The organism is Streptoalloteichus tenebrarius, assembly GCF_024171885.1.
GTDB lineage: Bacteria > Actinomycetota > Actinomycetes > Mycobacteriales > Pseudonocardiaceae > Streptoalloteichus > Streptoalloteichus tenebrarius.
The window spans coordinates 1-57671 of the sequence record NZ_JAMTCP010000010.1 but is presented as its reverse complement, the minus strand read 5'-3'; the positions used below and the strand labels follow the sequence as shown (position 1 = coordinate 57671).

The following is a 57671-nucleotide window of genomic DNA, read 5'->3' as shown; positions in this document are numbered from 1 at the left end:
TGCAGCGAGCCGGAGATCCGCGCCCCCCGCAGCGGATAGACCTCCGCGTACTCCCGCCGCAACGCCATCAGGCCGGGCATCTCGTGCTCGGCCAGCCGGATCTCCTTGCGGCCGAACTCGGCCAGTTCCAGGTCGGCGACGGCGAACTCCACGCCGTTGCGCCGCTGCAACCTCTCGGCGGTCATCGCGAGTTTCCTCCACGTCCTAGGGGGCCACCCCGAACCCTATCCCCCGCCACGCCGTTTGCCAGGAAAACCAGTCGAGGCTCCGTTACTTGGCGCAAGATTGACGAGGATCGACCTCTGTCCCCGCAGCGACAGCCACGACCAGGCAGTTCGAGGAGGCGGCCGTGCTGGTGCCAGGGCCGGACACGCGCGTGGTGGAGCTGCGCGTCCACGGGGTGATGGGGACCACCGCGGAGTCGTTGGTCGACTCGGTGGCCGCGGTGGACGTCTCCGGCGACGCGGTGGGCCGCGTCGTCCGGCCGGCCGACCGGATGCGCCGGCCGGCCCCGGGGCCGGTGCTGCACGCCGGCGGGCGGCCGGTGCCGCGGACCGTCGAGGGCTACGTCTGGGGTCGGATGACCTCCGGTGGCTGGTCCAAGGCGACGTGGGCGTTGCTGTTCCCGTTCTCGATGGCCAACGTCGCGCACTGGATGCTGCCGCCGGCGCGGGAGAACAACAAGACCAACACAGCCAACGCGGGCGACGCGGACAACACAGCCGCCACGCCGGACACGGCCAGCAGGGCCTCCGCGGTGCTGTGCCTGCTGTTGCGCGGCGTGCTGCGGCTGGCGGCGCTGCTGCTCACCCTGCTGTTCGTCGCCCAGTGCGCGGTGGTGACCGTCGACCTGGTCGCGGCGCAGTGCCTGGCCCCCGGCGCGTCCTGCCTTCCAGTGGCGCCCGGGTGGCTGCGTGAGCTGTCGGTGCCACGCGCCGTCCTGGGCATGCTCCCGGTGGCCCTGGTGATCCTCGGGCTGCACCGGGTCTCGTCCGTGGAGTGGCGGCCGCACGACGCGCGTCCCGACGCGCCGGCGCGGCAACTCCAGCAGATGCCGGCGGCCACCGTCGTGGCCGACCCGGACACGCCCGCGCTGCGCTCGCTGCACACCGTCGGCGCGCTCGCCGTGACGGCGTTCCTGATGACCGGCGGCCCCGCCGGTCCAGCCGTGACGGGCGCCGTGGTGGTGTTGTGGTGGGCCTCGGTGGCCCTGCTGGTGGTCAGCGTGGCCGGTGTGCTGGCGCTCGACGACCCGACGGGCGCGCAGAAGGACGACCGCGTCCGGCGCGCGCTGGGGCCCGGGCCGCGCCTGGTCCTGCTGAGCTGCGCGGTCGTGCTGTTCGCACTGACCGCCCTGACCCCGCCGCCGATGACCGGCGCCCTGCCCGGCTCCGACGACACGGTGCTCGCCGTCGCGGTCGGGCTGGCGGTGTGCTGCGGGCTGCTGGCGGCGCTGCTGGCGCCCTCCGCCTGGCTGGCGCGGCCCGGGTGGGCGGGACAGCCCCGGGAGCTCCGCCCCTGGGCGGGCGGGTGGATGGCCGCGCCGGTGCTGGTGCTGGCCGGGCTGCTCGGCGGCGGGTTCGGCGCCGGCTTGGCGATCACCGCGCGGCAGCTCCTGCGTTCACCCGAACTGGTGCTGCCGTGGGGGTACAGCGGCATCACCCTGCTGTGGGGCGCGGGCGCCGTGCTGACGCTGGTCGCCGCGCTCGGGGTGGCCGCGGCGCTCGCGCTCCTGCGCCAGGTCGCGGAGCGCCGGGGGCGGTTCGTGCCGCCCGAGGTGGAGTTGTTGCACGCCGGTCGTCCCGAGGACGCCAGGGTGGCCGCGGGGGCGTGGTGGCTGGCCGAGCTGGAGCGGCGGCACGCGCACCGGGTGTTGTTGGCGTTCACCGGGCTGCTCACCCTCGGCGCGGTCGTCGCGGCCGGGATCGGGCTCGCGGGGCGGGGCATGCCGGGGTGGGCCGAGCCGCTGTCCGCCGTCGGGGTCGTCGCGCTCGCCGCCCTCGCGGTGGGGTTGCTCCGGATCGTCTACGTCGCGGCCTGCCGGCCGGACACCGCCCGGCGGGTGGGGTTGCTGGCCGACCTGGCCTCGTTCTGGCCCCGCGAGGCGCACCCGACGGTGCCGCCCTGCTACGCGTTGAAGGTGGTCCCCGAGCTGACCGCGCGGGCGCTGGAACACCTGGAGCGGCCGGGGACCAGGGTCGTGCTGGTCGGGCACAGCCAGGGCAGCCTGCTGGCCGCGGTGGCGGTGGCCAGGGTGCTCCAGGCGCTGCCGGAGTCCGAGCGGGGCCGGGTGGGCCTGGTGACGGCGGGTTCGCAGCTCCAGTGGGCCTACCCGAGGGCGTTCCCCGCGGTGGTGCCGCACTCCTCGTTGGTCGAGCTGAGCGGCGAGCTGCGCGGTCGCTGGCGCTCGCTGTGCCGGGGCACCGACCCGCTCGGCGGCGCGGTGTCCACGTGGAGCCGGCAGGTCTACGGCGGAAAGCTGCTCGGCGTGGGCTTCCGGCAGGACGGGGCCGAGGGCCCGCTGCCGTCGGCGGTGCGCAGCGACACGGGCGCGTTGGTGCTGGGCGGGGACCACTGGTTGCCCGACCCGCAGTCCACGCCGGTCGACGGGCGCCGGTGGACGCCGGGCGTGCTCGGCCACTCGGACTACTACGCCGACCCGGAGTGGGACAGGGCGATCGCGATGGCGGCGGGCCTCGAACGGCCGCCGACGCCCAGGGAGCGCCGGCGGACGACGCCGGAGGGGCCGACCACGTCCGGCGCGCTGCCCAGGACCAGGACGGTCCTCACCCGGCCCGCCGTGCTGCGCCCTCCGGTTCCGGACGTGCCGGAGCAGGCGAAGCCACACTGACCACAGTGGACCGACCACAGTGGACGAACAGCCTTCCGTCGAGGCACTGGGGTTCAGGCGCACGGCCAGCACGGCTGGGTGATCGACAGGAGGCCGTCACCGCGGGCGGCAGCCCGGCGCCCAGGGAGGCGCTCGTGCCAGAGCTACCGGCCGACGCCAACACGCTCGCCGACTGGCTTAGGGCGTGTCCGCGGATCGTGATCGGGTTTTGTCTGATGTAGGGCGGATCCAATCGATGACCTCGACCAGGTCGTTGGTGGCTTGCCAGTGGCTGCCCAGCTTGTCGTAGCGGGTGGCCACCGCGCGGAACTGCTTACGGCGGTTGAACCCTCGCTCGATCTGGTCGCCCTGCGTGTACCGGGCGCTGTCGAACGAGGGCGGCTGTCCGCCGTGGGATCCCTCGCGTAGCCGGTTGCTGACCTGATCCAGGCGTTCGAGGATCACCGCCTTGCTCTTCTTGCCCCGCAGCAGAGCGCGATGGGCCTTGCTGCCGTAGGCCTTGTCTCCGGTCAGCGAGCCCGGACGCTGACGCGGACGACCGGCCGGGCGGGGGGCACCGAGAGGTCCTCCAGCAACGACTCTAGCTGCGTCATATCAGCGGCCTGACCAGGAGTGACACGTGCCGCCAGCGATCTTCCCCGCCCCCTCGACGACAGTGTGGATCTGGGACGACAGACCACCCCGTGATCGCCCAAGACCGTGGGCCGCCCGTGATTCCTCGGTGCTCAGCCCCCCTTGACGGGCGCCGCGGCGTGCTGGTGGGCGCGCACGATCATGGGGTCGACTGGGCGTTCCAGTCGATGTCTCCCTCGGCCTCGGCCCGCTCGCGGGACGACGTCGGCGCCCTACGCACGGCGATGGAGCAGCAAACCGTGGTGCTCCGCAGCGGCGACGCCGACGCCAACACGCTCGCCGACTGGCTCAGCGCGCTGCGAGGCACCCGGGTCCAGCTCCGGCGGCGAACGAGTGACCACAGTGGACAGTGAGCCGAGCGGCGCGGCCGGAGCGCGTTCTCAGGTCGAGACCGGGGAAATCGCCGCGACGCGGGCCACGAGGTGGGCGCGGAGCAGCGCGTCCGCGCTGGCCGACCTGCCCGCCGCGGCGAGCAGCCCCGCCGGCGCGAGGACGTAGCGCCGGTCCACCACGACCGCGGCGTGCCGCAACACCGGTCGCAGCACCGGGTCGCCGCGGAGAGCGCCTTCGACGACCTCCAGCGCGGCCGGGCCCGCGTGCCGGAACACCCCGCCCGAGAGCACGAGCAGCCCGGCGCCCCTCGGACCGAGGCGGCCGTCGACCAGCCGGAGGTGGCGGCGCAACGCGATGATGGCGGCCAGGGCGGCCAGCCGCGTGTCGAGCGCGGCCTCGTCGTCAGCGTCGGTCGCGTCGTCGGCGACGGTCGCGTCGGTCGCGTCGTCGGCGTCGGTCGCGTCGTCGCCACCGCTGACGCCCTCGCCGGGCACCCAGTGAACCCGCTCCGACCTCCGCCGCGCCGCCGCGTGCAGACGCTCCGCCTCACCAGGGGCGAGCAGCCGCTCGGCCTCCGCCTCGGCCACCACGCCGGGCGCCGACCACCGCATCCCCAGGTCCCCCTCGACGGTGCGGCGGTCGGGAGGCAGCTCGACCGTGCTCCTCCCGGTTGATTCGTCCACAGTAGACACGGCGGAGTAGACATCGGTCGTGGCGCCGCCGACATCCGTCACCAGGACGGAACCCGGGGCGTCCTCGCCCTCCGCCAGCACCGTCGCGAGCCGGGACACGCCGTGCAGGACGGCGTCAGGTGTCACGGCGCGGACCATCTCCCGGAAGCGCCGCCCCCGCGACAGCCCCTTCCCCCCGATCACGTGCCGGAGGAAGACCGCGCGGATCGCGGCCCTGGCCGGGCCGGGCGCCAACTCGCCCACGTCCGGCAGCACGTTGTCGGTCGCCACGACCGTGCGCCCGGTGGCCAGCAGCAACGCCTCGGCCTCCGCCCGGGACTCGCGGTTGCCGGCCAGCACGACGGGGCAGCGGACCCGGTTCGCGGCCAGCCGCCGAGCGTTGTGCAGCAGCACCCTGGTGTCGCCGCCGTCCGTGCCGCCCACCAGCAGCACCACGTCCGGCGACGCCGCGCGCAGCTCCCTGATCCCGGCGCCGGTCAGCTCGCCCGAGGACACGTGCACCACCCGCGCGCCGGCCGACAACGCCACCCGTCGCCCCGCCTCCGCGCTGACCAGGCGCTCCTGGCCCACGACGGCCAACCGCAGGCCCCCGCCGGCCGAGGAGCAGGCCAGCGAGGCGCACTCCTCCGCGCCCAGCTCGGCGGCCACGGCGCGCACGCCGTCCAGCACCTCGGGCGGGGTCGTCCGGTGCTGGGCCGTCCCCAGCAGCTCCCCGTCCGGGGCGAGCAACGCGCCCTTGGTCCAGGTCGACCCCACGTCCAGGCACAGCAGGCGGGTCACGCGCGCGTCCCGTCCGCGCTGGCCACCACGCGCACCGCGCCCGCCGCGCCGGCCGGGCCCACCGCGCCCACCACGCCGACCGCGCCGTTCAGGCCCACCGCGCCCGTCATGCCCGCCTTCGCCGACAACGAGGTCATGACCGGCACGCTACCGCTGGCGGCCGACCGGCGGTTGGGAAAAGCTGGCGGGGGAAGGACCATCGGGAGCGACGCCAACCCGGCCGACCCGGAGCGGCGAGGAGGAGCGATGCAGCAGCGCAGCATCGGCGGCGTGCACGTGTCCGAGATCGGTCTGGGCGCGATGCCGCTGTCGGTGGCCGGCCGACCCGGTCGCCAGCAGGCGATCGACACCATCCACGCCGCGCTGGAGGTCGGGATCACGCTCGTCGACACCGCCGACGCCTACTCGCTCGGCGCGGACGACTTCGGGCACAACGAGGAGCTGGTCGCCGAGGCGCTGCACAACCACCCGCTGGGCGTGGACGTGCTGGTGGCCACGAAGGGCGGGCACACGCGGGCCGCCGACGGCTCGTGGGAGCTGGACGGGCGCCCCGAGCACCTGGTCGCCGCGTGCGAGGCGTCGCTGCGGCGGCTCGGCGTGGAGGCGATCGGGCTCTACCAGTTGCACCGCCCCGACCCGAAGGTGCCGTTCGCCGAGTCGGTGGGCGCGCTCGCCGAGCTGCTGGACGCCGGCAAGATCCGGCTCGCCGGGGTGTCCAACGTCGACCCCGACCAGATCCGCGAGGCCGACGCGGTGCTCGGCGGCCGGCTGGCCGCCGTGCAGAACGAGTTCTCGCCACGCTTCCGGCACAGCGAGCCCGAGCTGCGGCTCTGCGCGGAGCTGGGGATCGCGTTCCTGCCGTGGAGCCCGCTCGGCGGGATGAACGGGGCCGGCGAGCTGGGCCGGCGGCACCGGGCGTTCACCGAGGTGGCCCGGCGGCACCGGGTGAGCCCGCAGCGGGTGTGCCTGGCGTGGATGCTGGCCAAGGCCCCGGTCGTCGTCCCCATCCCCGGGTCCACCCGCCCGGAGACGATCCTGGACTCGGCGGCGGCGGCGGAACTGCGGCTGACCCCGGAGGAGATCGCGACGTTGGACGCGTCGACGTGAGACCGGTCCGGGGGAAGCCGTCCGCGTGAACCGGTCGGTTCGCGCCGACCCTCGGTGACCGCTGCCCTCGGATGATCGGGGACGCCCGACCAGCGCCCCGTGATCCACGGCGGGGCCGCCGCCGAGCGCCGCCCGTGCCACCGTCTCCGGCCGCGCACGCAGCGCGGGGCCAGGCAGGGAACACCACCAGGAAAGGGACCGCGGCACCGCGGCGAATGTTGCGTGGTTCAACCAGATTCGGCCGCTTCTCGCCCCTGTGTGAGCTGGGTCGCGAGCGCCTCCCCTCACCCGGGATCACCCCCGCTCGGATGAGTAGGCTGCCGAGAGGTTGCCGACCGGTGGCCGCGACGACGCGGCGGCGAACGCCGCGCATCCTGGAGGAGGAACGTGCGAGCACTGCGCTGCGTGGCGTCGGCCCTGCTCGCCGGACTGCTGTTGGCGTCCTGCGGCGACCCGGGATCTTCCGCTCCGGCCGGCACCAGCACCACGACGAGCGCCGCCGCGCTGAAGGCGGCGGCGTTCCCCACCCCGCTGGAGGCCCCGAAGCCGAACCTCACCGACCTCCAGGGCCGGCCGTTCGACTTCGCCCAGCGACTGCGGGACAAGGTCACCCTGCTCTACTTCGGCTACGCCAACTGCCCCGACGTCTGCCCCACCACGATGGGCGACATCGGCCAGGCGGTGCGCAAGCTGGACCAGTCCCAGCGCCAGCGGGTGCAGGTCGTGATGGTCACCTCCGACCCGGCCAGGGACACCCCCGAGGCGTTCGGCACCTGGCTGCGCCAGTTCGGCCCCGACTTCGTCGGCCTCACCGGGAAGATCGACGACATCGTGGCGGCGGCCCACTCGGTGAACATCGGGATCGAGCCGCCGAAGACCGACGCCGCCGGCGACTACGAGGTCACGCACGGCGCCCAGGTCCTGCTCTACACCCCGGACGGGAAGGGCGCCGGCTACTACCGGAGCGGCACCAGCTCGGACGACATGCTGACCGACCTGCGCACCCTGCTCAATCGTTGATCGGAAGGAGAACTCACCCGATGGCGCGAGCCAGAACCCGACTGGTCCCGCTGATGGCCACGGCGGCCGTGGCGGCCGGCGCGTTGCTCACCGCGTGCAGCAACAGCGAGGAGGCCAGCACCCTCACCACCACGGTCACCCCGCCGAAGGTCACCCGGTCGACCAGCCACGCCGGGACGCCGGCCCCCGCGCTGGCCACCGCCACCGAGGGTCCGCTCCAGATCAGCGGCGGCTGGGTGAAACAGCCCCCAAAGAAGGACATGACCGCCGGCTATCTCACGCTGCGCAACAGCGGTCCGGCCGCGGATGCCCTGACCGGGGTCTCGACACCGGTCGCGGACAAGGCCGAGCTGCACACGATGCAGGCAACCGGTAACGGCGCCGAGAAGATGGTGCAGATCAACGAGATCCCGCTGCCGGTCGGCCAGGACGTCGAACTGCGCTCCGGCGGCCAGCACCTGATGCTGGTGGGGCTGAAGAAGGAGCTCGCCGCCGGCGAGCGGGTTCCGGTGGAACTGTCCTTCGCGAGCGGGAAGAGGATCAGCATGAGTCTTCCGGTCCTGAGCCAGGAGCAGGCTCCGCGCGCCTCGCAGTCCCCGTCGGGTGGGTCGGTGACCCCCACCTCGGGCTCCGGCCATGGCGGCCACTGAGGAGCCCCCGGCTCCGGCCGAGCGGCCGGCCGGGCGGCCCGTGGTGGGCCGCCGCCGGCTGCTCGGCCTGCTCGGCGCCGCGGGGGTGACCGGCGCCGCGCTCGGCGCGACCGCGGGCGCCGGGATCACCGTCGCCCGCCGGCCGTCGGGCACGCCGGACACGCCGGCCGCCGCGCCCGGCGACGCGCCCTCCTCGTCGGGCCCCTCCTCGTCGGGCCCGGTCCCGGCTGGCGACCCGCGCCGACAGCCGGGCGTCGCCACCCCGCCCCCCGCGCAGGTGCGCCTGCTCGCCTTCGACCTCGACCCCGGCGTGGCGGACCGCCGCGACCGCCGCGCCCTCTCCACCGCGCTCACCGACCTGCGGCGGCTCTCCGACCGGCTCCCCGGCGGCGAGCTGGCCCGGCAGGAGGAGGCGTTGCCGCTGGCCGGGCTGGCGACCGGCGGGGCAACGCTGACCATCGGCTTCGGCGCGAGCCTGCTGTCCCGGCTCGGCCTCGACGCGCAGCGCCCCGAGGCGCTGGCCGACCTGCCGGCCTTCCCCGGCGACCAGCTCGATCCGGCCCGCGGCGGCGGGGACGTGCTGGTGCAGGTCTGCGCCGAGGACGAGATGGTGGCCAGCGGCCTCGCCGACCTCGTGCGCCGCCAGGTCGGGGGGACGCTGCGCCTCCGCTGGGCCCAGCGCGGCTTCCGCGCGCTCGACCCCGCCCCCCAGCCCAGCCCGCCGCCCCGCAACCTGATGGGCCAGGTGGACGGGGTGAACAACCCGCGGCCGGGCAGCGGCCTGTTCGACTCCACGGTGTGGGTGCCGGAGTGGGAGCGTCCACAGTGGATGGTCCACGGGACCTACCTCGTGGTGCGGCGGATCAGGATGCTGCTCGACGAGTGGTACGCGCTGCCGATGGACCGGCGCGACGAGGTGATCGGCCGACACACCACCTCAGGAGCCCCCCTGGGCCGCGAGGCGTTGACCGACCAGGTCGACCTCGCGGTCAAGCGCCCGGACGGTCAGCCCTACGTCGCCAGGGACGCGCACGTCCGCCTGTCCAGCCCCAGCACCAACGGCGGGGCGCGGATGTTCCGGCGGCCGTTCAACTACGACGACGGCACCCGGCCCGACGGGACCAGGGACGCCGGCCTGCTGTTCCTCGCCTTCCAGGCCGACCCCCGCCGCGGCTTCGTGCCGGTGATGCACAACCTGGCCACCGCCGGCGACGCGCTCAACCGCTTCATCGTGCACGAGGCGAGCGCGCTGTTCGCGATCCCACCGGCCGGCGACCGTTACGTCGGCCAGTCCCTCCTGGAGGGCTGACCGTCCTTCCGGGACGGTGCGCCCACCGGGCACGCCGGCGGCGGCACGACACGCGCCGGAACGGGGAACGGACCCCGCCACCGTGGACGAGGTCCGTTCCCGTCAGGACCACGCGGTCGTCGGGCGGGCGTCAGCCGCCGGCGACGATCTCCGTGCCCTCGCGTTGCCGCCGCGCGAGGACCGAGTGGGTGCGGCCGTACAGGAAGTAGATGACCACGCCGGCCACCATCCACACGAGGAAGCGCACCCAGGTCAGCACGGTCAGGTTCAGCATCAGCCACACGCAGGTGAGGATCGCCAGGATCGGCACCAGCGGCACCCACGGGGTGCGGAACCCGCGCGGCAGCTCCGGCCGGGTCCGCCGCAGCACCAGCACCCCGGCGGAGACCAGCACGAAGGCGAACAACGTGCCGACGTTGACCATCTCCTCCAGCTTGCCGGCGGGGAAGAAGCCGGCCGCGACCGCCACCACGACGCCCACCAGGACCGTCGCCCGCACCGGGGTGCCGTGCTGGCTGGTGTGCGCCAGCCCCCTCGGCACCAGGCCGTCGCGGGACATCGCGAACAGCACCCGGGTCTGGCCCAGCAGCAGCACCATGACGACCGTGGTCAGACCGGCGAGCGCGCCCACCGCGATGATCTGCGCCGCCCAGTCCACGCCGTGCGCGGCGAACGCGGTCGCCAGGTTGGACTTCTGCTTGGTGCCGTCGGGCAGCGTCTTCGTGGCCAGGTCCTGGTAGGACTGCATGCCGGTCAGCACGAAGGACACCGCGACGTACAGCACGGTCACGATCGCCAGCGAGCCGATGATGCCCCTCGGCATGGCGCGCTGCGGGTTGCGGGTCTCCTCGGCGGTGGTCGCCACGATGTCGAAGCCGATGAAGGCGAAGAACACGATGGACGCGCCGGCCAGCAGGCCGTAGATGCCGAAGTGGCTGGTCTGCCCGCCGAGGACGAGCGAGACGAGCGACTGGTCGAGCCCGGTGTGGCCCGCGCTGGCCGGGGCGGCCGGCGGCACGAACGGCGTGTAGTTGTCCGTGTTGATGTAGCCGATGCCGAGCACGATGACGAACAGGACGACCGCGACCTTGATGGCCGTGATCACCTGGCTGACCCGCGAGGACAGCTTGGTGCCCAGCGCGAGCAGGACGCACAGCACGCCGACGAGCAGCACGGCGCCCCAGTCGAACTCGATCCCGCCGAGGTGCACCACCGTCGGCACCCGCAGGCCGAACAGCGTCGTCGTCTGGTCCAGGTAGCCCGACCAGCCCTTCGCGACGACCGCGGCGGCCAACGCGAACTCCAGGATCAGGTCCCAGCCGAGGATCCAGGCGACGAACTCGCCGAAGGTCGCGTAGGAGAAGGTGTAGGCGCTGCCGGCGACCGGGACCGTCGAGGCGAACTCCGCGTAACACAACGCGGCGAGTCCACAGGCGATCGCGGCGAAGACGAACGACAGCGAGACGGCGGGTCCGGCGACGTCGCCCGCCGTGCTCGCGGCGACCGTGAAGATGCCCGCCCCGACCACGACCGCGACCCCGAAGACCGTCAGGTCCCACGCCGAGAGGTCCCTGCGCAGTCGCGTGTCGGGTTCGTCGGTGTCCGCGATGGACTGCTCGACGGACTTGGTACGCCAAAGTCCTGTGCCCGGCACGAGTGCCCTCCTGTCGTGGTCCGGATCACGTACGAACGAGGGAACCACCCTAGCTGGCCAGGAGTGATGTTTCGCACCCAGTCCCCGGGAACCGTTCGGAAACCGGACGGATCGGACCGAGAACGCGGGTGAGGTGTCCGCCATGCGGACACCTCACCCGGTCGGCTCAGTCGGTCGTCGTGGGCCGTTCGCGGTACATGTCGGGTTCCAGGTAGATGAGCCGCGCCTCGGGCACCCTCGCGCGCACCCGGGTCTCGGCGTCGTCGATCGCCGTCGCCACGTCCGCCATGTCCAGCCCCGGCACCAGCGCCACCTTGGCCGCGACGAGCAGCTCCTCCGGCCCGAGGTACTGGGTGCGGATGTGGATGACGCGGTCGATCCGGCCCGCCTCCAGGGCCCCGACGATCCCGGACAGCACCTCCGGGGTGGCGCCCTCGCCGATGAGCAGGCTCTTGGTCTCCACGATGAGGGTGATCGCGATGACGCCGAGCAGCACGCCGATGCACAGCGTGCCGATCCCGTCCCAGACCGGGTCGCCGGTGAGCAGCGTCAGGCCGACGCCGCCCAGCGCGAGCACCAGACCGAACAGGGCCCCCGCGTCCTCCAGCAGCACGACCGGCAGCTCGGGGGTCTTGGCCTGCCGGATGAACTGGGTCCAGGTGGCCGAGCCCTTCAGCTCCCGCGACTCGGCGATGGCCGTGCGGAAGCTCCACCCCTCGAGCGCGATGGCGACCAGCAGGATCACCACGCCGACCACGGGGTTGTGCAGCGGCTCGGGATTCTCGATCTTGTGGATGCCCTCGTAGACCGCGAACACCGAGCCCAGCGTGAACAACAGCAGCGCCACCACGAAGGAGTAGAAGTAGCGCTCCCTGCCGTACCCGAAGGGATGGTCCGCTGTCGCCGCGCGCCGCGACTTCTTCCGCCCCAGCAGCAACAGCCCCTGGTTGGACGTGTCCGCCACCGAGTGCACGGCCTCCGCCAGCATCGACGACGAGCCGGTGATGGCGAAGCCGACGAACTTGGCGACCGCGATGCCCGCGTTGGCCAGCAGCGCCGCGACGATCGCCTTCGCACCGCCCCCTGCTGCCACGGTTACTCCTCGCTTCTCACGGCCTCGCGGCCGTCGTGCCCGGTTTGCCGGAGTGACCCTAGAACACGAACGGCCGCTCTCCCCTCGGATCGCCACGAGGAACGCGAAGGAAACACCTCACACAGCAAGGGGCGCGCGCGAAGGCCGGAACAGACCTCGGTGGACAGTGCTTGTCGGCGCCAGCCGCTGCCGGTCGGTGCTGGTCGGTGTTCCGGTGTTCGCCTCGGCGGGCGGGTCAGGCCACGCCGGCGGTCGCGCGGAAGAGCTGCACCCTGCCGCACTCGGCGAGGCCGACCGGCTCGACCAACACCGACGGGTCGGCGGCCGCCACCCACACCGACTGCCCGCGCGCCAGGTCGAGGCGGCGGCCGTCGGCCGTGGTCAGCCGCGCCGCGCCGGCGGTGCACAACAGGATCTGCGGGCCGGCCGAGTCGATCCACTCGCCCTCGACGTCTCCCGACTCCGATGTCCAGTCCAATGTGGACAGATGAAACTCCGGGGCGGGAGTCCGGTACGCGGTCAGGTGTCCCACGGCGTCACCCCGCAGCACGGGCACGTCGCCGCAGCGGAAGTCCAGCACCCGCAACAACTCCGGGACGTCCACGTGCTTCGGCGTGAGCCCTCCGCGCAGCACGTTGTCGGAGTTGGCCATGATCTCCACCCCGGTGCCGTGCAGGTAGGCGTGCAGGTTCCCGGCCGGCAGGTAGATCGCCTCGCCGGGGTGCAACACGATGCGGTTCAACAACAACGCGGCGAGCACGCCCGCGTCCCCCGGGTACGCCTCGGCCAGCTCCAGCGCGGTGCGGCACTCGCGGTCGAACGGCCCGTGGTCCCTCAGGTGCGCGACACAACCGTCCAGCACCTGCGGGACCAGCTTGTCCAGCGCCGGCTGCGGCAACGTGATCCAGGTGGTGAACAGGGCGCGCAGACCGTCGGCGTCCGGCTGCGCCGCGAGCAGCTCGATGTGCGCCCGCAGCGCCGGCACCTCCAGGGACTTCAACAGCTCCAGCGTGCGGTGCGCGTCCCGGAACCCGGCCAGCGCGTGGAACTCGGTGAGCGCGCAGATCAGCTCGGGCTTGTGGTTGGGGTCCTTGTAGTTCCGGTTCGGGGCGTCCAGCGGGATGCCGGCCGCCTCCTCCCTGGCGAAGCCCTCCGCGGCCTGCGCCGCCGAGGGGTGGGCCTGGAGGCTCAGCGGCTCGTCGGCGGCCAGCACCTTCATCAGGAACGGCAGCCGGCCGCCCCAGCGGCCGGCGCAGTCCGGGCCGAGCTGACCCGTCGGGTCCTCGGTCAGCCGGTCCAGCAGCGACGTCTCCGACCCGTCCTCGCCGACCAGCAACGACGGGTCGGCCGGGTGGGCGCCCAGCCACAGCTCCGCCTCGGGGTGCGGCGCCGGCACCGGGCGCCCGAGCAGGTCGGCGATCGCGGTACGCGACCCCCACGCGTAGGGGCGCACCGCGTTGCGCAGCAGATCCACGGTTGTCGTCTCGCTCCTTCGTCCGGCGGCCGCCGCGCCCACCAGGGCGCCGGGGTCGCTGCCTGCCCGCCGAGGTCCCCAGGTCGGGGACGACGGGGGCCGTGGTCAGCCGGTCGTCCCGACCGGCTGTCGATGCTGGTGTCGTCTCGGGGCGCGCCCACGCGCCGCGCCCGACCGTCGTGCGGGGCCGGGCGCCGCGAAGCCGTCTCGCGGTGACCACCCGCCCCGCGCCGGGCGCGCGGTGGCCCCGATGTCCAGTCCGGGAAACAGCGCTGTCAGCGCTGTCAGTTCTGTCGACGCCGTCAGTGCTGTCGACGCCGTCAGCTCTGCCCGGGTTGACAGCGCCGCGGCCAGGGAAGATCGAACGCCGACCGGCCGGTGGGGCACGGGAGCGTCCGTCTCACCAAGCCCCGGGCTCCCACCGCACCCACCGCGCCCGGCGCGCGCCACCGCCCGCGCCGGCCGCCACCCCGTGCCCTGCGCCCACACCCCCGGTCCGGGGTCCGGGAGGATTCCCGGAGGTGTGGGGTGAACCCCCACAGCCATCAGTCGACCACCGCGCTGAGCACACCGGGGCCGCCGAGCGTGCCGAGCGCGAGGCCGAGGTACAACGCGGCGGTGTCGAACCGCGACGCCAGCACCGCGGCGCACACCGCCTCGTCCCCGGCCACCTCCTCGGGCACGGCGACCACGTCCGCGCCGGGCAGCGTGTCCGCCGCGGCCCGCCGGGCCGCCTCGGCGACCGCGCCCCGGCGCACCGCCAACAACAGCACCCTGGGCCGACCGCTCGGCACCTCGTCCGGGTCGGCGAACAGGTCCTCGCCCGACCCCGCCCGCACGGCCGTGCGGTGCAGCACCGGACGGGTCATGGCCTGCGGGTAGCCGGCGGCGTCCGCGACCACCCCGGCGAACCCGGCCAGCGCGTCGGCGGCGTGCCCCGCCACCGTCGTCGCCGCCGGGTCGAGGCCCCACAGCAACGGCGTGCGCTCGGCCAGCCGCAACGCCAGCGCCTTCGCCGGGTTGACCAGCGACTCGTGCGCCACGTAGTTGCGCTCCGCCTCGCGGTCCAGCTCGTCGGCCACCGCCGACAGGTCCGTCCGCAGCAGGCCGAGCGCGTTGACCGCCAGCAGTCCGCCGGCGAACGCCCTGCTGAACGTCAGCCCGGTGGGCGAGGGCACCCTCGGGGCCAACAGGACCGCCTGCCCGGCGGCCGCGGCGGCCACCGGCCCCTCGGCCGGCGCGGTGAGCAACACCCGGCAGCCCCGCCGCGCGGCCAGGTCGACCGACTCGGCCAGCACCGCGTCGCCGGGATCGTCGGTGTGCGCCACGACGGCGTCCAGCGCGCCGACCCAGCTCGGGGCCGCGTCGGACAACACCACCGGCACCGGGCAGGACGGCCCGAGCATCGCGGCCAGCAGCCGCGACGCGGTCGCGCCCGCGCCGGGTCTGGTGACGAGCACGAGCGCCCTCGGGCGCTCGCCACCGAACGCGTCCAGGCCAGCCTCGGCGGCGCTCTCCACGGTGGAGCGGACCTGGGCGCCCGCACCCGCGGCCGCCCTGAGCAGCCCGCCGGTGTCCGCCTCGGCCAGTCGGTCGGGGTCGTCGAGCAGGCTGTCGTCCAGCACGGCTACCTCACCCCACCGCCGGGTCCCCGTCGCCCCTCGGTCCCGCCGCGGCCGTGGGCGGCTGCTCGGCCTCGTCGAGCAGCAGCACCGGGATGCCGTCCCTGACGGGGAACCGGCGCCCGCAGGCGGTGCAGGTCAGGTAGTCCGCCTGCGCGTCCTCCGGGGTCCCCGCCCTCAGCGGGGCGTGCTCCGGGCACGGGCAGGCCAGGATCTCCAGGAGCTGGGGGTCCAGTCGCACGGCCACGGTCTCTCCCTCCCGCAGGTCAGCCACGGACGATCGCCAGCACCGCGTCGCGCAGCGCCGCGACCGCCTCGGCGTCCCTGGCCTCGACGTTCAACCGCAGCAGCGGCTCGGTGTTCGACGGGCGCAGGTTGAACCAGGACCCGTCGGGGAGCTCCACGGTCAGCCCGTCCAGCTCGTCCACGGTGGCCCCCGGCACGCGCTCGTAGGCGGAGCGGACCTCGGCCATCCGCGCGGCCTGGTCGTCCACCGTCGAGTTGATCTCCCCGGAGGCCGCGTACCTGGCGAACTCCCTGGTCAGCTCGGACAGCGGTCGCTCCTGCTCGCCCAGCGCGGCCAGCACGTGCAGCGCGGCCAGCATGCCGGTGTCGGCCCGCCAGAAGTCCCGGAAGTAGTAGTGCGCCGAGTGCTCGCCACCGAAGATCGCCCCGGTCTCGGCCATCTTCTCCTTGATGAAGGAGTGGCCCACCCTGGTGCGCACCGGCTTGCCACCGTGCTCGGCGACGATCTCGGGGACCGCCTTCGAGGTGATCAGGTTGTGGATCACGGTGCCGCCCGGCTCCTTGGCCAGCTCGCGCACGGCGACCAGCGCGGTGACGGCGCTGGGCGAGACCGGCTCGCCGCGCTCGTCCACCACGAAGCAGCGGTCGGCGTCGCCGTCGAAGGCCAGGCCGGCGTCCGCGCCCACCTCGCGCACCTTCGCCTGGAGGTCGACGAGGTTCCTCGGGTCCAGCGGGTTGGCCTCGTGGTTCGGGAAGGTGCCGTCCAGCTCGAAGTACATCGGCACGACGTCCACCGGCAGGCCGGCGAACACCTCGGGCACGGTGTGGCCGCCCATGCCGTTGCCGGCGTCGACCACGACCTTCAGCGGGCGGATGCCGCCGAGGTCGACCAGCGTGCGCAGGTGCGCCGCGTACTCGCCCAGCATGTCCCGCTCGGTCACCGAGCCGCGCTGGCCCAGGAACTCGGGCACGCCCTGCTCGACCATCTGCCGGATCTCGGCCAGGCCGCTGTCCTGGCCGACCGGGGCCGCGCCGGAGCGGCACAGCTTGATGCCGTTGTACTGGGCCGGGTTGTGGCTGGCGGTGAACATCGCGCCCGGCAGCTCCAGCCGCCCCGACGCGAAGTAGAGCATGTCGGTGCTGGCCAGGCCGATGCTGACCACGTCGACGCCCTGGGCGGTGACGCCCTCGGCGAACGCGGTGGCCAGGCCCGGCGAGGAGTCCCGCATGTCGTGGCCCACGACCACGGCGGGGCCGCCGACGAGGCGGGCGAACGCGGCGCCGATGTCCCGCACCACGTCCGCGTCGAGCTGGTCCCCCACGACGCCCCTGACGTCGTAGGCCTTGACGATCCCGGACAGGTCGCGCACGCCTTCTCCCGTTGCTCCTCGCTCGTGCTGCCAGCGGCAGCCTACCGACGGGGGCTGGTCACGCGCTGCGCCACCGGTGGGCTCGTCACCTCGCGCGACGTCGCGCACGAGGTGGCCGCGTCAATCATCGGCCGGGTTGGGCAGCACCCGGAGATGACCACGTCGGCCGGTGCCGCTGGTCGGCTCCGGCGTCTCGACCGGCCGGTCCGCCCGGCCGGCCTCCCGCACCGCCTCGGCGAGCGCGGTCAGGTCGTCCACCGAGGGCTGCGGGACGGCGAACTCACCCTCATGCCGCACCACCTCCCAGCCGCGGGGGACGGTCAGCCGCATCGCGTGCTGCTCGCACAGGTCGTAGCTGTGCGGCTCCGCGTACGTGGCGAGTGGACCGACCACGGCTGTGGAGTCGGCGTAGGCGTAGGTGAGCGTCGCAACGGCCGGGTTCGTGCACCCGGTCCGCGAGCACCGCCTCACGCTCCGCACGGTGGCGACGATAGCGCCACCAGGTCCCCGAGCGTGGCAGGCACGCGGGTGACACGCACGGCGTACCCTCTCCGCCGTGGTGATGGCACGTGGTCCGGCCGGCTCCGCGGGGCACCCGTACCCGGGCCCCCCGCGACACCCGCGCCCCGGCCTGCCCGGACGCCCCGGCGGGGGCCACCGGCGCAGGGACCGCCGCGGCCGGGGGCTGCGCGGGCCGCTCTACCCCGCGTCGCTGCCGGCCGCCAGGACGAGGGCGGAGCGGTTCGACCAGCTCGTGCTGGAGGCCCTGGAGCCGATCGAGCAGCGCTGGCACACCGAGCTGACCCAGCTCGACGTGGCCGTGGACGACGTCCCCGAGGTCAACGTCACCTCGCCGGAGGACCTCATGTGGGGCAGCGACGTCGTCGAGGACGGCAACGTGCCGCTGGCCCGGCTGGTGCCGGCCGGCGTCGACCGGCGCGGGCTGCCGACCAGGGCCCGCATCGTGCTCTACCGCCGCCCGCTGGAGGCGCGGGCCAGGGACGGCAACGACCTCGCCGACCTGGTGCACGACGTGCTCGTCGAGCAGGTCGCCACCTATCTGGGTCTCGACCCCGACGTCGTCGAGGGCGAGTAGGCCCCCGCGTCGGCTCCCCGCTCCCCCGCGCGGGACGGGATCGCGGTGACCAGGCCGAACACCACGACCGCGAGCTGGACCAGCAGCAGGAACGGCCTGGCCCGCCCTGGCGGCTCCAGGCGGACCTCGGCGGCGCGCGCGGGCACCGGGGCCGCCACCTGGTGGCCCCACGCGGTGGCCAGGGGCACGGGGACGCCGTCGACCGTGGCCGACCAGCCCGGCTCCCGCTCGGCCGCCACCACCAGCAGCCGGCCCTCCCCGCCCTCGGAGGTGCGGACCGCGAGCGTCGGCGGGACCGCGTCGACGGGCACCAGGCCGGGCGTGTCCGGATCTCCCGGAGGCAACCCGCCCGTTCGGGCGTTCACCGCCTGTTCTGGTGACAGCAACAGCGCCGGGGCGTAGGGGGAGAGGACGCGGAGCACCGCCCGCCCGTCCGTGGTCGACGGGGCGTCGGCCACCCGCTCTCCGCCCAGTTCCCGCAGGCGGTCCGCCAGCTCCGCGCGCGGCAGGACCACGAACCGGACCCCGGCCGAGGCGACCTCGGCCAGTCCGGCGCGCACCGCGTCGCGGTCGCCCGTCCGCAGTTGGCCGGACCAGCGCTCCAGCCGCCCGGGGGCCGAGGGCACGGGCGCGAGGTCGTCGTCCCCGAAGGCGGGGAGGCGGCCCGCGACGAGCCGGACGCGCGCGTCGTCGAGCCAGAGCACACCGCACCCGCTCCGCTCCACCTCGTACGCGAGCGGGGCCGCCAGCGTCGGACGGTCGGTCGTCCTCAGTGGCCCGTCCCGCCCTTCCAGCAGGGCCGACGAGGCCAGCGCGAGGACCAACGCCACGCAGGCGACCGCGACGACCGGGGAGGGAACGAGCGTTCTCCGGGCTCTCCGGGTCCTCCAGCGCGCGCCCGAGGTCTCCCCCTCCTGGCAGGCGGCCAACACCGACCACGACAGGCCGCACGCCACGATCAGCAGGGGAACCCCGACCCAGCCCACCTGGGCCGCTCCCCCGGCGACGGGAACCACCGGCACGCACCGCACGACGACCGCCGCGAGCGCCCCGAGACCCGCGACAGCGAGCCCGGGAAGCACCGACCGTCGAGGACGCGTCACCACCACGGCCAACGCCGCGAGCACGACCGCCGCGCCCACCCAGGCCATCCCGCCCGCGCCGCGCGGGTGGAGCGTGACCAGCGCCGTGATCGGGGCCGGAGCCTCCGGAACCACGGCGCCCACACCGTGCGGCAGCAACGCGGGGTGGCGCATCACCTCCGCCGGCCACGGGAACAACGCCGCCACCGGCGCGAGCACCACCGCGAACAGGGCCACGACCCGGCGTCGGCCGTCGCCCCGCCGACCGGGCAGCGCCACGAACCCCGCCAGCGCCACCACCACCACGACCAGGTGCGTCAGCGGCGAGAAGGCGCCGATCACCGCGAGCGCCAGCGCGGTGCCCGCCGCGACGGACAGCCAGGAGCCCGTCCAGTCCTCCCTGGTGACCGGTCGGACCACGGCGACGACACCCGCCAGCACCGGAGGGAGAAGGAGGTGCACGACCACCGCGTCGAGCCGGCCCTCGGCGACCCCGGCGACGGCGGCCGGCGACAGCGCGTACATCGCGGCGAGGACGGCCCGCACCGAGCGCCGGACGGGGGCGCGCCGGGTCGCGGCGTAGGCGGCGAGGCCGGCGAGTGGCATCTCGGCCAGGAGCAGGAGGGCGACCGCTGTCGGCGGACCGCCGAGCACGCCGAGCACTCCCACGATCGCGAGGGCCGGCGGGGCCGGAGCGGACGTGCCACCGGCGACCGGGTGCCACGACGCGAGGTACGCGCCCCACGTGTCGGCCAGGCCCGCGAGCGGCAGCAGCCGGCCACCGGCCGGGTCGAGGCCGAGGCGCCCGACGTGCGTCGCCAACGCGAGCACCGACAGCGCGGCGACCAGGAGCACGGGCGGCGCGAGCAGGAACTCCCGCGCCAGTCGGCCGGGTCCGAGATCGACCATCACCAGGTCAGGTGGCCGCCGGACGCCGCGGCCGTCGCGCGGCACCGGTGAGGGCCTCGGGCTCTCGACGGCGACCGCGTCCCCTGACTGGCCGTCGAGCGGCACGACGACCGCGCGCGGGGGGCGGCGCAGTCCTTTGTGGACTGGACGTCCCCTCCTGCCCAGGGCCCCGTCGGGCAGTCCCTCCGGCCCGACCGGGCGTCGAGGGGCCGCGATCTCGGAAGGGCTCCACACCGTCACCCGGCCCGCGTTCGCGGGGAGCCGACCCAGCGCCGCGTCGGCCTGGACGCGACGCCGGACCAGGTGGACGACCGCACGGTGGAATCCGTTGCGGAGCCTGGTGATTCGCCCGACCAGCAGAGCGGCGGCGTCTCCTCGTCCCGCGCCCGTCGGGCGTTGACGAGACCGCCGGCCGGCCAGGAGGCGCGCTCCGCCGAAGAAGACGTACCTTGCCGCCACCCACTCGGCGTTGGCTCGCCGAAGGCGTCGCGTCGCCGCGAAGCCCAGTGTGCGTAACAGGGACAGCAGGAGAAGTCGGGGAACACCGAGGAGGAAAGACAGAAGGGAGCAATGTGTGAGAAACGTTCGGAGTCCGTGCGCGCGATCCGCCGCCCACGGGACGCCGCCGTCCGGTGGGCGGAGCGCCGACGGCAGGGCGTCGAGCGTCCGCGCGCCGCGAAGTCCCGCGCGCGCATGGCGAATCCGGGCCGAGGGAACGCAGAGCACCACGTGGCCCGCCTGGTTGGCCCGCCAGCCGAAGTCGACGTCGTCCCACAGCACCGGAAGGGCCGGATCGAAACCGCCGAGGTCGGACCAGACGTCCCGACGGACCAACATGCCGGCCGAACCGACGGCGAGCACCTCCGTGCTCTGCTCGAAACGTCCCCCGTGGTCCGGCGGTTCCTCCTCCGACTCCTCCGACCCCTCGCCGCGCCGCCGCAACCGGCCCCAGTCCGGCTCTCCCGGGTCGATCCCGCTCCGCCGGTGGCCCGCCGCGTCGGCCGACAACCCGGCCTCGACGACGAGTCGGGGATCGGCCCAGTCCAGCGCCAACGGTCCGAGCACGGCCGCCGACGGCGAGGCGTCGGCGGCGGCGAGCAGGGCGAGCAGCGCGTCCGGTTCGGGGGCGCAGTCGTCGTGCAGCAGCCAGACCCAGTGCCCGGGATCACCCCAGCGGTCGACCGCGTGCTCCACGGCGATCCGCGCGGCGGCGCCGAAACCGGTGTCCCTCCCCAGGGTCAACACTCCGTCGAGGAGCCGGCCGTCCGCCGCGTCCTCGGTCGCCTCGGCCAGCAGTCGGGCGGTGTCGTCCCGGGAACCGGTGTCCACCGCGAGGACATGGCGGGGACGGACGACCAGACGGCGCAACGCCGACAGGGCGGTCGGCAGCCACGGCTCCCCGTCGTGGCACACCACCACCGCCAGCACCGGCGCGGTCCGCAGCAGGGGCGGGGTTCGTCGCGACACCGGCCCCTCCCCGTCGCCTCGCCTCAGCCAGTCCGGGGTTCTCCCCTACCCCGTGTGGCTGCCCACGGTACGACTCCGGGAGGAAACCGGGGCGTGGCCCCGCTCACTCACACCGCGCGGCGCTTGAGCTTCCGTCGCTCCCGCTCGGACAGACCGCCCCAGATCCCGAAGCGCTCGTCGTGCGCCAGGGCGTACTCCAGGCACTCGGCGCGGACCTCGCACCCGGCGCAGATCCGCTTCGCCTCCCTGGTCGACCCGCCCTTCTCCGGGAAGAACGCCTCCGGGTCCGTCTGCGCGCACAACGCGCGCTCCTGCCAGTCCTGTTCCTCTGCCGCACCGAACAGTTCAGCCAGCACGTCCACGCTGGCCGGTTCGGCGCCCCCCCGCTCCGTCACCAGGCTCCCTAGGATCCACTGCTGCATGTCGTCCGCCTCCTCGCCTTCCGCACTCCCCGGTTGGCGGACTCGCCGTCCCTACAGCGAATGACACCGATGTGATTACACCTGTGTCACAGCAGCGACGCAAGCGGGGAACACCCGTCCGGGGAAGACTCCGAACGGAGTAGGTGGACCTCCGCTAGCTGGGCAGACTGGACCAGTGACGCGTTCTCACGTCCGACCCAGTCCCCTGTTCCTCGGCATCCTCGCCGCCACCGTGGCGGGCGGTGTCCTGACCACACTCGACACTCCCCTGGCGCGCACCGCCGGCATCGTCGTCCTCGTCCTCGGCGGATGGGCGGTCTCGTTGTGCCTGCACGAGTTCGGGCACGCGTTCGTCGCCTACCGGGGCGGCGACCACGCGGTGCGCGCGAAGGGCTATCTCACCCTCGACCCCCGCCACTACACCGATCCCGTGCTGAGCCTGGTGATCCCCCTGCTGCTGCTCGTGGTGGGCGGGGTTCCGCTGCCCGGCGGCGCGGTGTGGATCAACCACCACGCGTTGCGGTCCCGGGGCGTCGAGTCGCTGGTGTCGTTGGCCGGTCCCCTGGCGAACCTCGTCGTGGGCGGGCTGCTCACCGCCGTCGTCGCCGCCGTCGACCTACCGACGGGCCTGCGGTGGGGGCTGTCCTACCTCGCGCTGCTCCAGATCGCCGCGTTCGTCCTGAACATCCTGCCGGTGCCCGGCCTCGACGGCTTCGGCGTCCTGGAGCCCTACCTCTCCTACCGCGCGCGCGAGTTCGCGGCGAAGGTGCGGCCATGGGCCCCGCTCGCGCTGTTCGCGGCGCTGTTCGCCCTGCCCCAGCTCAACAGGGTGTTCTGGGACCTGGTGTTCGCCCTCTTCGGCACCGTCGGCGGCGACTTCTTCTCGGCCGCGGCCGGACTGCGGGAGTTCATGTTCTGGAGGTGACCCCTCCGGCCCCGAGCCGCCGTCCGCCGCCGCGTGCGAGGATCGCGCCGTGAAGGTGGTCGTGCTGGTTGGTGGCGTTGGCGGCGCGCGTTTCCTCATGGGCGTGAAGGCCGCGTTGGGCCTGCCCGCGGTGGGCGCGCCCGACGGGGAGTCGACACACGAGGTCGTCGCGGTGGTCAACACCGGCGACGACGTCTGGATGCACGGGTTGCGGATCTGCCCCGACCTCGACACCTGCATGTACACCCTCGGCGGGGGCATCGACACCGAGCGCGGCTGGGGCAGGGCCGGCGAGTCCTGGACCGTGAAGGAGGAGCTGGCGGCCTACGGCGCCGACCCGACCTGGTTCGGGCTCGGCGACCGCGACATCGCCACCCACCTCGTCCGGTCCCGGATGCTGCGGGCCGGCTACCCGCTCTCGGCGGTGACCGAGGCGCTGTGCGACCGGTGGCGGCCGGGCGTGCGCCTTCTGCCGATGACCGACGACCGGGCGGAGACGCACGTCGTGGTCGACGACCCGGAGACCGGCGAGCGGCGGGCGATCCACTTCCAGGAGTGGTGGGTGCGCCACCGGGCCGGGTTGCCGGCGCACGCGATCGTCCCGGTCGGGGCGGAGGAGGCGAAGCCGGCTCCCGGGGTGGTGGAGGCGATCGCCTCGGCCGACGCGGTGCTGTTCGCGCCGTCGAACCCCGTGGTGAGCGTGGGCACGATCCTGGCGGTGCCGGGCGTCCGCCAGGCGCTGCGGGAGACCCCGGCCAGCGTGGTGGGGCTCTCCCCGATCATCGCCGACCGGCCGTTGCGGGGCATGGCGGACGCGTGCCTCGACGCGATCGGCGTGGCCACCACGGCCGAGGCGGTGGGCCGGCACTACGGCTCCCGCAAGGAGGGCGGGGTGCTGGACGGCTGGCTGGTGCACGAGGGCGACTCCGCCGACGTGCCCGGCGTGACCGTGCGGGCCGTCCCGCTGTTGATGTCCGATGTGGACGCGACCGCCGAGATGGCGCGGGACGCGTTGCGACTCGCGGGGGTGTGGCGTGACTGAGCGGTTTCCCGGCGACCACGCGGCCGACCGGATCACACTGCTGCCGGTCCTCGGGCTGCCCGAGTTCCGCCCCGGCGACGACCTGACGGCGGCGGTCGCCGAGGCCGCGCCGTGGCTGGCCGACGGCGACGTGGTCGTGGTCACCAGCAAGGTGCTGTCCAAGGTGGAGGGACGGCTGGTGCCGGCCCCGACCGACCCCGAGGAGCGGGACGCGCTGCGCCGGGAGCTGGTCGAGCGGGAGGCGGTGCGGGTCGTCGCCCGCTTCCGCCGCACCCTGATCACCGAGAACCGGCTGGGCATCGTCCAGGCCGCCTCCGGGATCGACTCGTCCAACGTCTTCGGCAACGAGCTGGCCCTGCTGCCCGAGGACCCGGACGCCTCGGCCGCCCGCCTGCGGGCCGGGCTGCGCGAGCGGCTCGGGGTGGACGTCGCCGTCGTCGTCACCGACACGATGGGCCGCGCCTGGCGGGTGGGGCAGACGGACATGGCGATCGGCTCGGCCGGCCTGCCCGTGCTGCACCGGTACGCCGGCCGGGTCGACGCGCAGGGCAACGAGCTGTCGGTGACCAGCGTGGCCGTGGCCGACGAGGTGGCGGCCGCCGCCGACCTGGTCAAGGGCAAGCTGGGCGGCGTCCCGGTCGCCGTGCTGCGCGGACTGTCCTTCGTGGACGACGGGTCCACCGCGCGCGACCTGCTGCGGCCGATCGAGGAGGACATGTTCCGGCTCGGCGCCGCCGAGGCGATCACGCGGGGGCGGCGCGAGGCGGTGCTGGTGCGCCGCTCGGTGCGCGCCTTCTCCGACGAGCCGGTCGACGAGGAGGCGGTGCGCAGGGCGGTGGGCGCCGCGCTGACCGCGCCCGCGCCGCACCACACCCGGCCCGTGCGGTTCGTCTGGCTGCGCGACCGTCCACTGCGGACGAAGCTGCTGGAGGCGATGCGGGCCGCGTGGCGGGCGGACCTGGAGCGCGACGGCCTGCCGGCGCAGCGGGTGGAGCGCAGGGTGCGCCGGGGCGACCTGCTCTTCGCCGCGCCGGAACTGGTGTTGCCGTTCCTCGTCCGCGAGGGGTCGCACGACTACCCGGACGCCAGGCGGGCCACGGCCGAGCGGACCATGTTCACCGTCGCCGGCGGCGCGGCGGTGCAGGGACTGCTGGTGGCGCTGGCCGCCGAGGACCTCGGCTCCTGCTGGGTGTCCTCGACGATCTTCTGCCCCGACGTGGTGCGCTCGGTGCTCGACCTGCCCGCGACGTGGGAACCGCTGGGCGCGGTCGCGGTCGGGCGGCCCGCCGACGCGCCGCTGGCGCCCCGCCCCCCGCGGGAGCTGACCGAAGGACTGGTGGAACTGTGACCGGGGCACTGCACGCGGACGCGGTCCGCACCCTGACCTCGTGGCGGCCGGCCGACAGCGGGCAGGAGGCGCTGCGCCACGCGTTCCTCGCCTTCCTCGCCGCGCGCGAGGACGGCTGCCTGCGGTCCTGCGAGCCGGGGCACCTGACGGCCTCGGCGCTCGTGGTCGACGCCGCCGGCGAGAACGTGCTGTTGACCCTGCACCCCCGGGTCGGCCGGTGGCTCCAGCTCGGCGGGCACTGCGAGCCGGCGGACACCACGCTGGCGGGCGCGGCGCTGCGCGAGGCCACCGAGGAGTCCGGCATCGAGGGCCTGGAGATCGACCCGACGCCGCTGCACCTCGACGTGCACCCGATCACGTGCTCGCTGGGCGTGCCCACCCGGCACCTGGACGTGCGGTTCCTGGTGCGCGCGCCCCTCGACGCGGAGGCGGTGCGCAGCGAGGAGTCGCTGGACCTCCAGTGGTGGCCGACCGACGGACTTCCGTCCAATGTGGACACCGTCCCGGAGCTGGTCCGGTTGGCGTCGGCTCAGATGGCCCGGTAGTCGCGGGCGCTGAGCCGGGGTCCGCGGCGCGGGCGGCGGACCCCAGACGCCTCGATGTAGCGCACCGCGCGCTGCCGGTGCGGCGCGTACGGCGCCAGCACCTCCAGCATCCCGTCGTCGTCGAGGGAACGCCCGAGCAGGGCGTAGCCCACCACGGACGGGACGTGGTAGTCGCCGACGCTCACCGCGTCGGCGTCACCCCACGCCCGCTGCGCGACCTCCGCGGCCGTCCACACCCCGACGCCCGGCACGAGCCGCAGCAGCCGCCGGCCCTCCTCGCCCCGGAGCGTCACCGCGCGTTCGAGGCGGTTCGCCACACCCGCCACCGCGACGAGGGTGCGCCGCCGCGCGCCGTCGACCCCCGCCCGGTGCCACTCCCAGTCCGTGACGACCCGCAACGCCTCCGCCGTGGGCGGCACCCGCAGCCCGGCCGGGGCCGGTCCCGGGGCCGGCTCGCCGAACCAGCGGCACAGCTCGCTCCACGACCGCCACGCCTCACGCTGGGTCACCTTCTGCTCCAGCACGGCCGCGACCAGCACGTCCCAGACACGGCCGGTCGCGCCGAGGCGCAGCCCCGGGTTCCGCCGGCGCGCCTCGGCCACCAGCGGGTGGTGCGCCTCGAAGCCGCTGTCGTCGTCGTGCGCGCCGAGGAGCGCGGGAACGCCGTCGAGCGCCCACTCCGCGCCCGGCCCCCACGCCGTGGCCTCCACCTCGTCGCCGAGGCGGCCCAGGCGCAGGGTCGCCGGCCCGGCGGGGGTCGTCATCGCCCGCCACACGGCGCCGTCGGCCCCGACCCGGAACGCGGGATCACCCGTGCCCCGCCGCAACGGGGCCACCACCGCCAGCAGGTCCAGCGGGTGCGCCGGCCGCCACGTCCGGCTGGCCGGACGCTCCCCCACGACCTCGACAACGCTGGTCACCCGCGGAGTCTAAGCCTTCCCCCCGCGCTCCCCGCGCCGGCGCTGACCGCGCTGATCTGGGAAGACGCGACCCGTCGCCGTCGGCGACCCGGTCGCTCGGTGACAGGTCGGGGCGCGGGTCAGGTGTCGGTGGAGAAGCGGACGGAGCCGTCGGGCAGGGAGACGCCCGGCCAGACCCTGGCCCCGTCGAGCAGCTCGCAGCGCGCCCCGATGACCGCGTCGTCACCGATCACGACGCCCCGCAGGACGGCGCCGTCGCCGATCCGGGCGTTGGCGCCGATGACGCAGCGCTCCACGACCGCGCCCGCGCCCACGACCGCCCCGTCGAACAACACCGAGCCGTCGATCCGGGCGCCGCTGCCGACCATGCAGCCCGCGCCGACGGTGGAGCCGCCCACCAGCTCGGCGTCGTCCCGCACCAGCGCGCCGTCCAGCACGATCGCCCGCCCCGGCTCGCCGGGGAGCGCGGCCGACGGCGCGATGCCGCGCACGAGGTCGGCGCTGCCCTGCACGAACGCGGCCGGGGTGCCGAGGTCCAGCCAGTAGGAGGCGTCCACGTGCCCCTGGAGCCGCGCGCCGGCGGCGAGCAGGCCGGGGAAGGTCTCCCGCTCCACCGAGACGGGACGCCCTGCGGGGATCTCCTCGATCACGCCGCGCCGGAACACGTAACACCCGGCGTTGATCTGGTCGGTCGGCGGGTTCTCGGTCTTCTCCAGGAAGGCGGTCACCCTGCCCTCGGCGTCGGTCGGCACGCAGCCGAAGCGCCGCGGGTCGGTCACCTTCACCAGGTGCAGCGTGACGTCCGCGTTCACCTCGCGGTGCGTGCCGAGCACGGCGGGCAGGTCGACGCCGGAGAGGATGTCGCCGTTGAACACCATCACGTCGTCGGCGCGCAGCCGGTCGGCGACGTTGCGGATGGCGCCGGCGGTGTCCAGCGGCTCGTTCTCGACCACGTACTCCAGGTCGAGCCCCAACGCGGCCCCGTCGCCGAAGTGCTCCTCGAACACCGACGCCTTGTAGGAGGTGCCGAGCACCACGTGCGTGATGCCGGCGGCGCGGATGCGGGAGAGGAGGTGGGTGAGGAAGGGCACGCCCGCGGTCGGCAGCATCGGCTTGGGCGCGGACAGCGTGAGCGGGCGCAGCCGCGTGCCCTTGCCACCGACCAACACGACCGCGTCCACCCCCCGCAGCGGTTCCGGCGACGGACGCTGGGTGGCCGACATGCCGTTGACTCCTCCTCTTCCTGACGGGACCCCGTTAGGGGGAATACTCTGGCAGAGCAATCTCAGCACGCGGGCGTCGGACCCGCCGCAATACACCTGGAGAGGTCAGCGATGGACCCTCGCGAGCGTGCCGACGAACTCCTGGCGAGGGCCAGGGCCCGTGGTGGCTTCGTCGTCACGCCGGACTCCGCCACCTCGCCGATGGACGCGGCGAACACCGTCCAGATTCCGCGCATCGTGGTCGACTCGGTCGATCCGCGCAACGCGACGGACCTGGAGTCGACGCTCGTCCTCCCACCGACGCCGGCGCAGGGGCGCCCCCCGGCGCCTCCCCCCGGCGGTCACGGCCAGGTGCTGCCGCCACCACCGGGCCAGTCCGGCCACCTCGCACCGCCGCCACCCGGCCAGCCCGGCGGGTTCGGCCCGCAGGGCTCCCAGGCGGCGCCGAAGCCCTACGCGCCCCCGCAGCGACGGCCGCAGGGCGGGCGCTGAACCCCCCTCCCTCGCATCTCTCCCCGGGGATGATGACGTGTCCGACGGGGAGCGGGTGGCCAGCACCAGGGGAAAACGTGGCGAAGGCCACCCTGGCGCGGTCGGGCGCCGGAGCCGCGAGGCGCTCGTGACGCCCTCATCCGCCGCTGGCGCGAACCTCCAGCTTCGCGCGCACCGCGAGCCCGGCCCGCACCGCCAGACGCAGCGGAGCCCACAGCGGGCCGGGGTGCCGGTCGGCGATGAACTGGTAGGCGCTGCGGTGGTGCACCGCGAGCATGCGGGCCGAGGAGTGCCGGGTGGAGTGCCCGCCGATGTGGGTCACCTCGGCGCTGGGCACGTAGACGTTGAGCCACCCCGCCCTGCCCAGCCGGTCCCCGAGGTCGACGTCCTCGAAGTACATGAAGTACCTGGGGTCGAACCCGTCGACGGAGTCGAACGCGGAGCGCCGCAGCAGCAGGCACGACCCGGACAACCAGCCGGCGGTGCGCTCGACGACCTCGGTGTCGGACTGGCGGTAGGCCCGGCTCCAGGGGTTGCCCGGCCACACCTTGCCCAGCACCGCGTGCCCGATCCCCTTGCCCAGCGAGGGAACCAGCCGCGCCGACGGGTACACGGCGCCGTCGGGCTCGCGGACCAGCGGCCCGAACGCGCCGCCACGCCGCCACCGCCCGGTCGCGGCCAGCAACGCGTCCAGCGACCCCGGAGCCCACTCGATGTCCGGGTTGGCCACCACCACCCAGCCGACCTCGCGCGGTAGCTGCGCGACCGCGCGGTTCGCCGCGGTGCCGTAGCCCAGGTTCGCGCCGGTGCGGAACAGCTCGACGCCCTCCCGCTCCGCGGCGCGCTCCGGCGCGCCGTCCACCGAGCCGTTGTCGGCGAGCACGACCCGGAACGGGCGCGTCGTCGCCTTGTCGAGGCTGTCCAGGAAGCGCTCCAGCGCCTCTCCCGGCGAGTAGGTCACTGTCACGACGGCGAGCTGGTCGCCGTACGGCGCGGTGTGGGACACGGTCTGAGGCTGGCTCACGCCGCCACATTCTGCCGCTGGCCGACGCGGCGCACCCGTGCCCGGGGGCGTCAGCGGCCCCGACGGCGCAGGACGTGCGCCCGGTCGTACGCCTCCCGGTGACGCACCGCGCTGGCCGCCCACGAGAACTCCTTCGACCGCCGCTGCGCCGCGCTGGCCAGCGCCGCCCGCCGCGCCGGGTCGTCGAGCAGCTCGCCGAGCGCGGCCGCGATGTCCCCGGCGCCGACGCCGCAGTAGGCCACGGCGTCGCCGCCGACCTCGGGCAGGCTCAGCCGGCGGGTGGTCAGCACGCACGCCCCGCAGGCCATGGCCTCCAGCACCGGCAGGCCGAAGCCCTCGCCAAGGCTGGGATAGGCGACCAGCTCGGCCCCGCCGAGGAACCCGGCCAGCGCCTCGAACGGCAGGTAGCCGGCGCGGATCACCCGGAACCGGTGCGGCACCGCGTCGAGGGCGCGTTCCACCTGGCCGTCCCACCCCGGCTGCCCGGCGAGCACGAGGGCGGGCGCGTCCGCCCTGCCCGCGCAGGCCATGGCGAACCCCCTGATCAGGGCGGGCACGTTCTTCCTCGGCTCCAGCGCGCCGAGGAACGCCACGTACGGGGTGTCCCCCAGCGCCAGGTCGCGGCGGACGGCCGCGACGTCCTCCGGCGTCGGCGGGTGGAACCGCTCGGTGTCCACGCCGTGGTGGGCGACCTGGAGCGCCCTCCGGTCGGCCCCGGCGACGCGCACCAGCTCGTCCGCGGTCGCCCTGCTGGGCACGACGTTGATCTCGGCGCGGCGCAGGGACGCCCTGGTCCACGCCCGGAAGAACCGCGCCTTCACCGACGAGTGCAGCCCCGCGTCGGTGAAGAAGGTCGCGTCGTGCAGCGTGACCACGGAGGCGACCGGGTTGGCCAGCGGGGTGGTGTAGTGCGGTGAGTGCACCACGTCCACGCCCAGCCGGCGGACCAGCCGGGGCAGGGTGGTCTGCTCCCAGGTGAGGCGGGCGGTCCTGGTGGCGACGGCCTCGGCGGCGGGAGCCACCCTGGCCCCCGGGGCGAGCCGGCCGAACAGCTCGGCGTCCCTGGGCTGACAGACGACCGTCAGGCGGGCGCCGTCCGCGTCCAACGCGGCCACCAACGCGTCCACGTAGCGGCCGACACCCCCGCGGTCGGCGGGGATGGCGGTCGCGTCGACGAGCACGTGGGGATCGGCGAGGGGCACCCGGGAAGCCTAAGCCTCGTGGTGACCGCCGAGGTCCCGTTTGGTCGAGTCACACCCCACTTGGCGGCATGACCTCGGCCGCGCCCGGCCCGTCGTCGTCGCTCAGCGCGACCCTCGACGCACGGAGCCGTGCAATTCCAGGTGTATCCGCCAGACGGCCTCGGCGGCGTCCTCCCACCGGTGCCGCGCGGCCCGCCGACGCCCGGCCTCCGCCATCCCGGCCCGTCGGCCCTCGTCGTCGACGACCGCGCGCAGCGCGCGGGCCAGCCCCGCGGCGTCGCCGCGTTTCACCACGACGCCCGCGCCGCCGGCCACCTCGACCAGGGCCGGGGCGTCGGAGTGCACGACGGGCACGCCGGCGGCCATCGCCTCCAGCACGGGCAGCCCGAACCCCTCGGCCATGCTCGGCGCGGCGAGCACCGTCGCCCGGTGCAGCACGACGGCCAGCTCCTCGTCGCTGATCCGGCCGAGCAGGTGGAGGCGCTCCTCCGGCAGGTAGTGCCGCCGGGCCAGCTCCCTGGGCTCGACGCCGCCCCAGCCCGGCGCGCCGGCCAGGACCAGGGGCAGGTCGGGAGCGTCGGAGCGGCCCATCGCCTCGACGAGCGTCTCGACGCCCTTGCGGGGCTCGATGGTGCCCACCGCGAGCACGTACCGGTTCGGGAGGCCGAGCCGGGCGGTGACCCGCGCGACGGTCTCGTCCGACGGCGGCACGGCGAGCACCTCCGGCACGCCCTCGCCCACCACGTGCACCCTGGCCTGGCCGGGCGCGTGCCGGCCCAGCTCGGCCGCGACGGCGGCGGTCGGCACGACCAGGGCGTCGGCCCGGTCCGCCGCCCTGCGGATCACCTTGCGGTGCCAGAGCGCGCCCCGGCGGGTGAGCGTCTCGGGGTGCGTCCACGGCACGGTGTCGTGCACGGTCACGACGAGCCGCCGGCCCCGGCGCCCGGCGGGCGGCGCGAGCGGGGTGGGCGCGTGCACGGCGTCGCCGCCCGGCCACAGCGGCAGCCCCTGCTCCCACGCGGCGACCAGGGCGCGCGGGGGCAGCGGCAGCACCCGTGGTCCCGCGACGCCGGGGATCACGGCGGCGGCGGGGTCGGGGTGCCGGGCGACCACCCCGCCGACCTCCCAGCCGGCCGGCGCCGTCGCGGCCAGCGCCCTGGCCAGTTCCCGGGTGTAGCGTCCGGTCCCGCCCGGCACCGGGGCGAGGAGCTGCTCGGTGATCACGACGAGCTGGGGCACGCCGGTCAGCCTCGCACAGGCCGTGTCCGGCCCGACCGTGCCCGGCCCCGACCCCCGGTGCCCAGCGTCCCCACAGGTGTCCGCAGTGCCCACGTGCTCCCAGGGCCCACGTGCTCACAGCGCCCACGTGCTCGCAGTGCCCGCAGCCGACGGTGCTCCCCACGCGAGGCCCCCGGCCGGGGAGGACCTAGTGTTTGCGGCCGTGGCGGAACAGGCGGAGCGGAACCCGGCGCGCACCACGGTCGTGGTCGTGACGTGGCGGGGCCGCGAGCACGTCGGCGGGTGCCTCGACGCGCTCGCCGCCCAGGACCGTCCACACAGGACGCTCGTGGTGGACAACGCCTCCGACGACGGCACGGCCGACCTGCTCGCCGCGCACCCGAGCCGGCCACGGGTGCTCCGGCTCGGCAGGAACCTCGGCTACGCGGGCGGCCTCGCGGTTGCGCTGTCCCATGTGGACACTCCGTGGGTCGCGTGGCTCAACGACGACGCCGCGCCGGAGCCGGGCTGGCTGGGCGCGTTGGAGGACGCGCTCGACGCCGACCCCCGGGTCGCCGCCGCCGGCTCCCTGCTGCTGCGCGCCGACGGGTCGGTCCAGTCGGCGGGTGTGCGGCTGACCCCCGACGGCCACGGCGCGGACCTCCCGGAGCCCCCGCCCGGCGGCGAGCCCTTCGGCTTCTGTGGCGGGGCGGTGCTGATGCGGGTGGACGCGCTCCGCGCCGTCGGCGGCGTCCCCGCCGACTTCTTCTGCTACTACGAGGACACCGACACGGCGTGGCGGCTGCGTCTGGCGGGGCGGCGGATCGTGACCGTGCCGGCGGCCAGGGTCGGCCACCGCCACGGCGCGAGCACCCACCCCGGCTCGACCCAGTTCCACCTCTGGAACGAGCGCAACCGGCTGCTGACCCTGCTGCGGTGCGCGCCGGCCGAGGTCGCCGCCAGGGAGCTGACGCGCTTCGCCGTGATCACCGCCCTGCTCCCGGCGCGGCGCGCGCTGGGGCGCGAGGTCCCCGACGCGCGGAACTTCCGGGTCTCGCTGCGCCTGCGCGTGCTGGGCGAGGTGCTGGCGCGGCTCCCGGAGACGCTCTCGGCCAGGCGGAGGATCGGCCGGCGTCGCGTCGTCGGCCGTGGCGCGGTCTGGCACCGGTGGGCGGGCCGGTGACCACCGCGTTCGGGGGACCGAACCAGGATCCCCACGCGAAGCGTGTCCGACATCACAACGCCTGGGGCGCCGCCTGACCGCTGTTCGGCCGCCCAACCTTCCGGTACCCGCCCCACCACCCGTCGTGATGAGGCACGCTATGCCCACCGGAGAACCGCCCGCGGGCCCACGCGCGAGACCGCGCCCTGCCGTCGGTTCGAGGGAAAACCGACGTGACGGAAGGAGCCCGAGGTGCCGGAGCAGGGGATGCTGCCCCTGGTGTCCGTGGTGGTGGTCAACTACCGCGGGGCCGACGACACCATCACCTGCCTGCGCGCCCTGCGCTCGGAGGTGGACTACCCGGCCGACCGGCTACAGGTGATCTGCGTCGACAACGCCTCGGGCGACGGGAGCGCGGAGCGCCTGCGCGAGGCCGCGCCCGACGTCGAGCTGGTCGAGGCGCCGGAGAACCTGGGCTTCGCCGGCGGCTGCAACCTGGGCGTGCGGCACGCGCGGGGCGAGGTCGTGGCCTTCCTCAACAACGACGCGCGACCGGACCGCGACTGGGTGCGCGCCGCCGTGGCCGTGCTGCGGGCCGAGCCCACGGTCGGCGCGGTCGCCAGCAAGGTCCTCGACTGGGAGGGCCGGACCGTCGACTTCGTCGACGGCGGCCTGACCTGGTTCGGCATGGGCTACAAGCGGCACGCCGGGCAGCCGGTGGACGCGGTCTCCCCCGACCAGCTCGACGCGCCGAGGGACGTGCTGTTCGGCACCGGCTCGGCGATGTTCGTGCGCGCCGAGCTGTTCCGCGAGCTGGGCGGCTTCGACGAGCGCTACTTCATGTTCTATGAGGACGTCGACCTCGGGTGGCGGCTCAACCTGCGCGGCTGGCGCGTGCGGTACGAGCCGCGCTCGCTGACCTTCCACCGCCACCACGGCTCCATGGGCGGCGTGCACTCGGCGCGCGAGTTCTACCTGCTGGAGCGCAACGCGCTGGCGACCCTCTACAAGAACCTCTCGGACGAGAGCCTGGCGAAGGTGCTGCCGGCGGCCCTCGCGCTGGCCGTGCGCCGTGCGACCGCCAGGGGCGAGCTGGACGCCACCCAGTTGGAGATCACGCGCCGGCCGGCCGACCGGTCCGAGGACGACGCGCCGGTGGCCCTGTCCAGGGACGCGCTGGCCGGGGTGCTGGCCATCGACCAGTTCGTCGAGCTGCTGCCCTCCCTCGCCGAGTCGCGGCGGGTCGAGCAGTCCTCCCGCGTGCGCACCGACGCCGACCTGGTCCCGTTGATGCGCAAGGCGATGGAGCCGGCCTACCCGCTCCCGCGCTACCTCGCCGCGCACGACGTGCTGGTCGAGGCGTTCGGGCTGGAGGAGGTGTTCGGTCGGCCCCGGCGGATCGTCGTGATCACCGGCGACGCGATCGGCGAGCGGATGGCGGGCCCGGCGATCCGGGCGTGGCACATGGCCGACGTGCTCTCCGGCGAGCACGACGTGCGCCTGGTGACGGTCAACCCGCAGTGCGCGCCCCCGCGGTCGGCCTTCCCCGTCGTCCAGAGCCGGCCGAGGGACCTGGGCGAGCACGTCGACTGGGCCGACGTGGTCGTGTTGCAGGGCCACGTGCTGGAGATGGCGCCGAAGCTCAAGGCCGCCGACTCCACCAAGATCGTCGTCTGCGACGTCTACGACCCGATGCACCTGGAGCTGCTGGAGCAGGGCAAGGACGGCGACGACGAGCGGCGGCGGCTCGACCTGCTCGGCGTGACCGACGTGCTCAACGCGCAGCTCCGGCGCGGCGACTTCTTCCTGTGCGCCTCGCGGCGCCAGCGGCACTTCTGGCTGGGCCACCTGGCCGCGTTGGGCCGCCTGACCCCCGCGCTGTACGACACCGACCCCACGGTCCGGTCGTTGCTGGCCGAGGTGCCGTTCGGCCTGCCGGGCAAGGCCCCCGAGCGCACCGGCCCGGCCATCAAGGGCGTGGTGCCGGGCATCGGCGAGGACGACAAGGTCGTGCTGTGGGCGGGCGGGGTCTACAACTGGTTCGACCCGCTCACCCTGGTCCGGGCCGTCGACCGGCTGCGCGGCGCGCACGACGACGTGCGGCTGTTCTTCCTCGGCATGAAGCACCCGAACCCGGACGTGCCGGAGATGGGGGTCGCCGGGCAGACCCGCCGGCTCGCGCAGCGGCTCGGGCTCGTCGGCGAGCACGTCTTCTTCAACGAGACCTGGGTCCCGTACCACGAGCGGCAGAACTGGCTGCTGGACGGCGACTGCGGCGTCACCACGCACTACGAGCACGTGGAGACCGAGTTCGCGTTCCGCACGCGCGTGCTGGACTACCTGTGGGCCGGGTTGCCGATCGTCACCACCGACGGCGACTCGTTCGCCGACCTGGTGCGCGGGGAGCGGCTGGGTGTGGTCGTGCCCGCCGAGGACCCCGAGGCGTTGGCCGACGCCCTGGAGCGGGTCCTCTACGACGAGGAGTTCGCCGCCACCTGCCGGGAGCGGATCGCGCTGGTGCGGGAGCGGTTCACCTGGGAGAACGTGCTGGCTCCCCTGGTGGACTTCTGCCGCAACCCGCGCCCGGCCGCGGACCGGCTGCGGGGCAGCCACGCGCCGCTGGTGCGCCCGGCCCCGTTGGGCGCGGCCGGCCGGCTCAGGAGGGACATCGCGCTGGTCAGGGAGTACCTGGACGCGGGAGGACCGACAGAGGTCGCCAAACGCGCCGCCGGCCGGCTGCGTCGGCTCGCCGCGGAACGGTTGCGGGGCAATGGCTCGCGGTAGGCGACCGGTGCGGGTGCTGCTGGACGGCACCCCGTTGCTCGGGCACCGCACGGGTGTCGGCCGCTACACGGCGGCGCTCGCCGAGGAGCTGGCGAGCATGTCCACAGTGGACGTTCGTGCGGTGGCGTTCACCGTGCGCGGCTGGCGGGCGTTGCGCTCGGTGCTGCCCCACGGGCTGCGCGCGCGGGGCCTCCCCGCCTCCGCCCGCCTGCTGCGGCGGTGCTGGCTGCGCGCGCCCTTCCCCCCGGTCGAGCTGCTCGCCGGCCCGACCGACGTCGTCCACGCGACGAACTTCGTGCTGCCGCCGGCGTTGCGCGCCGGCGGCGTGCTCACCATCCACGACCTGGCGTTCCTGGACCAGCCGGACGAGCTGCCGCCGGTGGAGCGGGACCTGCCCGAGCTGGTGCGGCGCTCGGCCCAGCGGGCGGCCGTGATCTGCACGCCCACCGCCGCCGTCGCACGGGTGGTCGTCGAGCGGCTGGACGTGCCCGAGGACAAGGTCACGGTGACCCCGCTGGGCGTGGACCCGGCGTGGTTCGCCGCGCGCGCCCCCGGCGAGCAGCTCCGCCGCCGGCTCGGCCTGCCCGAGCGGTACCTGCTGTTCGTCGGCGCGGACGGGCCGCGCAAGGGTCTGCCCAACCTGCTGGCGGCGCACCGGGCGCGGCCCGAGCTGCCGCCCCTGGTGCTCGCCGGGCCGAGCGGCGGCCTGCGGGTGTCCCACGGGGACGGCCGGGTCCTGCGGACCGGCTACCTGTCCGACGTGGACCTGCGCGGCGTCGTGGCCGGCGCCGCCACGCTGGTGCTGCCGTCCCGCGACGAGGGCTTCGGGCTGCCGGTCCTGGAGGCGCTGGCGTGCAGCGTGCCGGTGGTGTGCTCGGACGTCCCCGCGCTGCGCGAGGTCGCCGGGGGCCACGCCTGGCACGTGCCGGTCGGCGACGTCGAGGCGCTGGGCCACGCCATGGTCGAGGCGCTGGACTCGCCGAAGGACGCCCCGACGCTGGCGGCCCGCCGGGGCAGGGCCGCCGAGTTCACCTGGCGGCGGTGCGCGGAGACCACCATCGACGCCTACCACCGGGCCGTCTCCTGACCCGGGGTCGTGGTCCGGTCCGGCGGGCCGGGCGTCCGGCCCGCCGGACCACGACCGCGAGGAACTCCTAGGCGGACGTCTCGGCGAAGGCCCCCGACGCGAACGCCGCGGCCAGCGCCTCCCGCCAGGGACGCGGCGGGGTGAGGCCGGCGGCGCGCCATGCCGCGCCGGACAGCACCGAGTACGCGGGGCGCGGGGCCGGCCGGGGGAAGTCCGCCGTGGCGCACGGGCGCACGCGCGACGGGTCCGCGCCCAACTCCTCGAACACGGCGCGGGCGAACCCGCACCAGGTGGTCTCGCCGGCGTTGGTGCAGTGCAGGACCCGCTGCTCCGGGCCGGGCCCGACGGCGACCCTGCGCGCCAGCTCCAACAGGCCGGCGGCGAGGTCGGCCGACCAGGTCGGGCTGCCGCGCTGGTCGTCGACGACGGTCAGCGTCTCCCGCTCGCGCTCCAGGCGGCACATCGTCTTCACGAAGTTCCCGCCGTGCGCGCCGTAGACCCAGGCGGTGCGCACGACCCAGCTCCGGTCCCAGCCGCGCAGCACCTCGCGCTCCCCCGCGAGTTTGCTGCGCCCGTACACCGACTTCGGCCCGGTCGGGTCGTCGGGCTCGTACGGCCGGTCGGCGTCGCCGGGGAACACGTAGTCGGTGGAGACGTGCACCAGCGGGACGCCCTGGGCCGCGCACGCGGCGGCCAGCAGGCGCGGCCCGTCCGCGTTGACCTGGAACGCGCGCTCCACGTCGGACTCGGCCGCGTCGACCGCCGTGTACGCGGAGGCGTTGACCAGGACCGGGCGCAGCCCCGCGTCCCTGGCCGAGGACGCCAGCGCCGCGACCGCGTCGTCGACCGCCTCCCGGTCGGTGACGTCCAGCTCCGCCGAGCCGGGGGCGTGCGTGAAGCCGACCTCCGCCGCGGTGTCGGCCTGGATCGCCAGATCCCGGCCGAGCTGGCCGCGACCGCCGGCCACCAGGAGTGCCAGACCCGTCATCACGTGACCTGCCTACGGGTTGTCGAGCCGAGGGGAGGGGGCGGCGTCAGCGCGCGGCGAGGGCGGCGCGGCGCTTGAGCGGCTCCCACCACTCCCGGTTCTCGCGGTACCACGCCACGGTGCGGGCCAGGCCCTCCTCGAACGGGACGCGCGGCCGGTAGCCCAGCTCCGTGGAGATCTTGGTGATGTCGACCGAGTAGCGGCGGTCGTGCCCCTTGCGGTCGGGCACCTGCTCCACCATGGACCAGTCGGCGCCCATCACCGCCAGCAGCCGCTCGGTCAGCTCCCGGTTGGTCAGCTCGGTGCCGCCGCCGATGTTGTAGACCTCGCCGGGTCGTCCGCCCTCCACGACGAGTTGGATACCCCGGCAGTGGTCGTCCACGTGCAGCCAGTCGCGCACGTTCAGGCCGTCGCCGTACAGCGGCACCGGCCTGCCGTCCATGAGGTTGGTCACGAACAGCGGGATGACCTTCTCCGGGAACTGGTACGGGCCGTAGTTGTTCGAGCACCGCGTGACGCAGACCGGCAGCCCGTGGGTGCGGTGGAAGGCCCGCGCCAGCAGGTCCGAGCTGGCCTTGGACGCCGAGTACGGCGAGTTCGGCTCCAGCGGGTGGTCCTCGGGCCAGGAGCCCTCGTCGATGGAGCCGTAGACCTCGTCCGTGGAGACGTGCACGAACTTGCCCACCCCGGCCTCCAGCGCGGCCTGGAGCAGGGTCTGGGTGCCCAGCACGTTGGTCATCACGAACTCGGTCGCCCCGAGGATGGACCGGTCCACGTGGGACTCCGCCGCGAAGTGCACCACCACGTCGACGCCGGTCATCAGCGTGCGGACCAGCTCGGCGTCGCAGATGTCGCCCCGCACGAACCGCAGCCGGGAGCCGGCCGCGTCGGCGACCGGGGCCAGGTTGGCCTCGTTGCCGGCGTAGGTGAGCTTGTCGAGCACCACGACCTCGGCGTCGGCGAACGCCGGGTAGGCCCCGCCGAGCAGCTCCCGCACGTAGTGCGATCCGATGAATCCGGCACCACCCGTGACCAGGACTCGCATGTCACCCTTCCTCCGCTGCCGAGCGGCCCGGCCCCGGCGCCGCCCTCGGCGCCCCGCTCCGGGCCCACGACGCCGGGGGGACGTCGTGGCACGGCGGACCCGGCCTCCTGCCCACGGGTGATTCCGCCGGTTCGTTCGTGTCGGAACGCGCTCGCGCGGGCAGTCCTCCGGTGCAGTCTGTCACGCCGGGGACAACCCGTACGGCGGGGTTGGCGTCTCCATGTGACGAGAAGCTGCCACGGATCTCACACGGGGTCGTTAGCCTGAACGCACACCGGCCCGGACGCGGAACGACCCGGGCCGGCTTCCGATGTCCTCACGGCGGACATGACGGCGGTCGCCGGTTCTGGGAGGTGCACGCGTGAACGAACGGCCACCGCGGCCGGGGGGAGCCGGTGGTTTCCCCGGCCAGGGAGTTCCGCCGCGCGGTCACCCTCCCCGCCCGACCCCGCCGGCCGGCCCACCGCCAGGCCAGGTTCGCGGCCGCCCGCTCCAGCGCCCGGTCGGCGACCCCGGGACGCCCCGGTCGCGCACGGGGCGGGTCCCGCCCTCGGCTGTCGAGCCGCCGGAGACCAGGGCGCTGCGCGCGCAGGACCAGCGCCCCCCGACGCGGGCCGGGCGCACGAAGGCACTGCCGACCGCCGAGGCCCTGGCGGCGCCGCTCCCCGAGCCCCCGGCCGGCCGTGAGCGCCCCCGGCACGCCGTGCGCGCCGCCCTGGTCGCCGGCAAGACCGCCACGGCCCTCGTCTCGGTCGTGGTGCTGGGCCTCACCGGGTACGCCTGGGCGACCTACCGGGACCTCAGCAGCGGGCTGACCACGACGGACGTGATCACCAGGCGCGAGGGTCCCAAGCCGGCCGACGGCGCCACCGACATCCTGCTCGTCGGCAACGACAGCCGGGTCGACGCGCAGGGCAACCCGCTGCCCAAGGAGGTGCTGGAGGAGCTGCGGGCCGGGGCCAACGAGGGCGAGCTGACCGACTCGCTGATCCTGCTGCGGATCCCGAACGACGGCCGCAGGGCCGTGGCGTTCTCCTTCCCCCGCGACTCCTACGTGCAGATCCCCGGTGGCTACGGCCAGCACAAGATCAACTCCGCCTACGGCAGGGCGAAACGGGACGCCTTCGACCGGCTCACCAGGGAGGGCGTGCCCAAGCAGAAGGCGGAGCAGGACGCGCAGGCCGAGGGCCGCAAGACCACCATCCGCACGATCGAGCAGCTCAGCGGGGTCACGATCGACCACTTCGCCGAGGTCAACCTGCTCGGCTTCTACAAGATCACGCAGGCCGTCGGCGGCGTCGAGGTCTGCCTCAAGCGGCCGACGAAGGACTACAAGTCCGGCGCCGACTTCAAGGCCGGGCCGCAGACCATCTCGGGCGGCGACGCGCTCGCGTTCGTCCGCCAGCGCGAGGACCTGCCGCGCTCCGACCTCGACCGCGTGGTGCGGCAGCAGGTGTTCATGGCCGGCCTCGCCAAGAAGATGCTCTCGGCGGGCGTGCTGACCGACACGAAGAAGCTGTCCGACCTCGTCGACGCGCTGAAGCAGACCGTGGTGCTGGACCAGGGCTGGGACGTGCTCGGCTTCGCCCAGCAGATGCAGGGCATCACCGGGGGCAGCATCAGCTTCGAGACCATTCCGGTCGGCCGGCCCGACCTGCCGACGCCCGCCGACGGCCTCGCGGTGCAGGTCGACCCGGCGCAGGTGAAGGCGGCGGTGGCCAAGGCGATCGGCGCCGACAACGCCGGCAACCCCGACCGGCCCGGCAGCTCCAGCACGTCCCCCTCCGCCGACAACTCGCGGGTCACCGTGGACGTCCGCAACTCCTCCGGCGCGGTGGGCCTCGCCACCCGCGTGCTGGAGTCGTTGGCGGGCAAGGGCTTCACGACGGGGGACGCCACGAACGCCCCGGCGAGGAAGAACTCGGTGGTCCGGCACGCCAAGGGCGACGAGGCCGTGGCGCGGCGCGTGGCCGACGCGCTGGGCGGGCTCGATGTGGAGCCCGACGTCAACCTGCCGGCCAACCGGGTCAGGGTCTTCCTGGGCAGCGACTACGCGGGTCCCGGCGCCAACGGCCTGCTGGGCGACGGCCTGTTGCTCCCGGACGGAGCGCCCCACCAGGCCCCGTCGGCCAACCCGGAGCCGCAGATCACCGCGAACGGGGTCGTCTGCGTCGACTGAGCGCACCCGACAGCGGGCAGCGGTGACGCGGCGCTGGCCCTCACCCGGTCGTCCGATCACGGGTACCCTCGTTCGGTTTACCCTCGTTCAGGGGGAACAACGCCGCGCGCGTGGGCGGCGAGGCGACCCGCGTCCGCGGTGGCGGACGCGGCAGGAGGAGGGGCACGAACGTGGAGGACCGGCCCGCACGGACCGGCTCTGGCGAGGAGCGACCCGAGGGGGAGGCGCGGCCGCCAGCACCCGAGGGGGTCGGGGGTGGCGTCGGGGGTGGCCCCGACGCGGACGACGCGCGCCACCCCGGCCGCGAGGACGACGGGACCGCGCCGGTCGAGGCCGGTTCGCCCCGCGAGCCCGTCGACGCGCCCACCGACGAGTCCGCCGAAGAGTCCGCCGAGGAGTCCGGCCAGGAGTCCGGCGAGCCGGGGGAGGGCGAGCGGGGACGCCCCGGCCGGGCCGGCAGGGTCGCGCTGGTGGCCGGGCGCACCGTGGTGGCGTTGGCGTCCGCGGCGGCGCTGACCGCCTCCGGCCTTGCCTGGTCCACAGTGGACAAACTCAACGACAGGGTGCCCACCACCGACATCCTCGGGGACGTCCCCGTGCTGCCGAGCACGCCGGCCGACGACGGGGCGACGGACATCCTCCTCGTCGGCAGCGACAGCCGCACCGACGCGCAGGGGAACCCGTTGCCGGCCCACGTGCTCCGCAAGCTGCGCACCGAGGGCACCAACACCCTCAACACCGACACGATGATCCTCGTGCGGGTGCCGCACTCCGGCGGGCGGGCGCACGCCGTCTCGATCCCCCGCGACACGTACGTCCCCATCCCGGACCACCGCGAGGACAAGATCAACGCCGCGTACGGGGTGACCAAGGCCCGCGCGGCGCAACGGCTCCGTGAACAGGGCCAGACCGACCCGACGCGGGTCGAGCAGGAGTCCGACCAGGCGGGCCGGCGCGCCCTCGTGCAGACCGTGCAGGAGCTGACCGGCGTGCGGGTCGACCACTACGCCGAGGTCAACCTCTACGGGTTCTACCTGCTCACCGAGGCCCTGGGCGGGGTGGAGGTGTGCCTGAACCACGCCACCAGCGACCCCAACTCCGGCGCCCGGTTCAGGGCGGGCGTCCAGACCGTCTCCGGCGGGGACGCGTTGGCCTTCGTCCGCCAGCGGGACAACCTCCCCCGCGGCGACCTCGACCGGATCGTGCGGCAGCAGGCGTTCCTGGCCTCGGCGGTCAACAAGGTGCTGTCCACCGGCACGCTGACCGACCCGGACCGGTTGTCCGGCCTGCTGGAGGCCGCCCAGCGGTCGGTCGTGCTGGACCAGGGCTGGGACATGCTGGGCTTCGCCCAGCAGATGCAGGGCATCAGCGCCGGCAGCGTCGACTTCGTCACGATCCCGGTGACGCAGGTGGGCGCCCGCAACGACCGGGGTCAGAGCATCATCACCGTCGACGCCGACCAGGTGCGGCGGTTCGTCGCCGACCTCGCGCCGCCGGGGCAGGGCTCCGGGCCGTCGTCCGGCCCGACCTCCGGGCCAACCTCCGCCCCTGCTTCGGGACCGGCTTCGGCCGGCCCGACGTCGGGCGGGACCACCTCGGGCACCCCGGCGAACGGACACCGCGTGGCCGGCGGGACGATGTTCCGGCCGGACGGCGCCGACGCCGGGTCCCCTGGCGGCCAGGTCCGACGCGGCCAGCCCGACGGCGGGGTCACCAACGCGGCCCCGCTCGTCTCGGGCGGCGTGCCGTGCGTGAACTGACCGCGGGGACGAGCCGCCGTCGGGGATGATCCGGCGCGGGACGGCACGGGTCCCGGCACGAGCGCGACGAGGGAGCGGGCCACGATGAGCATCACCGACAGGCTGCTGGGCAGGTTGCTGGCTCTGGACCCGGGTCGGCCGCTGATCACCCACTACGACGACGCGAGCGGCGCGCGGGTGGAGCTGTCCAGGGCGACGATCGCGAACTGGGCGGCCAAGACGGCGAACTGGCTCGTGGACGAGCTGGACGTGGAGCAGGGCAGCCCGGTGGCGGTCGCGCTGCCCGCGCACTGGCAGACGGTGGGCGTCCTGCTCGGCGCGTGGTGGTGCGGGGCCGAGGTGACCGACGACCCGTCCGGCGCGGCGGTGGCGTTCGTCCGGCCGGACGCCGGGTCGGTCGCCGCCGCCGGCGCGGCCGACCTGGTCGCGGCCGTGGCGCTCGACCCGATGGGCCGGGGTCTGGCCGAGCCGCCGGCCGGGTCGGTGGACTACGTCTCCTCGGCGCGGGTGCACGGGGACACGTTCCGGCCGCCGCTGCCGGTCGACGGCGACACCCCCGCGCTCCTGGGGTCCACTGTGGACGAAGTCATGGCGTCGGCGGCGGCCCGCGCCGCCGAGTTCGGCCTGGGGGCCGAGGACCGAGTTCTGTCCACTGTGGACTGGAACCTGCCGGGCGGCGTGCTCGACGGCCTGCTCGCGGTGCTGGCGGGCAGCGCCTCGCTGGTCCAGGTGAGCAACCCGGACCCGGGGGCGCTGCCCGCCAGGGCCACCAGCGAGCGGGTGACCGCGACGCTGGGCGTCGAGCTGCCGGGGGTCAGGCGACTGCCGGCTCCTGCGCGCGGCTGACCGCCCGCCGCCGGCCGAACAGCACCCGGTCCAGGCTGTAGGCCCCGCCGTTGAACCCCAGGGCGAGCGCGGCCGCGGCCAGCACCAGGACGTACTCGAAGCCCTTCGGCAGAAACAGCCCGCCGTTGAGGTGCACCATGAACAGCGCGCCCAGCATGGCGAACGCCTGGAGCAGGCCGACCAGCGGCAACAGGAAGCCGACGATCAGCGCGGCGCCGCCGGCGAACTCGACGAGCGCGGTGAACCAGGCCGACAGCGTCGGGACCGGGATGCCCATCTGACCGAAGGCGGTCGAGGTGGGCCCCATGCCGTTGGTGACGAGCTTCTGCCATCCGTGGGCCATGAAGACCACACCGACGGCCACGCGGGCGAGCAGCAACACGAGGTCACGGATCCACGCCGGCAACTGCATCTGTCATCTCCTCGGAAAGCGGGGTGGTGGCAGGCGACCAGCCAGGTCGGGACGCCCGGTCGGGAACGAGGGGATGTCGTGCGCCACGGCGGCTCGCCGATGAAACCGCAGGGCACGCGACCCGCACAAGACTGCCGGCGGGTAGGTGAAATTTCAATCAAACCTGTCGTTCCGTGGGCCCCGTCACTCGTCCGGCCGCATCCACCCCCGCCGACCTGGCGAAATCGAGGAGGCCGCCGGATGGGCGGTCGGCGCTCCCGCTCGCGACCCAAGCCGGCCGAAGTCAGCCGAAGTCAGCCGAAGTCGACGGGAGCCAACGGAGACCGCGGAGCCGAACGGAGACCGCGGAGCCCGTGGAGACGCCCCAGGACGGCAGAAGGCCCGGAGGCGGCCTGGTCGTGGGGACCAGGCCGCCTCCGGGCCTCGGGAGAACTCGCGATCAGCCCCTGAGCAGGGCGCGGGACATCACGACCCGCTGGATCTGGTTGGTGCCCTCGTAGATCTGGGTGATCTTGGCATCACGCATCATCCGCTCCACCGGGAAGTCCCTGGTGTAGCCGGCGCCACCGAAGAGCTGCACCGCGTTGGTGGTGACCTCCATGGCCACGTCGGAGGCGAAGCACTTGGCCGCCGCCGAGATGAAGCCGAGGTCGGGCTCGCCCCGCTCCGCCCGCGCCGCCGACACGTACACCATGTGCCGCGCGGCCTCGACCTTCATCGCCATGTCGGCGAGCATGAACTGCACGCCCTGGAAGTCGCTGATCGCGCGGCCGAACTGCTTGCGGTCCCTGACGTAGGCGATGGAGGCGTCCAGCGCGCCCTGCGCGATGCCCACGGCCTGCGCGCCGATGGTCGGCCGGGTGTGGTCGAGGGTCGCCAGCGCGGTCTTGAGGCCGGTGCCGGGCTCACCGATGATCCGGTCAGCCGGGATCGTGCAGTCCTGGAAGTAGATCTCCCGGGTCGGGGAGCCCTTGATGCCGAGCTTGCGCTCCTTGGGCCCCACCTCGAAGCCCGGGTCGTCCTTGTGCACGACGAAGGCGGAGATGCCCTGCGACGGCTTGGCCGCGTTCGGGTCGGTCACCGCCATCACGGTGTACCAGGTCGACTCGCCGGCGTTGGTGATCCAACACTTGGTGCCGTTGAGGACCCAGTGGTCGCCGTCCAGCCGCGCCCTGGTGCGCATCGACGCGGTGTCCGAGCCGGCCTCCCGCTCGCTCAGCGCGTACGAGGCCATGGCCTCCCCGCTGGCGACCGACGGCAGGACCTGCTTCTTCAGCTCCTCCGACGCCGACAGCAGGATCGGCATCGTGCCGAGCTTGTTGACCGCGGGGATCAGCGAGGACGAGGCGCAGACCCGCGCCACCTCCTCGATGACGATGCACGTCGCCACGGAGTCCGCGCCCTGCCCGTCGTAGGCCTCCGGCACGTGCACGGCGGCGAACCCGGCCTTGACCAGGGCGTCGTGCGCCTCGGCCGGGAAGCGCTCCTCCTCGTCGACCGCGGCCGCGTGCGGGGCGATCTCCTTCTCGGCGAGCGCGCGAACCGCCTCCCGCAGCGCCTCGTGCTCCTCGGCGAGCTGGTAGGTGCCGAAGCTCGGGTTCACCTTGGTTACCTCCCGGTAGCTGCGTCGCTGACCAGGATGTTAGCCCCCGTTCACACGGGGACACCTGTGCCCTGGATCGCAACCCCGAGCCTGCCCCGGTCGGGAGCGGGTGACAAGGCGGCCCGGCGCCGGGACGTCGTGATCGTCGCCCCGACGCCGGACCCGGCCTCGGAACCGGCCTCGGAACCGGCCTCGGAACCCGGGTCAGGAGCCGGCGACCCGCTCGCGCAGCGCGGCGTCCTTGTCCAGCACCATCCGCTCCAGGTCGGCCTGGAAGGCGGCCATCTTCTGCTGGAGGACCTGGTCGCCGGCGGCCAGCATGCGCACCGCGAGCAGACCCGCGTTGCGCGCGCCGCCCACCGAGACGGTCGCGACGGGCACGCCGGCCGGCATCTGCACGATCGACAGCAGCGAGTCCATGCCGTCGAGGTGCTTCAACGGCACGGGGACGCCGATCACCGGCAGGACGGTCGCCGAGGCCACCATCCCGGGCAGGTGGGCCGCCCCGCCGGCGCCCGCGATGATCACCCGCAGCCCCCGGCCCGCGGCCTCCCGCGCGTAGTCGAGCATGCGCTGCGGCGTGCGGTGCGCGGACACCACACCCACCTCGTACGGCACGCCGAACTCGGCCAGGGCCCGCGCCGCCGCCTCCATCACGGGCCAGTCGGAGTCACTGCCCATGATCACGCCGACCATCGGGTCGTCCGCCACGCCCTCCTCCTTCCGTTGGACCCCACGACCGCGGGGTTCGTCTGGTCCGGCGGCGCGCCCGGCCGTCCCGGCGCGGGCGACGCCGCACGTCGCCCACACCGGACGCGACGGACGTCGACGACGCCGGCGCTCAGTGGATCTGGTAGCCGTCCAGCCACTCGGCGTGCGAGAGCCAGTGCGCGGCGAGGCGGGCCTTCTCCCGCACCGTCTCCATCCGCTCGCCCAGCACGTTGACGTGGCCGATCTTGCGACCCGGCCGCTCCGCCTTGCCGTAGAGGTGGACGCGGGCGTCCGGGTACCGGGCGAACAGGTGGTGCAGGCGCTCGTCAACCCCCATCTCGGGCGTGGCCGGCGCGCCGAGGACGTTCGCCATCACCACGGCCGGCGCCACCGGGTCGGTCGCGCCGAGCGGGTAGTCGAGGACGGCGCGGAGGTGCTGCTCGAACTGCGAGGTCAGCGAGCCGTCCATCGTCCAGTGGCCCGAGTTGTGCGGGCGCATCGCCAGCTCGTTGACGAGGATGCCCGCGTCGGTGTCGAACAGCTCGACCGCGAGCACGCCGACGACGCCCAGCTCGTCGGCCACGCGCAGGGCGAGTTCCTGCGCGGACTCGGCGAGCTCCAGGTGGACCTCGGGCGCCGGCGCCAGCACCTCGACGCAGATCCCGTCCTTCTGCACGGTCTGCACCAGCGGCCACGCGGCCCCCTGCCCGAACGGCGAGCGGGCGACGAGGGCGGCGAACTCCCTGCGCAGGGGCACGCACTGCTCCACGAGCAGCGGCGTTCCCGCCTCCAGCAACTCGGGCACCGCGCGCCGCGCGCTCTCCGGGGTGTCGAGCATCCAGACGCCCCGGCCGTCGTAGCCGCCCCTGGCGGCCTTGAGCACGCACGGCCAGCCGAACTTCGCACCGAACGCCAGGACGTCGTCGAGCCGGGTGACCTCGGCGAACGGCGGCACGGGCAGGCCGAGGTCGGCGAGCCGGCGGCGCATCACCAGCTTGTCCTGGGCGTGCAGCAGGGCCTCGGGGCCGGGGTGCACCTTGACGCCCTCGCCGACCAGCACGCGCAGGTGCTCGTTCGGCACGTGCTCGTGGTCGAAGGTGAGGACGTCGCACCCCTCGGCGAAGGAGCGGAGCGCGTCGAGGTCGGTGTGGTGGCCCAGCACCACGTCCCTGGCGACTAGGGCGGCCGGATCGCTGTCGGCCACCGACAGCACGCGGAGGGACTGGCCGAGCGGGATGGCGGCCTGATGGGTCATCCGGGCGAGCTGCCCGCCGCCCACCATGCCGACGACGGGGGTTCCGGTGCGGGGGTCCACGGGTTCGTCAGCCTAACGGAGCAGGACAGACGGGCCGAACGGCACTGCCCGGTCCGGGCCGGGACCCCCATGCGACAACCCCCGTGCGACGGCTCCGCGCCACGCCTACCCGGCCGGTCAGACCCGGTGAGCCCGACGTCTCCGGACGCCCCTCACCGCGGGCCCTCCCCCGGCCCCGCTCTCCCATCACCCCAGGTCAGCCCCCACCCGCCCTGGGGGGCGAGCCCTGCTCCAGCCTACCGATCACCGCCCGGCCGCCGCAGCGGCAGCGACCGCACCTGTGGATAACTCGGGCACCTGTGGATAACTCCGACAAGTCGGCTGGATAACTCCGACAAGTCGGCCGAGAGAAATCACAGGCCGTGAAGAGAACGCACCTCCTTCGAGGAGCGGAACCGCACCGCCGGTCGTCACTCCACGGCGCGGGTCACCTCCCGAGCTGGTCGAGCACGGCGCAGGCCTCCGCGTGGGTCGCCGGCAACGGTTCCCACCACACCCGCACGAGGTCGCCCGATCCGAGTTCCGGGTCGGCCGCGAGCCGTTGGGCGAGCAGATCCCGGGTCATCACCAGCCGGTCCGTGAGCCGTGCGTTGCGGAGCGCGAGCACCACTCCCACGGACGGGCGAAGAATTGCGTGCGTCTCCCCCTCGTCGAAGACCGCCCGCAACACCTCACCCACCAGCGTCATCGCGACCAACCGCGCCCAGCCGGCCAGACCGGAGAGGGCGGAGACGTCCAGAGCCACCGCCACCAGCGCGTGGGTCCGGTCCACCGGCCGCCCGTCCGCCGCCCCGGCGAGGTACAGCTCCCGCAGCCGCGTCCGCAGGTAGGCGGGCGTGACCAGCCCGGTCAGCGCGTCCGTCACGCCGCCGGCCGCCGTCCGCTCGTCGAGCGTGTCCGCCCACCCCTCCGCCACCAGCCGCACCCACTTCGCGGGCACGCCGTCCGGGTCGGCCACCGCCGGCTCGGCCTCACCCCGGTCCACCAGCACGGCGTGCAGCGCGGCCAGGTCGACGAGCGTCTCCCTGAGCCCGACCCCCGCCCTGGCCCGCGCCCGCCCCAGCGCCGCGAGCGGCCCGGCGAGCGGCAGCCGCGCCACCACCGCCAGGCACACCTCGTCCACCTGCGGCGCCGCCCAGTCCCCCCCGAACGTCCAGCCGGACAGCATGCTCGCCGCGTGCCACCGCCGTCTGAGGCGCGCGACCAGCGCGGATCCCCCGCCGATCCGTCCGGGGTCCGTCGGAACGATCACCGTCGGTCCCCTCCTTCCCCCCGACCTCTCGGCCGAATACACCACTGGGGTGACGGTGTCCGCCCCAATTCGTGACGCTGTTCGGCGTGACGAAAACCCCCCTGGTTCGTCACACTGAGCGAGCAGGAGAGGGGAGGAGCCGGGTGTCCACTGCCTCCGCAGACGTCCACGGCCCCAGCGACGCCGAGTTGATCTCAGCGGTCCGCGCGGGCACCGTCGACGCGTACGGTCAGCTCTACCAGCGGCACGTCTCCGCGGCGCTCAACCTGGCCCGCCAGCTCTCCCGCTCCCAGGCGGAGGCGGACGACCTGGTCTCCGAGGCGTTCGCCAAGGTGCTGGACACGCTCAGGGCGGGGGGTGGCCCGGACACCGCCTTCCGCGCCTACCTGCTGACGGCGGTCCGGCACACCGCCTACGACCGCACCCGCAGGGAGCGGCGGGTCGAGCTGTCCGACGACGTCACCGCCGTCGCCCCGCCCTCGGTGACCAGCGTGCCGTTCCGCGACACCGCGGTGGCCGGCCTGGAGCGCTCGCTCGCCGCCAAGGCGTTCGCCCGGCTGCCGGAGCGGTGGCAGGCGGTGCTGTGGCACACCGAGATCGAGGGGCAGTCCCCCGCGCAGGTCGCGCCCCTCCTCGGGCTGACGCCGAACGGGGTGTCCGCGCTGGCCTACCGCGCCAGGGAGGGGCTGCGACAGGCCTACCTCCAGGTCCACCTCGCCGAGACCGGGGAGGCCCGGTGCCGCGCCACCGTCGACCGGCTCGGCGCGTGGACGCGCGGCGGGCTGTCGCGGCGGGAGACCGCGCAGGTCGAGAAGCACCTCGACGAGTGCGACCGCTGCCGGGCGCTGGCCGCCGAGCTGGCCGACGTCAACGGCGCGCTGCGCGCGTTCGTCGCGCCGATCGTGCTGGGTGGCGCGACCAGCGCCTACCTCGCGTCGGCCGCGACCTCGACCGGCGGCTGGGGCGCGGCCGCGGTCACCGCGTCCGGTGCGGCGGCGACCAGCCCGGCGACCGGTCCGGCTGGCCCGGCGGCTGGCCCGGCTTCGACGGGTGGCGGCTCCGGCGGCGCGGGGAGTTCGCTGCCCCGGCAGGCGGCCGGGACGGCGGCGTCCACCGCCGCCCTCGCCGCCGTGGTGGCCGTGGGCCTGGTGGCCGGCCCCGCCGGCATCGAGCTGCGGCTCGCGGAGCCGCCTCCGCCACCGCCGAGAACCCAGCAGCCCGCGCCCGCGACGCAGGCGCCCCCGCCGGTCTCCCCCGAGCCGTCGTCGCCCTCGGTCCGCCCGCCGGCGGCGGTCTCGCCGAGCCCCGCCGCGCCGCCGCTGGTCGCTCCGCCGCCCGCCGCACCGGAGACGCGGAACCCCGAGCCCGCCCCTGGTTCCGTTCCCGCGCCGGCCGACGCCGCCCAGCCTCCTCAGCCCGCCGATCCGCCGGCGCCCCCGGACCCCGGACGTCCCGAGCCGGGGGACCCGGACCCCGGGAACCCGCCGCGACCGGCCCCGAGCCTGGCGCTGAGCGCGCCCAGCTCCGTGACGTTGGCGCCGGAGCAGACCGTCGAACTGCCGATCACGGTGACCAACACCGGGGACGGCCCGTCCGAGCCGGTGCGGCTGTCCCTCGCCCTGCCCGAGGGCGTCACCGCGTCGCCGGCCCGCGCCTCCACCGCGCGGATGCTCTCCGCCGGGCCGACGCCCGCCGGGAGCGCGACGCCGCCCTCGGTGAGCTGCACCGGGAACATCGAGTGCGTCACCGACCGGGGACTGGCCGCCAGGGAGCAGATGACGTTCACCCTGGTGCTCGCCGCCGGCCCGCAGATCGGCGACGGCACGATCACCGGCGACGTCAGGGGCGGCCCCGGCGCGCCCATGCCGGTCAGGGTCGGCCTCACCGTGGCCCAGCGCCGGCACGGCGTCGACCTCGACGTGCGGGTCGTCCGGTGGGGGCTGCCGCCGGCCACCCGGCTGGAGATCACCGCGAACAACACCGGGGACCTGCCGGGCCGGCCGAGCGTGACCGTCGAGTCGCCGTGGCAGCTCCCCCCGATCTCCGTGCAGCCCGGCTGCGCGCACTCCGGGCGCACCCTCACCTGCACCGCCACCAAGGACGTCCGGCCCGGCGAGACCTACCGCTTCTCCGCGTGGTTCGTGGGCTGGGACCTCCACGGCGTCGTCCAGGTCGCCGCCCGACTCGGCGAGGCGGCCGTCAGCCGGTCGATCACCGTCGACCACCGGAACCCTGACCGGCCCAGCGAGCACCTCGCCGGCCCGGAGCGGCCGCCCGGCCCGCCGGGGCTGCCCGTCCTCGGCTCCATCCCCGCGTCGTCCGTGCTCACCGGGCCCTCAGCGCCTTCCGGGACCTCTGGGCCCTCTGGGTCGGGCTCGCCCCAGCCGTCCGACCGGCACCCGTCGACGCCGTCGCGACCGGAGGACGGCGACCGGCCCCGCCCCTCAGCGCCCAACCAGCCCAACCAGCCCGACCAGCCCGGACGGCCGACGACCACGACGAGCGAGCCGCCGCGCCCGACGACCACGAGCGGTCCGCCGGCGACCACCACGCCGGCTCCCTCGTCACCGCCGGCGCGGCCGTCGCCCGCCCCGTCCACCACCACGCCGAGCCCGACGACGTCGTCCCCGGCGTCCCCCGCCGCTCCGTCGGGTCCCGCCGCCACGCCCCGGTGCCAGGACCCGAGCGATCCCGCGCTCCTGCCGGGGCAGGCCGGCCAACGGTGTGAGGTGGCGCTCCCCGCGCCCCGGTAGCCGGACGGGGACACCGGATCTGTGACGAGAATCGCGTGCCACAGCGGGGAATGACGGTTGCGCGAACCGATCAAGTAGGTCTCCGTACACTCGGCGGAGTGTCCGTCGTCGATACCGTGATGAGCCGGATCCCGCCCCGCCTGCGGGAAGTGGCCTACAAGCACCGGGAGCTGTTGAAGTTCGCCATCGTCGGCGGAACCACCTTCGTGATCGACACCGCGATCTTCTTCCTCCTGAAGACGACGATCCTCGCGCCCAAGCCGGTCACCGCGAAGATCCTCGCCACCCTGGTGGCGACGATCGTCTCCTACATCCTCAACCGCGAGTGGTCCTTCCGGGAGCGCGGCGGGCGCGAGCGGCACCACGAGGCCGCGTTGTTCTTCGTGCTCAACGGGGTGGGGCTCGCGCTCAACGCGGCGCCGCTGTGGGTCTCCCGCTACGTCCTCCACCTCCAGGAGCCCGAGGTGGGCCGCCTGGTGCAGGAGATCGCGGACTTCGCCAGCGCGCAGATCGTCGGCACCCTGGTCGCCATGGTGTTCCGGTTCTGGGCCTACCGGAAGTGGGTGTTCCCCGACGAGAACGGCCGGGCCCGGCGGGGCAGCGTGCAGGAGGACGAGACGGTCGAGGAGCTCGGGCACTCCTGAGAACGCCAGGGCACTCCTGAGAGGTCCGACGTCGTCGAGAGGGCGGTGCGCGGGGACCCCGCGCACCGCCCTCTCCCGTTTCTCGCGGCGGCACGGACTCCGGTGCCAGCCCCGCACGGGACTCCGGCGCCAGCCCCGCCCGGGACTTCAGCGCCAGCCCCGCCCTGCTCCCTCCACAGTGGACTCGATGGGCTCGGTGGACCCACGCCGGGCGGCGGCGCCCGCTCAGCGCGGGGTCGCGTCGGACCGCCAGGGCACGCCGAGCACGTCGTCGGCGCGCGGCACCCGCAGGAAGACCGAGAAGGTGGCCGGGCGGGGCGAGTTCAGCTCCAGCCGGCCGCCGTCGGCCTCGACGAGCGCCCGCGCCAGCGCCAGCCCCACGCCGGTCGACCCCGCGCCGGACACACCCCGTTCGAAGATGTGCGGCACCAGCTCGTCGGGCACGCCGGGCCCGGAGTCGGAGACCTCCACGACGACCGTGCCCTCCCCCGGCCTGGCGGACAGCGTCACCGTCCCGTCCCCGTGGCGGAGGGCGTTGTCCAGCAGCACCCCGATCGCCTCCCGCAGGCGCGCCCGCGTGGCGCGGGCGAGCAGCCCGGACGGGACCCGCAGCCGCAGCACGCGCCCCTCCGCGCGCAGCGGCTCCCGCCAGTCCTCACCGATCGCGGGCAGCTCCTCGCCGAGGTCGAGCGGCTCCGCGCTGACCTGACGCGCCGCCCGCGCCGAGGCCAACAGGTCGTCCAGCGCGGCGGAGAGCCGTTCCGCCTGCTCCAGCGCGGCGCGGGCCTCATCGGCGGTGGCCGGCTCCGGGTGCGTCGCCAACGCCTCCAGCCGGAGCTGGAGCGCGGTCAGCCGGCTGCGGAGCTGGTGCGAGACGTCGCCGACGAGGTTGCGCTCCCGCTGGAGCAACTGGGCGAGCGCGGTCGCCGAGGCGTCCAGGGCCTCGGCCACGCGGTCCAGCTCGGCGACGCCGTGCCGTTTCGAGTCCGGCCGGAAGTCCCCGGCCCCGAGCCGGGCGGCCCGCCGCGCGACGTGCCGCAGCGGCTCGGCCATGCGGTGCGCGGTGAGCGAGGCGACGATCATCCCGACGCCGACCGAGAGCACCACGAGCAGGCCGACCAGCAACGCGACCTCGGTCTGCGAGTCGCGCAGCGGGCCCGAGGGGGCGGACAGCTCCACGCGTCCCTCGTGGACGATCGGCACCGTCTCCACCAGCGCGTCCGGTCCTGGGTCGCCGCCGTAGCGCTCCTCCCCCGTGGTGCGCGAGGTCACCACCAGCCGGCCGCCCTGCGGCACGGCCAGCTTCACCTCCTCCAGGTTGACCTCGGCCAACGTGGCGAGCTGGTTGTCCAGCGTCGCCGCGATCTGCTGCGCCCGGTTCTTCAGGTCAGCCCTGGTGATGTCCTCGACCACCCGCATCGCGGTGTAGCCGAGGGGCAGGCCGAGCGCCACCGCGGTCACCAGCACCGCGAGGAGGGTGCCGAGCAGGATCCGTCGCCGCACCGCCGGTCCCCCGCCCGGCTAGTCGGTGTTGAACCGGAAGCCGACGCCGCGCACCGTGGAGATGCGCCGCTCCCTGCCGTTGCCGTCGCCGATCTTGCGACGCAGCCAGGAGATGTGCATGTCCAGGGTCTTGCTGGCCTTCAGCTCGGGGTCGTGCCAGACCGTGGTGAGGATCTCGTCCCGGCTCACCACCTGCCCCGCGTGCTGGATCAGCACCCGCAGCAGCTCGAACTCCTTGTTGGCGAGCTGCACCTCGCGCCCGTCCACCTGCACCCGCCGCGCGGCCAGGTCCATGCGCACGCCGTTGACCTCCACCGCCTCGGGCATGCGCCGGCGCAGCAGGGCCCGGATGCGGGCCATCAGCTCGGCCAGCCGGAACGGCTTGGCCACGTAGTCGTCGGCGCCGGCGTCGAGGCCGACCACGAAGTCAACCTCGTCGGCGCGGGCGGTGAGCATGAGCACGGGCAGGTCCCGCCCCGCCGCGCGCAGGCGGCGACAGACCTCGAGGCCGTCCAGTTCGGGCAGGCCGAGGTCCAGCACCAGCAGGTCGGCGACCCCGTTCTCGGCCTCGCGCAGCGCGGCGGGACCGTCGCCGACCACGAGCACCTGGTAGCCCTCCCGCTGCAACGCCCTGGACAGGGGCTCGGCGATCGCCGGATCGTCCTCGGCCAGCAGCACCACGCTCACGGCCACAAGACTAGGCGTGCGAGCATGCCCCGGTGACCACCCTTGCCGAGGACCTGGACCTCGCCCTCCGGTTGGCGGACACGGCGGACGCGATCACGCTGGCCCGGTTCCGGGCGCGCGACCTCAGGGTGGAGCGCAAACCCGACCGCACCCCGGTCACCGACGCCGACGTGGCGGTCGAGGACGCGGTGCGCGCGGTCCTCGCCGAGGAGCGCCCGGCCGACGCGGTGGCCGGCGAGGAGCGCGGCGGCGAGGTCGGCGCGGGCCGGGCCTGGGTGCTCGACCCGATCGACGGCACCAAGAACTTCCTGCGCGGGGTGCCCGCGTGGGCCACCCTGATCGCCCTGGTCGACGCGGGGACGCCGGTGGTGGGGGTGCTCTCCGCGCCCGCGCTGGGGCGTCGCTGGTGGGCCGCGCGGGGCGCCGGCGCGTGGACGAGCGACCTGGACGGCACGCGCCGGCGCATCGCCGTGTCCGGGGTCACGGAGCTGGGCGACGCCTACCTCTCCACCACGCACCTCGGCTCGTGGGTGGAGCACCACTCGCGGGAGGCGTACCTGGCGCTCGTGGACTCCTGCTGGGAGAACAGGGCGTTCGGCGACTTCTGGCAGCACTGCCTGGTCGCCGAGGGGGTGATCGACCTCGCGGTGGAGCCGATCGTCAACCCGTGGGACGTCGCGGCGGTCCAGGTCCTGGTCGAGGAGGCCGGCGGCCGGTTCAGCGACCTGGCGGGAACGCCGCGCTACGACACCGGCTCGGCCCTGTCGTCGAACGGCGTGCTCCACGACGCGGCGCTGGGCGTGCTCGGAACCCGGTGACGCGCGCCTGAGGCCTCCCGGCGGCTCACAGGCTGGCGGCTCACAGGCTCACAGGCTCACAGCCGCTGGCCGCAGTGCTCGCGGCGCCACTCCCGCCTGGGGTTCTCCACGAACACGTGCCCGCTGGGATTCCTGGGGCACGTCGTCTCCTGGCTGGCGTCGCGGTCTCCTGGCTGGCGTCGCGCAGGGAGGGGCACCCGTTCGGGAGTGACGGCCTCCACGCACAGGTCGATCACCCGCTCGGGGCCGACCCGGACGTGGCGTAGGCGCTGCGACCCGCCGCGGCCTCGATGGCGAGCAGGGCGGCCCGCCGGCCGGCGTAGCTGGGGTCCTCGGTCCTGGCGTGCCAGTGGTGGACGTCGGGGGTCGCCGGGCGGAGCAGGCGGGACGCCTCCTCGTGCGCCCAGTGGGCCACTCCCGCCGGCTCGGTCAGCACGGCGGCGGGGACCTCGGCCAACCGCGCCTCGCGCCCGGCCGCCTTGCGGCTGTCACCGCGGAGCACGCGGTCCTCCACGCACGCGTGCCAGTGCACACACCGCGCACGCCATGTGTCCAGGTGCTCCCCGAACGTGGTCACGCCGCCGGAGTGATCCCGCCGCTGTCGTGTGACAGGGCAAGCCCGATCACCCGAGGGAAGCTCACGTCCCGCACCGGCGTCCGGGCGCGTCGCCACCCGGGTGATCGTCACAGAACGTGTCCGGAGATCCGGGTCACTCCGCCAACCGGAGTTGGCCCCGCACGGCCTGCGTCCAGGCCAGTCGACCGAAGAGGTAGAAGCAGGCCACCTGCTCGTTGGAGAAGCGGGCCCAGTCGTAGCGGTTGCCCTGCTCCCGCCAGTACACCTCCCACGCGGGCTCGCCGTCCTCCCCGAGGTTGTCGTCCCGCACCAGGCACCAGGCGTCGTCGGCCTCGACGCCGACCGACACCAGGCCGGGCGGCACGCCGAGGGACTCCAGCCAGCTCAGCACGGACTCCGCGTTCACGCCTGCGCCTCCGTCTCGCCGCCCCGACCCCGCGTCGGGGGCTCCGCGCCGTCAACCCGGTCCCGGTCCCGGTCCCGCGGACCGCTCCCGTCGTCGGCCGCCCCGGCCGGAGCGGCGCCGTCCCGGGCGACGACCGCGCCGTCGCCACTCAGCCCCACGTCCCCTGCCGGCGCGGGTTCCGGAGCCGGGGGCACCAGCTCGATCTCCTCCAGGTAGCCCAGCGCGACCAGCTCGACGACGGGGTACGTCGCGCGGTACCGGTCGCCGCCGCCGGGCTGGCCGAACCAGGGCGCGGTCGTCGCCCGCCACACGGGCAGGGACCGCAGCACCCGGTACCGGCGGTAACCGCGACGCAGGTGCTCCGGGGGGAGGCAGCGGAACCGGAAGGGCGTGCCGGCCTCGGCCAGCACCCGCCCCTCGGGGTCGCCGAAGCGGTCGAGCACCGTGCCCTCGTCCAGCACCCACGGCTCGGCGGGCTCCAGGCACCCCTCCGGGAACATCTCCGAGGGCGGCCAGTTGTACTCGGCGCGGCGGCCCGCGGCCGGGTCGGCGGGGCGCACCAGGAACCGGCGCTGCCAGTCGCGTTCGGCCACGTCGCCCAGGGGCTCGTGGTCCTCGGCCAACGCCTCCACCTCGGGGTGGTGGGCCGGCGCGGCCGCCGGGGCCGGCGGTGGCCGCTCCCCCGCCCTGACCCGCCGCAGCGCCTCGGCGTCCTCGACCATGCCGGACATCGGGTGGTCCTGCGGCGGGAACCGCAGGCCCGACGCGAAGTTCCGCTCGGACGCGGGGGCGCGGAGCTGTCGCTCCGGCCGCGTCGCCACCTTCGGCATGTGGCCGATCGGGAACATGTGCAGGTAGAACGCCATGATCTGGTCGTCCCGCCTTGCCGGCCGCACCGGGTCGCCGTGACCGGCCGGCGACGGGCCGTGCGGCGGCAGGTCCCAGGGCTGGCCAGGGAGCGGGGCGGGGACGGCCGTTCCGGGGAACGGGGAACCGTTCCCCGGGGCGAACGGGGAGGGGTGCGGAGCGACCGGGACGCCCGCGCCGGTCTGCGCATCACCGCCTGGTTGGGGGACGGCGCCCCCACCGTGCGGTGACGAGCCGAGGTTCGGCCCGAGGACGGGTTGCTGCACGCCGGGGCCGAGGGCGTGCGGTCGCGCCGGCCCGGGTGGCAAGCCGGACCCCGACGACGTCGCGAAGCCCTGCGGCGGCAACGGCGCGCCGCCCGGCGCGGGCGCCGGGGACGGCGTGAACACCGGCGGAGCGGCACCGCCCACCAGCGGCGCCCTTCCCCCGAGGCGGGGGTCGAAACCCGGCCGTTCGGAACCCGGCGGGCGTTGGCCTGGCTGTCCGGCCTGGCCAGGCTGTCCGGGCTGGCCAGGCTGTCCGG

At 74.8% G+C, this 57671-nt stretch carries 53 protein-coding genes (1 of these 53 running past the window's edge); 23 read left to right on the top strand and 30 right to left on the bottom strand.

The genetic code is table 11. The features are described 5' to 3' along the window. A protein-coding gene (ahcY, locus tag LX15_RS11890; RefSeq protein ID WP_253669598.1) for an adenosylhomocysteinase crosses the window boundary here: on the bottom strand, nucleotides 1-185 show its beginning. 1279 nt of this gene lie to the left of the window's left edge; 185 of the gene's 1464 nt are visible here — the first part of the coding sequence; it begins with the start codon at nucleotides 183-185; its stop codon lies beyond the left edge, outside the window. Between the two features lie 218 nt (nucleotides 186-403). Between ahcY and LX15_RS11885 the strand changes: the two genes are divergently transcribed. Continuing rightward, nucleotides 404-2851, top strand: a complete 2448-nt coding sequence (locus tag LX15_RS11885) for a hypothetical protein (RefSeq protein WP_301304466.1) — start codon at nucleotides 404-406, stop codon at nucleotides 2849-2851. A 177-nt stretch (nucleotides 2852-3028) separates the two neighbouring features. Here LX15_RS11885 and LX15_RS11880 read toward each other — a convergent pair whose 3' ends face one another. Next, nucleotides 3029-3295, bottom strand: coding sequence for a hypothetical protein (locus LX15_RS11880; RefSeq protein WP_253669596.1), 267 nt, complete (start codon nucleotides 3293-3295; stop codon nucleotides 3029-3031). Between the two features lie 308 nt (nucleotides 3296-3603). Between LX15_RS11880 and LX15_RS11875 the strand changes: the two genes are divergently transcribed. Continuing rightward, nucleotides 3604-3837: a hypothetical protein gene (locus LX15_RS11875; protein WP_253669595.1), complete on the top strand. Its 234-nt coding sequence runs from the start codon at nucleotides 3604-3606 to the stop codon at nucleotides 3835-3837. Nucleotides 3838-3864: 27 nt separating this feature from the next. On the opposite strand, the gene LX15_RS11870 is transcribed toward LX15_RS11875, so the two are convergent. Together LX15_RS11870 and LX15_RS11865 are read right to left on the bottom strand one after the other, a co-directional pair. Then, nucleotides 3865-5289 carry a glutamate mutase L gene (locus tag LX15_RS11870; protein WP_253669594.1) on the bottom strand — a complete coding sequence of 475 codons (1425 nt, stop codon included), beginning with the start codon at nucleotides 5287-5289 and terminating at the stop codon, nucleotides 3865-3867. Then, nucleotides 5286-5426 carry a hypothetical protein gene (locus LX15_RS11865; protein ID WP_253669593.1) on the bottom strand — a complete coding sequence of 47 codons (141 nt, stop codon included), beginning with the start codon at nucleotides 5424-5426 and terminating at the stop codon, nucleotides 5286-5288. The genes LX15_RS11870 and LX15_RS11865 overlap by 4 nt, the downstream gene beginning before the upstream one ends. On the opposite strand from LX15_RS11865, the gene LX15_RS11860 reads away from it, so the two are divergent. From LX15_RS11860 to LX15_RS11845, 4 genes are all read left to right on the top strand, one after another. Continuing rightward, nucleotides 5425-6396, top strand: a complete 972-nt coding sequence (locus tag LX15_RS11860) for an aldo/keto reductase (protein ID WP_253669592.1) — start codon at nucleotides 5425-5427, stop codon at nucleotides 6394-6396. The genes LX15_RS11865 and LX15_RS11860 overlap by 2 nt on opposite strands. A 387-nt stretch (nucleotides 6397-6783) precedes the next feature. After that, a complete protein-coding gene (locus tag LX15_RS11855) occupies nucleotides 6784-7416 on the top strand; it encodes an SCO family protein (RefSeq protein WP_253669591.1) in 633 nt (210 codons plus the stop codon). A 20-nt stretch (nucleotides 7417-7436) separates the two neighbouring features. Next, on the top strand, nucleotides 7437-8066 hold the full coding sequence (locus LX15_RS11850) for a copper chaperone PCu(A)C (RefSeq protein ID WP_253669590.1): 630 nt from the start codon (nucleotides 7437-7439) through the stop codon (nucleotides 8064-8066). Next, nucleotides 8053-9375, top strand: a complete 1323-nt coding sequence (locus tag LX15_RS11845; RefSeq protein ID WP_253669589.1) for a Dyp-type peroxidase — start codon at nucleotides 8053-8055, stop codon at nucleotides 9373-9375. The genes LX15_RS11850 and LX15_RS11845 overlap by 14 nt, the downstream gene beginning before the upstream one ends. A gap of 130 nt (nucleotides 9376-9505) precedes the next feature. Here the strand turns inward: LX15_RS11845 and LX15_RS11840 are convergent, their stop codons facing one another. The 7 genes from LX15_RS11840 to LX15_RS11810 form a co-directional block, all read right to left on the bottom strand. Next, the gene (locus LX15_RS11840) at nucleotides 9506-11029 is read right to left on the bottom strand and encodes an amino acid permease (RefSeq protein ID WP_253669588.1); all 1524 of its coding nucleotides are present in this window, start codon (nucleotides 11027-11029) and stop codon (nucleotides 9506-9508) included. A 166-nt stretch (nucleotides 11030-11195) separates the two neighbouring features. Further along, nucleotides 11196-12122: a cation diffusion facilitator family transporter gene (locus LX15_RS11835; protein ID WP_253669587.1), complete on the bottom strand. Its 927-nt coding sequence runs from the start codon at nucleotides 12120-12122 to the stop codon at nucleotides 11196-11198. A gap of 235 nt (nucleotides 12123-12357) precedes the next feature. Continuing rightward, nucleotides 12358-13596 carry a mannose-6-phosphate isomerase, class I gene (gene manA, locus LX15_RS11830; protein WP_253669586.1) on the bottom strand — a complete coding sequence of 413 codons (1239 nt, stop codon included), beginning with the start codon at nucleotides 13594-13596 and terminating at the stop codon, nucleotides 12358-12360. A 545-nt stretch (nucleotides 13597-14141) separates the two neighbouring features. Continuing rightward, nucleotides 14142-15221 (bottom strand): phosphoheptose isomerase family protein, encoded by a 1080-nt coding sequence (locus LX15_RS11825; protein WP_253669585.1) that lies wholly within the window; start codon nucleotides 15219-15221, stop codon nucleotides 14142-14144. Nucleotides 15222-15228: 7 nt separating this feature from the next. Then, a complete protein-coding gene (locus LX15_RS11820; protein WP_253669584.1) occupies nucleotides 15229-15465 on the bottom strand; it encodes a Trm112 family protein in 237 nt (78 codons plus the stop codon). Nucleotides 15466-15484: 19 nt separating this feature from the next. Next, the gene (locus tag LX15_RS11815; RefSeq protein WP_253669583.1) at nucleotides 15485-16834 is read right to left on the bottom strand and encodes a phosphomannomutase/phosphoglucomutase; all 1350 of its coding nucleotides are present in this window, start codon (nucleotides 16832-16834) and stop codon (nucleotides 15485-15487) included. A gap of 120 nt (nucleotides 16835-16954) precedes the next feature. After that, entirely contained in the window at nucleotides 16955-17305 is a 351-nt protein-coding gene (locus LX15_RS11810) for a DUF3499 domain-containing protein (RefSeq protein ID WP_073487747.1), read from the bottom strand. Nucleotides 17306-17396: 91 nt separating this feature from the next. On the opposite strand from LX15_RS11810, the gene LX15_RS11805 reads away from it, so the two are divergent. After that, nucleotides 17397-17930, top strand: a complete 534-nt coding sequence (locus LX15_RS11805; protein WP_301304458.1) for a metallopeptidase family protein — start codon at nucleotides 17397-17399, stop codon at nucleotides 17928-17930. Here the strand turns inward: LX15_RS11805 and LX15_RS11800 are convergent. Both LX15_RS11800 and LX15_RS11795 read right to left on the bottom strand, forming a co-directional pair. Continuing rightward, nucleotides 17891-21388, bottom strand: a complete 3498-nt coding sequence (locus LX15_RS11800) for a glycosyltransferase (protein WP_253669581.1) — start codon at nucleotides 21386-21388, stop codon at nucleotides 17891-17893. The two genes, LX15_RS11805 and LX15_RS11800, sit on opposite strands and share 40 nt — an antisense overlap. Before the next feature lie 107 nt (nucleotides 21389-21495). Further along, nucleotides 21496-21810 (bottom strand): WhiB family transcriptional regulator, encoded by a 315-nt coding sequence (locus tag LX15_RS11795; RefSeq protein ID WP_073487751.1) that lies wholly within the window; start codon nucleotides 21808-21810, stop codon nucleotides 21496-21498. Nucleotides 21811-21985: 175 nt separating this feature from the next. On the opposite strand from LX15_RS11795, the gene LX15_RS11790 reads away from it, so the two are divergent. The 4 genes from LX15_RS11790 to LX15_RS11775 are packed head-to-tail and all read left to right on the top strand — an operon-like array spanning nucleotide 21986 to nucleotide 25670. Next, complete coding sequence (locus LX15_RS11790) at nucleotides 21986-22735, top strand: site-2 protease family protein (RefSeq protein ID WP_253669580.1); 750 nt, start codon at nucleotides 21986-21988, stop codon at nucleotides 22733-22735. Nucleotides 22736-22784: 49 nt separating this feature from the next. Beyond that, a complete protein-coding gene (gene cofD, locus LX15_RS11785; protein WP_253669579.1) occupies nucleotides 22785-23777 on the top strand; it encodes a 2-phospho-L-lactate transferase in 993 nt (330 codons plus the stop codon). Beyond that, nucleotides 23713-25125: a coenzyme F420-0:L-glutamate ligase gene (locus tag LX15_RS11780; protein ID WP_372502626.1), complete on the top strand. Its 1413-nt coding sequence runs from the start codon at nucleotides 23713-23715 to the stop codon at nucleotides 25123-25125. Before cofD ends, LX15_RS11780 begins: the two co-directional genes overlap by 65 nt. Then, the gene (locus LX15_RS11775; protein ID WP_253669577.1) at nucleotides 25122-25670 is read left to right on the top strand and encodes an NUDIX hydrolase; all 549 of its coding nucleotides are present in this window, start codon (nucleotides 25122-25124) and stop codon (nucleotides 25668-25670) included. Before LX15_RS11780 ends, LX15_RS11775 begins: the two co-directional genes overlap by 4 nt. On the opposite strand, the gene LX15_RS11770 is transcribed toward LX15_RS11775, so the two are convergent. Next, entirely contained in the window at nucleotides 25655-26590 is a 936-nt protein-coding gene (locus LX15_RS11770; RefSeq protein ID WP_253669576.1) for a DNA-3-methyladenine glycosylase family protein, read from the bottom strand. The genes LX15_RS11775 and LX15_RS11770 overlap by 16 nt on opposite strands. A 119-nt stretch (nucleotides 26591-26709) precedes the next feature. Then, nucleotides 26710-27813 (bottom strand): mannose-1-phosphate guanylyltransferase, encoded by a 1104-nt coding sequence (manB, locus tag LX15_RS11765; protein ID WP_253669575.1) that lies wholly within the window; start codon nucleotides 27811-27813, stop codon nucleotides 26710-26712. 111 nt (nucleotides 27814-27924) lie between these two features. Between manB and LX15_RS11760 the strand changes: the two genes are divergently transcribed. Beyond that, nucleotides 27925-28305, top strand: coding sequence for a hypothetical protein (locus tag LX15_RS11760; RefSeq protein ID WP_253669574.1), 381 nt, complete (start codon nucleotides 27925-27927; stop codon nucleotides 28303-28305). 136 nt (nucleotides 28306-28441) lie between these two features. On the opposite strand, the gene LX15_RS11755 is transcribed toward LX15_RS11760, so the two are convergent. From LX15_RS11755 to LX15_RS11745, 3 genes are all read right to left on the bottom strand, one after another. Further along, nucleotides 28442-29329, bottom strand: coding sequence for a glycosyltransferase family 2 protein (locus LX15_RS11755; protein WP_308213453.1), 888 nt, complete (start codon nucleotides 29327-29329; stop codon nucleotides 28442-28444). Between the two features lie 50 nt (nucleotides 29330-29379). Further along, entirely contained in the window at nucleotides 29380-30510 is a 1131-nt protein-coding gene (locus LX15_RS11750; RefSeq protein ID WP_253669679.1) for a glycosyltransferase family 4 protein, read from the bottom strand. A 123-nt stretch (nucleotides 30511-30633) separates the two neighbouring features. Next, on the bottom strand, nucleotides 30634-31770 hold the full coding sequence (locus LX15_RS11745) for a glycosyltransferase family 4 protein (protein ID WP_253669573.1): 1137 nt from the start codon (nucleotides 31768-31770) through the stop codon (nucleotides 30634-30636). A gap of 202 nt (nucleotides 31771-31972) precedes the next feature. Here LX15_RS11745 and LX15_RS11740 point away from each other — a divergent pair, with 202 nt between their 5' ends. The 3 genes from LX15_RS11740 (at nucleotide 31973) to LX15_RS11730 (ending at nucleotide 36782) form a co-directional block, all read left to right on the top strand. Beyond that, a complete protein-coding gene (locus LX15_RS11740; protein ID WP_253669572.1) occupies nucleotides 31973-32932 on the top strand; it encodes a glycosyltransferase family 2 protein in 960 nt (319 codons plus the stop codon). A gap of 246 nt (nucleotides 32933-33178) precedes the next feature. Then, nucleotides 33179-35695 carry a glycosyltransferase gene (locus LX15_RS11735; protein WP_253669678.1) on the top strand — a complete coding sequence of 839 codons (2517 nt, stop codon included), beginning with the start codon at nucleotides 33179-33181 and terminating at the stop codon, nucleotides 35693-35695. Further along, nucleotides 35682-36782: a glycosyltransferase family 4 protein gene (locus LX15_RS11730; RefSeq protein WP_253669571.1), complete on the top strand. Its 1101-nt coding sequence runs from the start codon at nucleotides 35682-35684 to the stop codon at nucleotides 36780-36782. The genes LX15_RS11735 and LX15_RS11730 overlap by 14 nt, the downstream gene beginning before the upstream one ends. A gap of 67 nt (nucleotides 36783-36849) precedes the next feature. Here LX15_RS11730 and rfbD read toward each other — a convergent pair whose 3' ends face one another. Together rfbD and rfbB are read right to left on the bottom strand one after the other, a co-directional pair. Beyond that, a complete protein-coding gene (rfbD, locus tag LX15_RS11725; RefSeq protein WP_253669570.1) occupies nucleotides 36850-37770 on the bottom strand; it encodes a dTDP-4-dehydrorhamnose reductase in 921 nt (306 codons plus the stop codon). Between the two features lie 46 nt (nucleotides 37771-37816). Beyond that, nucleotides 37817-38815 carry a dTDP-glucose 4,6-dehydratase gene (rfbB, locus tag LX15_RS11720; RefSeq protein WP_253669569.1) on the bottom strand — a complete coding sequence of 333 codons (999 nt, stop codon included), beginning with the start codon at nucleotides 38813-38815 and terminating at the stop codon, nucleotides 37817-37819. Between the two features lie 361 nt (nucleotides 38816-39176). Between rfbB and LX15_RS11715 the strand changes: the two genes are divergently transcribed. From LX15_RS11715 to LX15_RS11705, 3 genes are all read left to right on the top strand, one after another. Then, nucleotides 39177-40994, top strand: coding sequence for an LCP family protein (locus LX15_RS11715; protein ID WP_253669568.1), 1818 nt, complete (start codon nucleotides 39177-39179; stop codon nucleotides 40992-40994). Between the two features lie 170 nt (nucleotides 40995-41164). After that, on the top strand, nucleotides 41165-42754 hold the full coding sequence (locus tag LX15_RS11710) for an LCP family protein (protein WP_372502622.1): 1590 nt from the start codon (nucleotides 41165-41167) through the stop codon (nucleotides 42752-42754). 84 nt (nucleotides 42755-42838) lie between these two features. Next, nucleotides 42839-43600 (top strand): TIGR03089 family protein, encoded by a 762-nt coding sequence (locus tag LX15_RS11705; RefSeq protein ID WP_253669567.1) that lies wholly within the window; start codon nucleotides 42839-42841, stop codon nucleotides 43598-43600. Here LX15_RS11705 and LX15_RS11700 read toward each other — a convergent pair. The 5 genes from LX15_RS11700 to LX15_RS11680 all read right to left on the bottom strand — a co-directional run bounded on the left by LX15_RS11700 (nucleotide 43569) and on the right by LX15_RS11680 (nucleotide 48893). Beyond that, the gene (locus LX15_RS11700) at nucleotides 43569-44012 is read right to left on the bottom strand and encodes a DoxX family protein (protein ID WP_253669566.1); all 444 of its coding nucleotides are present in this window, start codon (nucleotides 44010-44012) and stop codon (nucleotides 43569-43571) included. The two genes, LX15_RS11705 and LX15_RS11700, sit on opposite strands and share 32 nt — an antisense overlap. A gap of 439 nt (nucleotides 44013-44451) precedes the next feature. Further along, the gene (locus LX15_RS11695; protein ID WP_253669565.1) at nucleotides 44452-45615 is read right to left on the bottom strand and encodes an acyl-CoA dehydrogenase; all 1164 of its coding nucleotides are present in this window, start codon (nucleotides 45613-45615) and stop codon (nucleotides 44452-44454) included. A gap of 204 nt (nucleotides 45616-45819) precedes the next feature. Further along, the gene (purE, locus tag LX15_RS11690) at nucleotides 45820-46311 is read right to left on the bottom strand and encodes a 5-(carboxyamino)imidazole ribonucleotide mutase (RefSeq protein ID WP_253669676.1); all 492 of its coding nucleotides are present in this window, start codon (nucleotides 46309-46311) and stop codon (nucleotides 45820-45822) included. A 145-nt stretch (nucleotides 46312-46456) separates the two neighbouring features. Next, the gene (locus LX15_RS11685; protein WP_253669564.1) at nucleotides 46457-47641 is read right to left on the bottom strand and encodes a 5-(carboxyamino)imidazole ribonucleotide synthase; all 1185 of its coding nucleotides are present in this window, start codon (nucleotides 47639-47641) and stop codon (nucleotides 46457-46459) included. Between the two features lie 427 nt (nucleotides 47642-48068). Then, nucleotides 48069-48893, bottom strand: coding sequence for a GGDEF domain-containing protein (locus LX15_RS11680; RefSeq protein WP_253669563.1), 825 nt, complete (start codon nucleotides 48891-48893; stop codon nucleotides 48069-48071). Between the two features lie 143 nt (nucleotides 48894-49036). Between LX15_RS11680 and LX15_RS32420 the strand changes: the two genes are divergently transcribed. After that, complete coding sequence (locus LX15_RS32420; protein WP_308213452.1) at nucleotides 49037-51646, top strand: sigma-70 family RNA polymerase sigma factor; 2610 nt, start codon at nucleotides 49037-49039, stop codon at nucleotides 51644-51646. Nucleotides 51647-51744: 98 nt separating this feature from the next. Continuing rightward, nucleotides 51745-52290: a GtrA family protein gene (locus LX15_RS11670; protein WP_253669562.1), complete on the top strand. Its 546-nt coding sequence runs from the start codon at nucleotides 51745-51747 to the stop codon at nucleotides 52288-52290. Nucleotides 52291-52515: 225 nt separating this feature from the next. Here LX15_RS11670 and LX15_RS11665 read toward each other — a convergent pair whose 3' ends face one another. Further along, complete coding sequence (locus LX15_RS11665) at nucleotides 52516-53793, bottom strand: sensor histidine kinase (RefSeq protein ID WP_253669561.1); 1278 nt, start codon at nucleotides 53791-53793, stop codon at nucleotides 52516-52518. Between the two features lie 18 nt (nucleotides 53794-53811). Then, complete coding sequence (locus tag LX15_RS11660; protein WP_253669560.1) at nucleotides 53812-54480, bottom strand: response regulator transcription factor; 669 nt, start codon at nucleotides 54478-54480, stop codon at nucleotides 53812-53814. Nucleotides 54481-54512: 32 nt separating this feature from the next. Here LX15_RS11660 and hisN point away from each other — a divergent pair, with 32 nt between their 5' ends. Beyond that, nucleotides 54513-55298: a histidinol-phosphatase gene (gene hisN / locus LX15_RS11655; protein ID WP_253669559.1), complete on the top strand. Its 786-nt coding sequence runs from the start codon at nucleotides 54513-54515 to the stop codon at nucleotides 55296-55298. 232 nt (nucleotides 55299-55530) lie between these two features. On the opposite strand, the gene LX15_RS11650 is transcribed toward hisN, so the two are convergent. From LX15_RS11650 to LX15_RS33085, 3 genes are all read right to left on the bottom strand, one after another. Continuing rightward, nucleotides 55531-55800 (bottom strand): hypothetical protein, encoded by a 270-nt coding sequence (locus LX15_RS11650; RefSeq protein ID WP_253669558.1) that lies wholly within the window; start codon nucleotides 55798-55800, stop codon nucleotides 55531-55533. Nucleotides 55801-56008: 208 nt separating this feature from the next. Next, a complete protein-coding gene (locus LX15_RS11645; RefSeq protein ID WP_253669557.1) occupies nucleotides 56009-56281 on the bottom strand; it encodes a hypothetical protein in 273 nt (90 codons plus the stop codon). Further along, the gene (locus LX15_RS33085) at nucleotides 56278-57177 is read right to left on the bottom strand and encodes a TNT domain-containing protein (protein WP_308213451.1); all 900 of its coding nucleotides are present in this window, start codon (nucleotides 57175-57177) and stop codon (nucleotides 56278-56280) included. The genes LX15_RS11645 and LX15_RS33085 overlap by 4 nt, the downstream gene beginning before the upstream one ends. A gap of 9 nt (nucleotides 57178-57186) precedes the next feature. Between LX15_RS33085 and LX15_RS11635 the strand changes: the two genes are divergently transcribed. Together LX15_RS11635 and LX15_RS11630 are read left to right on the top strand one after the other, a co-directional pair. After that, complete coding sequence (locus LX15_RS11635) at nucleotides 57187-57378, top strand: hypothetical protein (RefSeq protein ID WP_253669556.1); 192 nt, start codon at nucleotides 57187-57189, stop codon at nucleotides 57376-57378. Nucleotides 57379-57405: 27 nt separating this feature from the next. Next, nucleotides 57406-57671 (top strand): hypothetical protein (locus LX15_RS11630; RefSeq protein ID WP_253669555.1); only part of this gene is annotated, 266 nt, incomplete at its 3' end.

Coding starts and splice junctions, on each gene's coding strand:
- LX15_RS11885 (WP_301304466.1), top strand. CDS start 404: ATGGGGACCACCGCGGAGTCGTTGGTCGACTCGGTGGCCGCGGTGGAC.
- LX15_RS11860 (WP_253669592.1), top strand. CDS start 5,425: ATGACCGGCACGCTACCGCTGGCGGCCGACCGGCGGTTGGGAAAAGCT.
- LX15_RS11865 (WP_253669593.1), bottom strand. CDS start 5,426: ATGACCTCGTTGTCGGCGAAGGCGGGCATGACGGGCGCGGTGGGCCTG.
- LX15_RS11850 (WP_253669590.1), top strand. CDS start 7,437: ATGGCGCGAGCCAGAACCCGACTGGTCCCGCTGATGGCCACGGCGGCC.
- LX15_RS11845 (WP_253669589.1), top strand. CDS start 8,053: ATGGCGGCCACTGAGGAGCCCCCGGCTCCGGCCGAGCGGCCGGCCGGG.
- LX15_RS11805 (WP_301304458.1), top strand. CDS start 17,397: ATGGCACGTGGTCCGGCCGGCTCCGCGGGGCACCCGTACCCGGGCCCC.
- LX15_RS11795 (WP_073487751.1), bottom strand. CDS start 21,810: ATGCAGCAGTGGATCCTAGGGAGCCTGGTGACGGAGCGGGGGGGCGCC.
- LX15_RS11780 (WP_372502626.1), top strand. CDS start 23,713: ATGTGGACGCGACCGCCGAGATGGCGCGGGACGCGTTGCGACTCGCGG.
- manB (WP_253669575.1), bottom strand. CDS start 27,813: ATGTCGGCCACCCAGCGTCCGTCGCCGGAACCGCTGCGGGGGGTGGAC.
- LX15_RS11760 (WP_253669574.1), top strand. CDS start 27,925: ATGGACCCTCGCGAGCGTGCCGACGAACTCCTGGCGAGGGCCAGGGCC.
- LX15_RS11735 (WP_253669678.1), top strand. CDS start 33,179: ATGCTGCCCCTGGTGTCCGTGGTGGTGGTCAACTACCGCGGGGCCGAC.
- LX15_RS11730 (WP_253669571.1), top strand. CDS start 35,682: ATGGCTCGCGGTAGGCGACCGGTGCGGGTGCTGCTGGACGGCACCCCG.
- rfbD (WP_253669570.1), bottom strand. CDS start 37,770: ATGACGGGTCTGGCACTCCTGGTGGCCGGCGGTCGCGGCCAGCTCGGC.
- rfbB (WP_253669569.1), bottom strand. CDS start 38,815: ATGCGAGTCCTGGTCACGGGTGGTGCCGGATTCATCGGATCGCACTAC.
- LX15_RS11705 (WP_253669567.1), top strand. CDS start 42,839: ATGAGCATCACCGACAGGCTGCTGGGCAGGTTGCTGGCTCTGGACCCG.
- LX15_RS11700 (WP_253669566.1), bottom strand. CDS start 44,012: ATGCAGTTGCCGGCGTGGATCCGTGACCTCGTGTTGCTGCTCGCCCGC.
- purE (WP_253669676.1), bottom strand. CDS start 46,311: ATGGTCGGCGTGATCATGGGCAGTGACTCCGACTGGCCCGTGATGGAG.